This window comes from Sphingobium ummariense RL-3 (genome assembly GCF_000447205.1).
GTDB lineage: Bacteria > Pseudomonadota > Alphaproteobacteria > Sphingomonadales > Sphingomonadaceae > Sphingobium > Sphingobium ummariense.
The window spans coordinates 1-56,727 of record NZ_AUWY01000022.1 but is presented as its reverse complement, the minus strand read 5'-3'; the positions used below and the strand labels follow the sequence as shown (position 1 = coordinate 56,727).

The 56,727-nt window shown below is 65.5% G+C and carries 51 protein-coding genes and 3 pseudogenes (1 of these 54 only partly in view); 31 read left to right on the top strand and 23 right to left on the bottom strand.

All coding sequences use genetic code 11. The annotated features are described in order from the left end of the window. The 12 genes and pseudogenes from M529_RS26615 to M529_RS0124015 all read left to right on the top strand — a co-directional run. Positions 1-596 carry the final stretch of a glycosyltransferase family 87 protein gene (locus M529_RS26615; protein ID WP_021316331.1) on the top strand. Its footprint begins 598 nt before the window's first position, so only the last 596 of its 1,194 coding nucleotides appear in the window; its start codon lies off the left edge, out of view; its stop codon occupies positions 594-596. Positions 597-629: 33 nt separating this feature from the next. After that, positions 630-1,100 (top strand): hypothetical protein, encoded by a 471-nt coding sequence (locus M529_RS26610; protein ID WP_021316330.1) that lies wholly within the window; start codon positions 630-632, stop codon positions 1,098-1,100. A gap of 245 nt (positions 1,101-1,345) precedes the next feature. Beyond that, on the top strand, positions 1,346-2,749 hold the full coding sequence (fliD, locus tag M529_RS26605) for a flagellar filament capping protein FliD (protein ID WP_021316329.1): 1,404 nt from the start codon (positions 1,346-1,348) through the stop codon (positions 2,747-2,749). A gap of 17 nt (positions 2,750-2,766) precedes the next feature. Then, positions 2,767-3,162: a flagellar export chaperone FliS gene (locus M529_RS26600; RefSeq protein ID WP_021316328.1), complete on the top strand. Its 396-nt coding sequence runs from the start codon at positions 2,767-2,769 to the stop codon at positions 3,160-3,162. A 293-nt stretch (positions 3,163-3,455) separates the two neighbouring features. Beyond that, positions 3,456-4,652: an aspartate aminotransferase family protein gene (locus M529_RS26595; RefSeq protein WP_021316327.1), complete on the top strand. Its 1,197-nt coding sequence runs from the start codon at positions 3,456-3,458 to the stop codon at positions 4,650-4,652. 210 nt (positions 4,653-4,862) lie between these two features. Beyond that, a complete protein-coding gene (gene argF, locus M529_RS26590; protein WP_021316326.1) occupies positions 4,863-5,795 on the top strand; it encodes an ornithine carbamoyltransferase in 933 nt (310 codons plus the stop codon). A gap of 118 nt (positions 5,796-5,913) precedes the next feature. Next, complete coding sequence (gene hslO / locus M529_RS26585) at positions 5,914-6,813, top strand: Hsp33 family molecular chaperone HslO (RefSeq protein WP_021316325.1); 900 nt, start codon at positions 5,914-5,916, stop codon at positions 6,811-6,813. A gap of 157 nt (positions 6,814-6,970) precedes the next feature. Next, a complete protein-coding gene (locus M529_RS26580) occupies positions 6,971-7,360 on the top strand; it encodes a DUF3617 domain-containing protein (RefSeq protein ID WP_021316324.1) in 390 nt (129 codons plus the stop codon). 47 nt (positions 7,361-7,407) lie between these two features. Then, on the top strand, positions 7,408-8,103 hold the full coding sequence (gene queC, locus M529_RS26575) for a 7-cyano-7-deazaguanine synthase QueC (RefSeq protein WP_021316323.1): 696 nt from the start codon (positions 7,408-7,410) through the stop codon (positions 8,101-8,103). An 11-nt stretch (positions 8,104-8,114) separates the two neighbouring features. Further along, positions 8,115-8,762, top strand: a complete 648-nt coding sequence (gene queE, locus M529_RS26570) for a 7-carboxy-7-deazaguanine synthase (RefSeq protein WP_021316322.1) — start codon at positions 8,115-8,117, stop codon at positions 8,760-8,762. 110 nt (positions 8,763-8,872) lie between these two features. Next, positions 8,873-9,067, top strand: a pseudogene (locus M529_RS48005) (transposase); the annotation flags it as partial. Between the two features lie 176 nt (positions 9,068-9,243). Continuing rightward, entirely contained in the window at positions 9,244-9,816 is a 573-nt protein-coding gene (locus M529_RS0124015; protein WP_021316320.1) for a M23 family metallopeptidase, read from the top strand. 144 nt (positions 9,817-9,960) lie between these two features. Here M529_RS0124015 and M529_RS26565 read toward each other — a convergent pair whose 3' ends face one another. The 3 genes from M529_RS26565 to M529_RS26555 form a co-directional block, all read right to left on the bottom strand. Further along, positions 9,961-11,073, bottom strand: a complete 1,113-nt coding sequence (locus tag M529_RS26565; protein WP_021316319.1) for a glycoside hydrolase family 43 protein — start codon at positions 11,071-11,073, stop codon at positions 9,961-9,963. Between the two features lie 206 nt (positions 11,074-11,279). Then, positions 11,280-12,824, bottom strand: coding sequence for a tryptophan halogenase family protein (locus M529_RS26560; protein WP_021316318.1), 1,545 nt, complete (start codon positions 12,822-12,824; stop codon positions 11,280-11,282). A 70-nt stretch (positions 12,825-12,894) separates the two neighbouring features. After that, positions 12,895-15,774, bottom strand: a complete 2,880-nt coding sequence (locus M529_RS26555) for a TonB-dependent receptor (protein ID WP_021316317.1) — start codon at positions 15,772-15,774, stop codon at positions 12,895-12,897. A 311-nt stretch (positions 15,775-16,085) separates the two neighbouring features. Between M529_RS26555 and M529_RS26550 the strand changes: the two genes are divergently transcribed. The 3 genes from M529_RS26550 to M529_RS26540 are packed head-to-tail and all read left to right on the top strand — an operon-like array spanning position 16,086 to position 18,890. Then, entirely contained in the window at positions 16,086-16,763 is a 678-nt protein-coding gene (locus M529_RS26550; RefSeq protein WP_021316316.1) for a SapC family protein, read from the top strand. Next, a complete protein-coding gene (locus M529_RS26545; RefSeq protein ID WP_031294102.1) occupies positions 16,753-17,781 on the top strand; it encodes a cupin-like domain-containing protein in 1,029 nt (342 codons plus the stop codon). Before M529_RS26550 ends, M529_RS26545 begins: the two co-directional genes overlap by 11 nt. 38 nt (positions 17,782-17,819) lie before the next feature. Further along, positions 17,820-18,890: an alpha/beta hydrolase gene (locus M529_RS26540; protein ID WP_021316314.1), complete on the top strand. Its 1,071-nt coding sequence runs from the start codon at positions 17,820-17,822 to the stop codon at positions 18,888-18,890. 90 nt (positions 18,891-18,980) lie between these two features. On the opposite strand, the gene M529_RS26535 is transcribed toward M529_RS26540, so the two are convergent. The 8 genes from M529_RS26535 to M529_RS26505 all read right to left on the bottom strand — a co-directional run bounded on the left by M529_RS26535 (position 18,981) and on the right by M529_RS26505 (position 28,316). Next, positions 18,981-20,042 carry a LacI family DNA-binding transcriptional regulator gene (locus M529_RS26535; protein WP_408021263.1) on the bottom strand — a complete coding sequence of 354 codons (1,062 nt, stop codon included), beginning with the start codon at positions 20,040-20,042 and terminating at the stop codon, positions 18,981-18,983. A 184-nt stretch (positions 20,043-20,226) separates the two neighbouring features. After that, positions 20,227-20,604 (bottom strand): SMU1112c/YaeR family gloxylase I-like metalloprotein, encoded by a 378-nt coding sequence (gloA2, locus tag M529_RS26530; protein WP_021316312.1) that lies wholly within the window; start codon positions 20,602-20,604, stop codon positions 20,227-20,229. Between the two features lie 43 nt (positions 20,605-20,647). Next, complete coding sequence (gene mprF, locus M529_RS26525; RefSeq protein ID WP_051184003.1) at positions 20,648-23,146, bottom strand: bifunctional lysylphosphatidylglycerol flippase/synthetase MprF; 2,499 nt, start codon at positions 23,144-23,146, stop codon at positions 20,648-20,650. Positions 23,147-23,207: 61 nt separating this feature from the next. Beyond that, positions 23,208-23,927, bottom strand: a complete 720-nt coding sequence (locus tag M529_RS26520; RefSeq protein WP_021316310.1) for an AcvB/VirJ family lysyl-phosphatidylglycerol hydrolase — start codon at positions 23,925-23,927, stop codon at positions 23,208-23,210. A 197-nt stretch (positions 23,928-24,124) separates the two neighbouring features. Further along, a complete protein-coding gene (locus tag M529_RS26515) occupies positions 24,125-24,886 on the bottom strand; it encodes a TIGR02186 family protein (protein ID WP_031294100.1) in 762 nt (253 codons plus the stop codon). After that, complete coding sequence (locus tag M529_RS26510) at positions 24,883-25,797, bottom strand: sulfite exporter TauE/SafE family protein (RefSeq protein WP_021316308.1); 915 nt, start codon at positions 25,795-25,797, stop codon at positions 24,883-24,885. Before M529_RS26510 ends, M529_RS26515 begins: the two co-directional genes overlap by 4 nt. A gap of 57 nt (positions 25,798-25,854) precedes the next feature. Then, entirely contained in the window at positions 25,855-26,619 is a 765-nt protein-coding gene (locus M529_RS0124010) for a hypothetical protein (RefSeq protein ID WP_021316307.1), read from the bottom strand. A gap of 308 nt (positions 26,620-26,927) precedes the next feature. Continuing rightward, on the bottom strand, positions 26,928-28,316 hold the full coding sequence (locus M529_RS26505; protein WP_021316306.1) for a glycosyl transferase family protein: 1,389 nt from the start codon (positions 28,314-28,316) through the stop codon (positions 26,928-26,930). A 131-nt stretch (positions 28,317-28,447) separates the two neighbouring features. Between M529_RS26505 and nhaA the strand changes: the two genes are divergently transcribed. The 6 genes from nhaA to M529_RS26475 all read left to right on the top strand — a co-directional run bounded on the left by nhaA (position 28,448) and on the right by M529_RS26475 (position 33,488). Beyond that, entirely contained in the window at positions 28,448-29,650 is a 1,203-nt protein-coding gene (gene nhaA / locus M529_RS26500) for a Na+/H+ antiporter NhaA (protein ID WP_021316305.1), read from the top strand. A gap of 131 nt (positions 29,651-29,781) precedes the next feature. Further along, the gene (locus tag M529_RS49890) at positions 29,782-29,961 is read left to right on the top strand and encodes a hypothetical protein (protein ID WP_021316304.1); all 180 of its coding nucleotides are present in this window, start codon (positions 29,782-29,784) and stop codon (positions 29,959-29,961) included. Positions 29,962-30,071: 110 nt separating this feature from the next. After that, positions 30,072-30,371 (top strand): hypothetical protein, encoded by a 300-nt coding sequence (locus tag M529_RS26490; RefSeq protein WP_040600059.1) that lies wholly within the window; start codon positions 30,072-30,074, stop codon positions 30,369-30,371. 142 nt (positions 30,372-30,513) lie between these two features. Beyond that, the gene (gene sucC, locus M529_RS26485; RefSeq protein WP_021316302.1) at positions 30,514-31,713 is read left to right on the top strand and encodes an ADP-forming succinate--CoA ligase subunit beta; all 1,200 of its coding nucleotides are present in this window, start codon (positions 30,514-30,516) and stop codon (positions 31,711-31,713) included. A 96-nt stretch (positions 31,714-31,809) separates the two neighbouring features. Further along, positions 31,810-32,559 (top strand): electron transfer flavoprotein subunit beta/FixA family protein, encoded by a 750-nt coding sequence (locus M529_RS26480; protein ID WP_021316301.1) that lies wholly within the window; start codon positions 31,810-31,812, stop codon positions 32,557-32,559. Beyond that, positions 32,556-33,488 carry an electron transfer flavoprotein subunit alpha/FixB family protein gene (locus tag M529_RS26475; protein WP_021316300.1) on the top strand — a complete coding sequence of 311 codons (933 nt, stop codon included), beginning with the start codon at positions 32,556-32,558 and terminating at the stop codon, positions 33,486-33,488. Before M529_RS26480 ends, M529_RS26475 begins: the two co-directional genes overlap by 4 nt. 57 nt (positions 33,489-33,545) lie before the next feature. Here M529_RS26475 and M529_RS26470 read toward each other — a convergent pair whose 3' ends face one another. The 9 genes and pseudogenes from M529_RS26470 to uvrA all read right to left on the bottom strand — a co-directional run bounded on the left by M529_RS26470 (position 33,546) and on the right by uvrA (position 41,622). Next, a complete protein-coding gene (locus M529_RS26470) occupies positions 33,546-33,923 on the bottom strand; it encodes a glycine zipper 2TM domain-containing protein (RefSeq protein WP_021316299.1) in 378 nt (125 codons plus the stop codon). 165 nt (positions 33,924-34,088) lie between these two features. Then, the gene (locus tag M529_RS26465) at positions 34,089-34,310 is read right to left on the bottom strand and encodes a hypothetical protein (protein ID WP_021316298.1); all 222 of its coding nucleotides are present in this window, start codon (positions 34,308-34,310) and stop codon (positions 34,089-34,091) included. A 162-nt stretch (positions 34,311-34,472) separates the two neighbouring features. Next, positions 34,473-34,709, bottom strand: coding sequence for a hypothetical protein (locus M529_RS26460; RefSeq protein WP_021316297.1), 237 nt, complete (start codon positions 34,707-34,709; stop codon positions 34,473-34,475). Between the two features lie 76 nt (positions 34,710-34,785). Further along, positions 34,786-35,001 carry a cold-shock protein gene (locus M529_RS26455; protein WP_021316296.1) on the bottom strand — a complete coding sequence of 72 codons (216 nt, stop codon included), beginning with the start codon at positions 34,999-35,001 and terminating at the stop codon, positions 34,786-34,788. A 114-nt stretch (positions 35,002-35,115) separates the two neighbouring features. Next, positions 35,116-36,228 carry a hypothetical protein gene (locus tag M529_RS26450; RefSeq protein WP_021316295.1) on the bottom strand — a complete coding sequence of 371 codons (1,113 nt, stop codon included), beginning with the start codon at positions 36,226-36,228 and terminating at the stop codon, positions 35,116-35,118. A gap of 175 nt (positions 36,229-36,403) precedes the next feature. Further along, positions 36,404-36,490 (bottom strand): annotated as a pseudogene (locus M529_RS50170) (type II toxin-antitoxin system mRNA interferase toxin, RelE/StbE family); the annotation flags it as partial. Between the two features lie 106 nt (positions 36,491-36,596). Further along, a complete protein-coding gene (gene relB, locus M529_RS26440) occupies positions 36,597-36,773 on the bottom strand; it encodes a type II toxin-antitoxin system RelB family antitoxin (RefSeq protein ID WP_021316293.1) in 177 nt (58 codons plus the stop codon). Positions 36,774-36,892: 119 nt separating this feature from the next. Beyond that, entirely contained in the window at positions 36,893-38,593 is a 1,701-nt protein-coding gene (locus M529_RS47995) for an AIPR family protein (RefSeq protein ID WP_084490752.1), read from the bottom strand. Between the two features lie 44 nt (positions 38,594-38,637). Then, positions 38,638-41,622 (bottom strand): excinuclease ABC subunit UvrA, encoded by a 2,985-nt coding sequence (gene uvrA / locus M529_RS26425; protein ID WP_021316289.1) that lies wholly within the window; start codon positions 41,620-41,622, stop codon positions 38,638-38,640. A gap of 169 nt (positions 41,623-41,791) precedes the next feature. Here uvrA and M529_RS26420 point away from each other — a divergent pair, with 169 nt between their 5' ends. The 6 genes from M529_RS26420 (at position 41,792) to M529_RS26390 (ending at position 48,179) form a co-directional block, all read left to right on the top strand. Continuing rightward, positions 41,792-43,912: an N-6 DNA methylase gene (locus M529_RS26420; RefSeq protein ID WP_021316288.1), complete on the top strand. Its 2,121-nt coding sequence runs from the start codon at positions 41,792-41,794 to the stop codon at positions 43,910-43,912. Between the two features lie 44 nt (positions 43,913-43,956). Then, positions 43,957-44,714, top strand: a protein-coding gene (locus M529_RS47990) for an IS5 family transposase (RefSeq protein ID WP_128830903.1) whose coding sequence is annotated in 2 segments (ribosomal slippage) — positions 43,957-44,290 and positions 44,290-44,714 — 759 coding nt in all. Because the reading frame shifts where the segments join, the coding sequence is not laid out codon by codon here. A gap of 42 nt (positions 44,715-44,756) precedes the next feature. Next, positions 44,757-45,719, top strand: coding sequence for a type ISP restriction/modification enzyme (locus tag M529_RS49610; RefSeq protein WP_021316285.1), 963 nt, complete (start codon positions 44,757-44,759; stop codon positions 45,717-45,719). 146 nt (positions 45,720-45,865) lie between these two features. After that, a complete protein-coding gene (locus M529_RS26400) occupies positions 45,866-46,438 on the top strand; it encodes a septal ring lytic transglycosylase RlpA family protein (protein WP_040600037.1) in 573 nt (190 codons plus the stop codon). After that, positions 46,435-47,268, top strand: coding sequence for a phosphotransferase family protein (locus M529_RS26395; RefSeq protein WP_021316283.1), 834 nt, complete (start codon positions 46,435-46,437; stop codon positions 47,266-47,268). The genes M529_RS26400 and M529_RS26395 overlap by 4 nt, the downstream gene beginning before the upstream one ends. Positions 47,269-47,831: 563 nt before the next feature. After that, complete coding sequence (locus tag M529_RS26390; protein ID WP_021316282.1) at positions 47,832-48,179, top strand: UrcA family protein; 348 nt, start codon at positions 47,832-47,834, stop codon at positions 48,177-48,179. Positions 48,180-48,308: 129 nt separating this feature from the next. Here the strand turns inward: M529_RS26390 and M529_RS26385 are convergent, their stop codons facing one another. Then, a complete protein-coding gene (locus M529_RS26385) occupies positions 48,309-49,052 on the bottom strand; it encodes a LytR/AlgR family response regulator transcription factor (protein ID WP_021316281.1) in 744 nt (247 codons plus the stop codon). Between the two features lie 7 nt (positions 49,053-49,059). After that, positions 49,060-50,172, bottom strand: a complete 1,113-nt coding sequence (locus M529_RS26380) for a sensor histidine kinase (RefSeq protein ID WP_021316280.1) — start codon at positions 50,170-50,172, stop codon at positions 49,060-49,062. A 148-nt stretch (positions 50,173-50,320) separates the two neighbouring features. On the opposite strand from M529_RS26380, the gene M529_RS26375 reads away from it, so the two are divergent. Continuing rightward, complete coding sequence (locus M529_RS26375) at positions 50,321-50,530, top strand: hypothetical protein (protein ID WP_021316279.1); 210 nt, start codon at positions 50,321-50,323, stop codon at positions 50,528-50,530. Positions 50,531-50,593: 63 nt separating this feature from the next. Beyond that, positions 50,594-50,845 (top strand): hypothetical protein, encoded by a 252-nt coding sequence (locus M529_RS26370; RefSeq protein ID WP_021316278.1) that lies wholly within the window; start codon positions 50,594-50,596, stop codon positions 50,843-50,845. A 153-nt stretch (positions 50,846-50,998) separates the two neighbouring features. On the opposite strand, the gene M529_RS26365 is transcribed toward M529_RS26370, so the two are convergent. Then, entirely contained in the window at positions 50,999-52,873 is a 1,875-nt protein-coding gene (locus tag M529_RS26365) for a gamma-glutamyltransferase family protein (RefSeq protein WP_021316277.1), read from the bottom strand. A gap of 426 nt (positions 52,874-53,299) precedes the next feature. Here M529_RS26365 and M529_RS26360 point away from each other — a divergent pair, with 426 nt between their 5' ends. Further along, on the top strand, positions 53,300-56,434 hold the full coding sequence (locus tag M529_RS26360; protein ID WP_031294089.1) for a TonB-dependent receptor domain-containing protein: 3,135 nt from the start codon (positions 53,300-53,302) through the stop codon (positions 56,432-56,434). Positions 56,435-56,505: 71 nt separating this feature from the next. After that, positions 56,506-56,727, top strand: a pseudogene (locus tag M529_RS26355) (gamma-glutamyltransferase family protein); the annotation flags it as partial.

Genomic DNA, 56,727 nt, shown 5'->3' with positions numbered 1-56,727 from the left:
TGCTGGTAACGGGCAACTGGCGCGCGATCCTCTCGGCTTGCGCGACAGCGCTCGGGCTGGCGCTGGCCGTCGCGCTGCTCTGGGGCCCGGATATCTGGCGCGTCTACCTGGTGCAGGGGATCGCCAACCAGTCGCTCGTGCTGTCCGATCCCGATCATCTGGCCGGGCCGTTCATGGCAACCCTGTTCATGAACCTGCGCTCGGCGAGCGTTTCGATTCCGGTGGCGAGCGCGGTGCAGACGCTGCTGTCGATCGCGGCCGTGGCGCTGACGGTCTGGCATTTCCGCGCGCGGCCGGCTGCGGAAGACAGAAAGGCGAACCTGATCTTCCTCGCCTGCGCGGTGTCGGTGACGCCCTATATGCTGTCCTATGACACGCTGGCCGTGGCGGCGATGGCCGTGCTGGTGATCGCGCGGGGGGAGGGGAACAGCGCGCTGCTTCTGCTTTTCTACCTGCCGCTGCTCCAGATGGTGGCGGGACCGGTTGGCATTCCGGGGCTTGGGCTGGTGCCGATCGCGCTGGCATGGATGCTGCTGCGCGGGCACGGCGAAGAAAATCGCGATGGTGAACTAAAGTTTAGCCGCATTCGTCCGTAAAAGCTTCATGGGGACGCATGATTATGGTGCGTCATGAACGATTATTTTTCGCGCGGCGAGGTATCGCAGGTCGACCGGGGCGCGGTGCGCGCCTCTCCGGCCGTGCCCGCCGTCGCGCCGGTTTCGGCCGGGGCGGAGACACGCGGGCAGGACAGCTTTGGCAGCCGCCAGCGGATATTGCCGGTGGACATCGACCTCGCCGCCCTTGACGAGGACGCGGCGGGCGCCGCCGAATATGCGAAGGTTCACGCCCGCATCGCCGACATCCTCGCCGACCTTCGGGCGGACAATGCCAACACATCGGTGGAAAGCGCCGCCGGTGCGATCCAGTCGATGCTGCCCGCGCCGATCATCATCGTGCCGCTGCCGCCCGCCAGCAAGGAAACGGTGGAGCAGGCGGTGCGCCTGGCCAAGCGGATCGCGGCGCAGGGCGACCATGCCCGCACGGCGCAGGCGCATCTGAAGCGCGGCACGGTGGACCAGATTCTCTCGGCGGCTGTTTAGCGACCCTGCCAAGCCCCCTTCCAGCTCGTCATGCTGGCCTTGTTTCAGTGCAGCCGAGGCACGTGACTCGGCTGCACATGGTGCCCCACCAACCAAGGCTCGATCCGGTAAAATGGACCCTGAAACGAGTTCAGGGTGACGAGTAGGGAAAAGCGAGGGGTGAAGACGCCGCTCATCCCATGCGCGAAAATCATTCCTAAAGGTCTTCGCCCTAGGGCCGTTCTCTCTTCCTGAAAGGACGGCTCATGGCTTCGATCAGCAGCAGCATATCGACCGCGCTCGGCATTGGCTCCGGCATCGATACCCAGGCGCTCGTCGCCAGCCTGGTGAGCGCGACGCGCGATCCCAAGGAAAAGGTCATTACCGATCGCCAGAGCCTGAACAGCGCGCGCATTTCCGCGCTCGCTTCGGCTTCCAGCTCGCTCGATACCTTCGCCGACGCGCTCAACAGCCTGCTGGCCGGCACCGGTTTCTCGGGCACCCCGACCTCCAGCGACGAAAGCATCGCATCGGTCAGCCTGCTGCCCGGCGGCGTGCCCGCTGGCCTGCCCGCGAAGCTGGAGGTGCAGCAGCTCGCCTCCGCGCGCATCCTGGCTTCCACCTCCGTTGCCGATGCGACCGCCAGTACGGCAGTGGGCCAGGGCACGCTGACGCTGACGGTCGGCGGCACGAGCAAGACGATCACGATCGATTCGACCAACGACAGCTATGCGGGCCTGGCCAAGGCGATCAACGATGCGGGCATGGGCGTCACCGCCTCCGTCGTCACCGACAATAACGGCACCCGCCTGGTCATGAAGGGCCAGACGGGCGCGGCCAACGATTTCAGCCTGGCCGCCGGCACCGGCGCGGACCTCGCCAAGTTCGCCTGGAACGGCACGGACAGCGCGACCATGAAGTCGGCCGGCGCGCCGCAGGACGCGATCATCAAGATCGACGGCGTGGAGCAGCATTACAGCAGCAACAGCATCGACACCGCGATCGCCAACCTGCGCATCGACCTGAACAAGGCTGTACCGGGCCAGCCGGTGACGCTGGCCAGCAGCGAGCCGACGACGTCGATGCGCGACCTGGTGGTCGAGTTCGTCGACGCCTACAACACACTGATGAAGGCGCTGAACACGGCGACCGCCACGGGCACGGACTCGTCGAACGCGGGCGTGCTGAACGGAGAGGCGTCGATCCGCGACATGAAGCGGCAGCTGGCCGCCATGACCTCCACGGCGCTCGCCGGGACGGGCACCTATCGCACCCTGTCCGACATCGGCATCGGCACCAACCGGGACGGTACGCTGACGCTGGACACCAATGCGCTGGACAAGGCGATCGCCGCCGATCCGGCCGGGATCACCCAGCTGCTCAATCCGGCGGTCAAGTCGGCCTCTAATCCGGGCCTGGCCGGCCTGATGGACGGCGTGCGCGACAAGATCCAGCAGAAGGACGGCGCGCTCGCGCAGTCGCAGGCGAAATACAAGGCGCTGGCGGAGGATCTGGCCGACCAGTTCGACAAGCTGGACGAGCAGATGGCCGATTATCAGGCGCAGCTCACCAGCGTCTATTCCAAGATGGAAACGCGACTCAACGCGCTCAAGGCGACCCAGAGCTATCTGGAGCAGCAGATCGCGGTCTGGAACAACAGCGACAATTGATCGGGGACGAAAGACTCATGTTCTATAATCAGGGCTATGCGGGTTCGGCGGCGGCACGGCGCTATGCGGCGGTGCATTCGGGCAGCCGGATCGAGGGCGCCACGCCGCACGCGCTGGTCAAGATCCTGTTCGACGAGCTGTTGATCGCGCTCGATGCCGCCGCGCTGGCTGAGCGCCAGCAGGACCGCGTCAAGGTGTCCGACAAGCAGGCGCGTGCCATGTCCATCCTGTTCGCGCTGGAATCGAGCCTGGACTTCGACAAGGGCGGCGACATCGCCACCGGCCTTGCCCAGATCTACCGCGAGGCGCGCCGGCTGCTGCTGGTGGGCGCCAAGGAGCGCCGCGCCGAGCCGGTCGAGGATGCGCGCACCATGATCGCCGAGATCGCCGACGCATGGGGCCAGATCGGGTAGGGGCATCCCTTCCTCCGTTCGCCCTGAGCTTGTCGAAGCCTGTCCTGAGCGCCTGCCCTGGCAGGCAGTCGAAGGGGGTTTCCCTTCTCTTCAAGAAAATGCAGGGCTTCGACAAGCTCAGCCCGAACGGCGGGAAGGTAGGCCATAGTTCCACGCCTTTCCTCCCGGACCGGCCTGCCAGCCGGGGTTGCGCGGTCTTTCCGCCGCCTGTATAGGCAGCGCTCGCAATAGGCGGCCCGGCGGGGGCCGCCTTTTTGCGTTTGGACGAACATCAGCCCAGAAAGGGAAGGCCCATGTCGATTACGCCGCTCATGCCCGTTTACCCCCGGTGCGATGTGCGTCCGGTCCGAGGCGAGGGCTGCTACCTGATCGGCGAGCGCGGCGAGCGCTATCTGGACTTCGCCAGCGGCATCGCGGTCAACCTGCTGGGCCACGGCCATCCGAAGCTGGTGAAGGCGATCGCCGACCAGGCGGCGACGCTGATGCACACGTCGAACCTGTACGGCATGCCGCTGGGCGAGAAATTCGCGCAGAAGCTGGTCGACACCACCTTCGCCGACACGGTGTTCTTCACCAATTCCGGCGCCGAGGCGGTGGAATGCGCGATTAAGACCGCGCGCCGCTATCATTATGCCAATGGCGAGGCGCATCGGCACAAGATCATCAGCTTCGACAACGCCTTCCACGGGCGGACGCTGGGGACGATTTCCGCCACCAGCCAGCCCAAGATGCGCGACGGGTTCGAGCCGCTGCTGCCCGGTTTCCAGGTGGTGCCGTTCAACGATCTCGAAGCGGCGACGGCGGCGGTCGACGACAACACCGCGGGCTTCCTGCTGGAACCCGTGCAGGGCGAAGGCGGCGTCACCCCGGCGACCGCCGAGTTCCTGACCGGCCTGCGCACGCTGTGCGACGAGAAGGGGCTGCTGCTGATCCTGGACGAGGTGCAGTGCGGCTATGCCCGTTCCGGCACCTTCTTCGCCCATGAACAGTACGGCATCGTGCCGGACATCATGGCGGTGGCGAAGGGCATCGGCGCGGGCTTCCCGCTCGGCGCCTGCCTCGCGACCGAGAAGGCGGCCAAGGGCATGGTCTTCGGCACCCACGGGTCCACCTATGGCGGCAACCCGCTCGCCATGGCGGTGGGCCTTGCCGTGCTGGACGAGGTGCTGGGCGAGGGCTTCCTCGACCGTGTGAAGGCGATGGGCGCACGCCTGCGCGCCGCGCTGGAACAGCTGATCCCCAACCATGACGGCATGTTCGAGGATGTGCGCGGCATGGGCCTGATGCTGGGCGTCAAGATGAAGGATACGCACGACGCGCGCGCCTTCGTCGGCCATTTGCGAGACCATCATGGCCTGCTGACGGTGTCGGCGGGGCAGAATGTGCTGCGCATCCTGCCGCCGCTCGTCATCGACGAAAGCCATATCGCCGAAGCCATCGAGAAGATCTCCGCCGGCGCGCGGAGCTTCGCGGAGGCGAAAGCGGCCTGACGATGAAATTCCCGTTCGTGCTGAGTAGGGGCTGAGCTTGTCGAAGTTGAGCAGGTCGGATCGTCCCCCGGACGATCCTGAACCATCCGGGGGATGGTTCACCTGCTCAAGTACCGAAGCATCAGGCGCCACGCTTGGTCCTTCGATACGCCATTCGACTTCGTTCAATGGCTACTCAGGACGAACGGATGTTTTGGGGGACGTTCCCAAATGACCAAGCATTTCCTGAATCTTACCGACGCGGGCGGCGACGCGATCGCCGCGATGATTGCCGACGCCATCGACCGGAAGGCGGCGCGGGCGGGCCTGCCCAAGGGGCGCGCCGATGCCGACGCGCCGCTCGCCGGCCACACGCTGGCGATGATCTTCGAGAAGAATTCGACGCGGACTCGCGTGTCGTTCGACATGGCGGTCCGCCAGCTCGGCGGCACGTCGCTGATCCTGGACGGCGCGACCAGCCAGCTCGGCCGGGGCGAGACCGTCGCCGACACCGCGCGCGTGCTCAGCCGCATGTGCGACGCGATCATGATCCGCACCGATGATCATGCGAAGATCGAGGAGATGGCGCAATATGCTACGGTGCCGGTCATCAACGGCCTCACCGACCTGTCGCATCCCTGCCAGATCGTCGCCGACCTGCTGACCGTGGTGGAGCATGGGCTGGCGCTGCCGGGCAGCCAGTGGGCGTGGCTGGGCGACGGCAACAATGTGCTGCATTCGATCATCGAGGCGGCGGGCCTGATGAAGTTCGACGTGCGCATCGGCGTGCCGCAAGGCTATGATCCCGATCCCGCCTTCGCTGCGGCCGCCCAGGCTGCGGGATCGCGCATCATCCTGACCCGCGATCCGGTGGAGGCAGTGGCCGGGGCGGATGTCGTCGTCACCGACACCTGGATCTCCATGGGCCAGGCCCATGCGGAGGAGAAGCTGGCGGCGATGATGCCCTATCAGGTGACGCCCGCGCTGATGGCGCAGGCCAAGCCCGGCGCCAATTTCCTCCACTGCCTGCCAGCCCATCGCGGCGAGGAAGTGGTGACGGAAGTGATCGACGGGCCGCAGTCGCTGATCTGGGACGAGGCGGAAAACCGCATCCACGCCCAGAAGTCGGTGCTGCTCTGGGCGCTTGGAAAGCTGTCCGCCTGACCTATATCCGCGTCTTTCCACGACAGACGTTCGTCCCGCGCCTGTCGAAGACCCTGTTCCTCTTTCATGGAGAAGGGGCCTTCGGCAGGCTCGGTCCGAACGGAACAAAGGACGCGCCGTGATTTCCCCCACCATCGACCAGGCCCTCGGCTTCACCATTCCTTCCCGCAATGCGCGCGGCCGGGTCGTCCGGCTGGGACCGGTGCTGGACGAGGTGCTGGCCGCCCACGCCTATCCGCCGGTGATCGAGCGGCTGCTGTCCTCCGCGCTGGTGCTCGCGGCGTTGCTCGGCAGCACGCTCAAGGATGCCGGCGGGCAGCTGACGCTGCAGGCGCAGACCGAAAATGGCGCCGTCAGCCTGCTGGTCGCCGACTACAAGGGCGGCGAGGTGCGCGGCTACGCGCAGTTCGATGCCGACCGACTGGCGGAGGTCGGGTCCGACCCCACGCTGTTCGGCCTGTTCGGCAAGGGCTATCTGGCGATCACCTTCGACCAGGCGGTCACGGGCGAGCGCTATCAGGGCATCGTCCCGCTGGAAGGCGATTCGCTCGCCAAGGCGGCCGAGCATTATTTTTTCCAGTCGGAACAGATCCCCAGCGTCCTGCAGATCGCGACCAGCCATGGCGCGGATGGCCGATGCATGGCCGCCGGGCTGCTGCTCCAGCACCTGCCCGAGGGCGAGGTCGGCCGCGAGCGGCTGCACGTTCGCCACGACCACCCCGAATGGGAGCATGTGCAGGCGCTGGCGGCGACGCTGAAGGACGGGGAACTGACCGACGGGACGCTGCCGTTGACCGACATCGTCTGGCGGCTGTTTCACGAGGAAGAGGAAGTGCGGGTCACCGATCCGGTGCCGCTGAGCAAGGGCTGCCGCTGCGACCTGTCCCACATCCGCGGCGTCATCGGGCGTTTCTCGGCGGAGGAGCGGGCGGAGATGGCGGACGAGAAGGGCATCATCGGCGTCGATTGCGCCTTCTGTTCGCGCCTGTTCCCCGTCGCGCTCGACAGCTTCGCCTGACGTGCTGCAACGCGGCAATTGGGGCAGGTTCGTCCGTTCCTTGCTATCAAAATGCCGCAATCATGTGCGACAGCATGATCGACCGGATGGCATGTGTCGGCATGTCGTCGGCGACTTTCCTGAGCAAGCGGGGGCTGCGACGACGATGAACAGGGCAATGCTGCGCGCGCTGGGCGCCACCGCCGCGATGATGACAGCAGGATGGGCGGGCGCCGTGCAGGCGCCGTCGCTGACGGCGCTCGGCCAGCTGGAGGCCGGCGAATGGGAGCTGCACGAACGCGGCGAGACGAGCATGCGCCGGCTGTGCGTGCAGGACATGCGGCAGTTCCTGCACCTGCGTCATCCGGCGGGCAGCTGCCGCGATTTCGTGGTCAGCGACGCCGCCGAAGCCGGCAGCGTCACTTATGACTGCGCCGCCGCCGGCAACGGACGCACCGACATCCGCATCGAAACCCCCCGGCTGGTGCAGATCCGGACCCAGGGCATCGCGGGCGGCGCACCTTTTTCCGTCGAGGTGGAAGGCCGCAGGATCGGTGCATGCCGCTGAGGGCGCGCGGTCTTGCGCTGCAGCGCCCGGAGGCGTAGCGCGACCCCATGGCCGCCAATAATGAAGGTAAATTCGCCGTCGTCCTGCTTTCGGGCGGGCTCGACTCCATGGTCGCCGGCGGGCTGGCGCGCGAAGCGGGTTTTCGCGTCCTCGCCCTGTCCATCGACTACAACCAGCGCCACCGGCTGGAACTGCGGGCGGCGGGTCGCGTCGCGACCGCGCTCAACGCGATCCGTCACATCGTGCTGCCGCTCGACCTGCGCGCCTTTGGCGGATCGGCGCTGACCGCCGACATCGCCGTGCCGAAGGGCGGTGTGGGGGCGGAGATCCCCATTACCTATGTGCCGGCGCGCAACACGGTCTTCCTGTCGCTGACCCTTGGCCTGGCCGAGGTGGCGGGCGCGCAGGACATCTTCATCGGCGTCAACGCGCTCGACTATTCGGGCTATCCCGACTGCCGGCCGGAGTTCATCGACGCATTCCAGAAGATGGCGGCGCTCGCCACCAAGGCGGGCGTGGAAGGGCATCCGGTGCGGATCAACGCGCCGCTCCAGCATATGAGCAAGGCCGACATCGTGCGCGAGGCGCATCGGTTGGGGCTGGATGCGGGGATGAGCTGGTCCTGCTACGATCCGACGCCCGATGGGCGGCATTGCGGCCTGTGTGACAGCTGCCGCCTGCGCGCCAAGGGCTTCGATGAAGCGGGCCTGCCCGATCCCACCGTCTACGCCACCAGGCCCTGACGGGGCGGATTATGAGCTACGCGGTCAAGGAGATGTTCCTGACCCTGCAGGGCGAAGGGGTGCAGGCGGGGCGGCGCGCGGTCTTCCTGCGCTTTGCCGGCTGCAACCTGTGGAGCGGCCGGGAGCAGGACCGGGCGAGTGCGATCTGCCGCTTCTGCGACACGGATTTCGTCGGGACCGACGGCCTGGGCGGCGGCAGGTTCGCCGATGCTGCAGCGCTGGCGGATGCCGCGCTCGGCTTCTGGGGCGAGGGCGGGGAGGGGCGCTACATCGTGCTGACCGGCGGCGAGCCCATGCTTCAGGTCGACGATGCGCTGGTCGAGGCGCTGCACGCGCGCGGGTTCACCATCGCGATCGAGAGCAACGGCACCTTGCCGGTCCATCCCGGCATCGACTGGGTATGCGTCAGCCCCAAGGCGGGCAGCACGGTGGTCCAGACCCGCGGCGACGAGCTGAAGCTGGTCTGGCCGCAGCCCGGCGTCGGGCACGGCCCGGACGACCTGGCGGCGATGGAGGGCTGGGCCTTCGACCATTTCCTGATCCAGCCGCTGGACGATCCCCACGCCGCGGACAATGCGCGGGCCGCCATCGATGTCGTCATGGCGCGGCCGCGCTGGCGACTGACGGTGCAGGCGCATAAATATCTCGGATTGCGGTAGCCGGCGCACGACAGCAGGTCTGGGTGGGGAGTGGCCATAACCTCCGTTCGTCCTGAGTAGCCACTGAGCTTGTCGAAATGGCGTATCGAAGGACCGATGTCGTGCGCTGCCCCGATGCCATGGGCGTCCGGCGCCGGACCGTCGAGCATGCGTTCGGCACGCTCAAGTCCTGGATGGGAAGCACGCATTTCCTGACCAAAACGCTCAGGAACGTCTGAACCGAGATGAGCCTTTGCGTGCTCGCCTACAACAGGAAGCGGATGATCCAGATCATGGGCATCCAACCCCTCATCGCTGCAATCCGGACCCGACCGGTCGCGGATTTCCCAGGTGTCCGCCCGCACCGACCAACGGAATGCCTGGCCCACGGCATCCAACCCCGCGGCGTTTCGACACAGCCTCTGGCGGCAACCGGTCATCCGCGGGGATGGCTCGCCATCGCCCTGGTACGGCCCGGCCCCATCGTCGCCGTCTGGTGCGCATGCGGAACCTGCTTTTCTGGAGCGCGCTGCTGACTCTGCCGGCGATGGCCGGCGCAGCGCCCCGGCTTTCATCGCCGTTCGGTTATCGGGTCGATCCCATCGACGGCCGCCATCTGATGCACAGCGGCATCGACCTGCCGAGCCCGGCCGGCACGCCGGTCCGCGCCGCCGCCGGCGGCGTGGTGCGTTTCGCCGGGCTCCGGGGCGGCTACGGCCTGATGATCGAGCTTCAGCATCCCGACGGCAGCCGGACCCGCTATGCGCATCTCTCCCGCTTGCTCGCGGGGGAGGGCGAGGCGGTCGCCGCGCAAGAGGTGCTGGGGCTGGTGGGCTCCACCGGCCGCTCGACCGGAAGCCACCTGCATTTCGAATATTGGATCGCCGGGCGGCCGGTCGACCCGCTTCCCTATATGGATCTGCCGGCGTCGCGTGTCCCGCCGGCGTGGGGGACAGCGGCAAGGGTGCTTCCCCAGGAACCGCATCGCTCCGCCTTCGCCCGAGCCCGGGATGAAGGGAGGAGGAATCCTGCCGTGCCGGAGCTTCCCGACGGCGACGCCGTCGCCATGCCGTGAGGGATACTGGTTGAACCAAATCCTCCCTTTGCAGGGGAGGGGAACCGCGAAGTGGTGGAGGGGTGTCACGCCAGCAAGAGCGGGACACCCTCCTTCATTGCGCTGAAGCGCCTGCGCCCCGGCCTCAGGCCGGGAACGCGGCCCTCACTTCACGAACGGATCGATCGTCTTGATCGTGCCGTCGGGATTGTAGTGCAGCTCGGTGACCTTCACGTTGCGCAGGCGGGTCTGGCCCGAAAGCTGGCTGTCGGCGTAGAAGAGCCACCATTTGCCGCCCCATTCGACGATCGAATGATGGGTCGTCCAGCCTTCCACCGGCTCCAGGATGCGGCCCTTGTAGGTGAAGGGACCGTAGGGGCTGTCGCCGATCGCATAGACCAGATAATGCGTGTCGCCGGTCGAATAGCTGAAATAATATTTGCCGTTATATTTGTGCATCCATGACGCCTCGAAGAAGCGGCGGTCATGGTCTCCGCCCAGCAGCGGTTTGCCCTTGTCGTCGACGATCTGGATTTCGCGCGGGGTTTCGGCGAATTCCAGCATGTCGCCGCTCATCTTGGCGACGCGCGGAGCGATAGCGGGCTTGTCGTCCTGGCCGAGGTCGGTCTTGGACCCGTTGGGGTCATATTTGCCGCTGAGGTTGCGCTGGAGCTGGCCGCCCCAGATGCCGCCGAAATACATGTAGCTCTGCCCGTCGGTGTCGGTGAACACCGCCGGATCGATCGAGAAGCTGCCCTTGATCGGCTGCGGCTGGGCCTTGAACGGGCCCATCGGGTCCTTGGACGTGGCGACGCCGATGCGGAAGGCGCCCTGCTTGTCCTTGGCGGGGAAGTAGAGATAGTAGGTGTCGCCCTTCTTCGCGGCGTCGGGCGCCCACATCTGCTTGTCGGCCCAGGGCACGTCCTTCACGTCGAGCGCGACCGGGCCGACGGTTACCGGCCCGCCGATCTTGTCCATCGACAGGATGCGATAGTCGCGCATTTCGAAATGCGCGCCGAGATCGTCTTCCGGGGTCGGGCCGTCGATGTCGTGGCTGGGGTAGACGTAGATCTTGCCGTTCCACACATGCGCCGACGGGTCGGCGGTGTAGATGTCCTTGACCAGCGGCTGCGAGAGATAACGGCGGCCGTCGGGCGAGCGGGGTTCGGCGCCGTTCGCCGCATTCGCGGCCGACTGGTTGCCTTCGCCTCCCTGGCAGCCGCCAAGCGCCAGCGCCAGCAGCGCCACGGACGCCAGTTTCATGGTCGGGCCCTTCATCCTGTCTGCTCCTCTCCAAATCCTGCCATGCCCTCGGCATGGGAGGCGATTGAGTAGCGCTATCATAAGCGAGTGGCAATCGCCTGGACGTGTAAAATGGCGATTTTACCGGGAAAGGGAAGTGCTCTGCCGCGGAATGATGGTAGCGCAACCACGGGGCCGGAAAGGCGAAACAACCGTCCGGGTCGCTCTCCATGTCGCGCCGGTCAGACCGGCTGCAATCCCCGCTCCACGATCCGGTTGATCAGGTCGCGATGCTTGGGCAGTCCGGCGCGCAGCTTCTCGGTCTGCGCCGCATTCTCCCGCATCGCCCGCTCCGCCAGGCGGGCGTCGCCACCCAGCGCCTCGGGTTCCACCTCGGTGCGGAAGCCCATGCCGTAAAGCACATATTGGTAGCTGGCGGGCGGGAAGACCTCCTCCACCCGGTCGAATTCGTCATGGAACCAGGGCGACTGGTAGCGCCAGAGCTGCATCAGTTCCTGAAGCCGATCGGGAATGGTCTCCGGCCGGACATTGTCGCGCCAGAAATCGCTGTCAGTCCGCTTTGTCAGCACATAGTGCAGCTTCAGGAAGTCGATGATCCGGCCCCAGCGATAATGGGTCGTCGCGTTGAAGCGCGAGGCGACGATGTCCATCACCTCGCGGCGGGCCGGCATCTGCTCGGCGATCAGCTTGGCCGACAGTTCGATCAGGACGATCGCGGAGGCTTCGAGCGGCTCCAGGAAACCGGCGGCGAGGCCGACGGCGACGCAGTTGCGCTTCCAGAAGGTTTCCCGGTGCCCGGCGTGGATCTTGATCTTGCGCGCGGAAAGCTTCTCGGCGGCCGGGCCGATATAGGCGCGCAGCTCCCGCTCCGCTTCTTCGTCGGAGATATGATTGCTGGAATAGACATGACCGATGCCGCGCCGCGTCGGCAGGCCGATGTCCCAGATCCATCCAGCGCTCTGCGCGGTGGAGATCGTCTGGCTGGCGATCGGATCGTCGGGATCGCCATAGGGCACCTGCATGGCCAGCGCCGTGTCGCAGAACAGCACGTCGCTGCATTCGCGGAACGGCACGCCCATCGCTTCGCCGATCAGCAGCGCGCGGAAGCCGGTGCAGTCGACGAACAGGTCGCCCTCGATCGTGCCGGCCTGCGCGGTGGTCAGGCTGGCGATGTCGCCATCCTCCTTGAGCACGACCTGCTCGACATCGGCGAGGATATGGCGCACGCCCAGCGTCTCGCAGCAATGGCGCTGCAGGAAGCCGGCGAATTTCCCGGCGTCGAGATGATAGGCATAGTTGGCGAGCGCGTCGAACTCGGCCGTCGCCATGGTCTTGGGCGCCAGGCCGTCGTCGCAGATCTTGCCCTGGGCGCAGACCGCGTCGCAGAAGCTGAGATCATCGTTTCGCGCCAGCCAGTGGGGCGCCAGGTTGACCTGGCCGAAGGACTGGGGAAGCACCAGCGGGTGATAATAGGCGTCGTCCGCCTCGCCGGTCGTCCAGCGAGCGAAGCGCGCGCCCTGCTTGAACGATGCGTCGCATTCGCGGAAGAAGGCGGTTTCGGATACGCCCATGCGGGAAAGGGTGGTGCGCAGCGTCGGCCAGGTGCCTTCGCCCACGCCGATGATGGGGGTATTGGGGGATTCGACCAGCGTCACGGTGAAGCCGCCGGGCATCCGGCTCTTGTGCTTCGCGGCGATGACGCCCGCGGTCAGCCATCCGGCCGTGCCGCCGCCCACAATGACGATATGCCGCACAGGATGGGTCATAAGGGTTAGAAGTTCTCAAAAATATGGGGATGTCAACCGCCGGCTGACATCCCCAAGGTGGAGAGAAAGGTTAGAAGCGGTAGCGAACGCCCGCGGTGAAGCGGCGGCCGTAGCCGTAGACGTCCAGCAGCTGGTTCGAGAACCGGCCATGGGTGCTGTAGGTCTCGTTCGTCACGTTGAGCGCTTCGCCAAAGACGCTGATCTGATCGGTCAGCCGGATATTGGTGCTGAGGTCGATCTGAAGCGCCGAGTTCACGAAGGTGGGTTCCGCACCGAAGGCCGAGTTGTTCTGGGCCTGGCCGAACTGGAGCAGATACTTGTCGCGCCAGTTGACCGCAGTACGGAACTCAAAGCCGTTCTTGTCGTAGAAGGCGACCAGGTTCGCCGAGTTGGCAAGACCGGTAACCGCGAAGCCAGACTGCGACAGATCGCTGCTGTCATAGGGCTTGTTGGTTTCGACGAAGGTGGCGTTGGCGTTGAAGCCGAAGCCGCTGTCGCCGAACACGTGCTGCCACGCCAGTTCGATACCCTTGACCGTGGCATCCGGCCCGTTGACGCGCGCCGACACGGTGAAGATCGCAGGCTGACCAGTCGTCGGATCGATGACGCCGTTGATGGTCTGACGCTGCGTACCGGCCACGATGAAGTTGGACACGTCCTTCAGGAACAGATTCACCGCAGCATAGGAGTTGCGCTGATAATACCATTCCATGCCGAGGTCGAAATTGTCCGCCAGATAAGGCTTCAGGAACGGATTGTTACCCGTCGCGGTCAAGGCGCCGACACGTTGTCCCGCACCCACGTTCAGCACCGGCCCCAGATAGTCGAGGCGCGGACGGGTGAGGGTCCGGGAAGCATCGAACCGCAGATGCAGGGTGTCGGTCAGCTCCAGCTTCATGTCCAGTGCGGGCAGGAAGTAGGAATAGCTGCTGCTTTCTGTCACGGGCTGCGGATCGGAGAACGCCACGGTGAGCAGCGTCGGGTCCGCGGTGCTTCCGGTGATGCTGATCGGTACGCGACCGATGCCGGAAGAAATGACCTTCGTGATTTCCTCGCGACCGCCGGCATTGAAGTGGAACGGCATGCCGGCAATCTCGGTCTTGAAGTTCGCGCTGATCCAAGCGGACCACGACTTTTCCAAGATGTTCTGCACGCTGCCGGGATCGAGCGCGAGATCGATCGTGCCATTGAAGCCGGTACAGCAGCCGTTGTTGTAGCCCGGCGTATTCGGGCCGGTCCACAGGCTTTCCAGATACTTGGAATAAGTCCTGGCATCATAGTTCAGCAGCACAGGCGGCAGATTGCCGGAGAAGCCGGGGAGCCAGTCCTTGGTGCTGATGGTGCCCTGGATCAGGCTTGCCGGGATGGGAACGCCGGTGCTGCGGCCCGAGGGCGCCCCGTACCCGGCATAGGCCTGCCAATAGTTGTTGGCGAAGGTGTTGCGGTTCTGCAGCGAGAACTCGTCTTCCATGTAGCGCGCGCCGACCTTGATGGTCAGATCGTCCTGCTTCCAGGTCGCGCCCAAGCGGAACTGCTTGATCTCGTCGCTGTTCTGCTGAGCCGTGCGAACGGTCACGTGCGAGCCGATGATCGACTGATCAGTCCAGCGCGCCTGGTTTCCGGCCGGGCCGTAGGTGGTGAATTCCGGGAAGGAATCCTTGCTGTTACCGGTGACCTTAACGCCCAGCGAAGTGCCCAGAAGGCCGCCATAGCCGATATCCGCGCCTTCGCTGCTGACCTGACCATCCGGATTCAGTCGGCTCTTGGAATAGCTGGCATCGGCATCGATCTGCAGGTTCTCGGTGGCATCCCACTTGATGTTGAGGCCGACCTGGTTGGTTTCGAGGATATTCTTGTCGGTGCCGGCGGTGAAGTCGGTCGGCGTTCCGGCCTGGATGAAATTGGTGGTCGTTCCGTTGCTGTCCAGCACGACGTTGCGAAGATCGCCCTGGTTGAACCAGACGCCGAAGCCGTCAATGTCGGTGGTGACCTTCTGACGCGAATAATTGTCGTCGATGGTCAGCACCACGTCATCGGACGGCTGCCACTGGAAGGCCACGCGGCCATCGATGCGCTCGTCCTTGGTATAGCGCTGATCGGCGCCATATTGCTGCTGATACCAGCCAACGATCGTGCCGGGCGCGGCCAGTTCGGCGGCCGTGCAGGCGGCGGTCAGCTGGCAGGGGCGATAGCGGCCGCCCTGCCACCCCGACACGTAGACGCGATTGGTCTGGGTGTCGCGACGGGTGTAGATGGCGTCGACCAGGATGCCCATGGTGTCGTCGGCGAAGGTGGTGCTGAAGAGGCCGCCCACGGTCGGCACAACCTTGCCCGCCTCGTCCTGAACCGAGCCCGCAGCGCTCAGCGCGACGCGAGTGCCGGGCTTGTCGAAGGGCTTGGGGTAGGAGATGTTGAGCGTCGCACCGATCGAGCTGCTGGACAGCGAAACTTCCGGCGTCTTGTACACGGCGAGCTGGCCGACGAAGTCGGCGCCGACGGTGGTGAAGTCGACCGAACGGCCGCCCGATGCGGTCGAAAGGCGGCGACCGTCGATCAGCGTTTCGTTGAAGTCGCCGCCGAAGCCCCGAACGGTGATGCCCTGCGGCTCGCCGCGGGCGCCGTTGCGCTGGATCGACACGCCGGGCAGACGCTGCAGCGAAGCCGCGACGTTCGAGTCAGGGAACTTGCCGATGTCCTCGGCCGAGATGACGTCGACGACGCCCGACGATGCGCGCTTGATGTCGAGGTTGCGCTGGAGCGATCCGCGGATGCCGGTGACGACGATGTCGGCCTCGGTTGCGGCGTCGGCGACGGATGCCTGGTCCGCCTGCTGCGCCCAGGCCGGCCCGGCCAGCGCCAGAGCGATCAGGCTCACGGCGCCACCCAAGGATGCCCTGCTCCGCAGTTCCTTTCCGAAACGCGCGCTGGACGAACGATTGACCTTATTCATAGTCCTCCCCTTGTTCACACAGAAAAACATGCCAAAGCCACCGGCGCTTCCATACGCGCCGTGTGCGAAGTTCAGTGTGTGGAAGAGGAGGAGCCTTTCCCTTCTTTGCGCCACAGGCGCCGCATCCATCCCCGACCACGATATTCTGTTATGCCGCAATGGTAGCGCTATCGCGCGACATTTGCAAGCAGGATTTGTCTGCGTTATTTCGATGCTGACGCTTGGCGGGGTCGAGCGAAGTAACTACTATCGCTGGCTACAGTCGGCGGGGCGCCAACAGCCTTTTCGACGGGAAAAAACGGGGAGAGGCTATGGAGGTGCACGAGCTTTTGGACAGTCGGGCGCATGGCGACCTGCGATTGGAAACGCGCCGCAAGCCTTATCATTTCATTCGCGTTGTGCCTGCTGAATTCGGCCGGGCGGCGGCCGTCGGTCCGCTCCTCTTTTCGAAGAACAGTGAAACCGGTGCATTTTACGCCGGGCTGATGCTGGGTTTCCGGCCCGAGGAAATCCTTACCGACGCGGTCGCACCCGATGCCTTCTGGCCGCTGGAAATGGTGCGGGAGGGTTTTTTCACCGCTGGCGAGAATATTGCGATCGATCGCAACCATCCGCGCTTCGGCGATGACGGCGATTCCCCGCTTTTCGAATCTGACGGTACGCCTTCCCTCAGCCTGCAACGGGTCCAGCGCGCGCTGGGCCAGCTGGTCCGGGGTAGCGCCGAATCGGAAGCCTTCATCGCCGCGCTGCTGGAGCACCGGCTGATCGAGCCGATCGACATCAGCCTGCGATTCGATGACGGCGAACGGATGTCGCTAGATGGGCTCTATTCCATCGGCCTGGATACGCTGAGCGAATTGGACGATGCAGCGGCGCTGGCGCTGTTCCGCTCCGGACATCTGCAGCTGGCCTACGTCATGATTGCCTCCCTGCAGCATATTCCCTTGCTGGCGCGGAAGAGGAACCAGCGGCTGGCGGATGCGGTCTGAGGCGGGGATGCCGGAGATCGACAGAGTCGAGGCGGGTGCGCTCTCGGATCCGGCGGCGCTGCGCAGTCTCGCCGGCGAGTGCCGACCGACGCTGATCGCGGGATTGTGCGCCAGCTGGCCCGCGGTGTGCCAGGCTTCCGATTCGGATGCGGCCTGCGCCGCCTATCTGGCGGGTCTGGACGGTGGCGAGATCGCCGAGGCGTTCATCGGTGCGCGGGCCATTGGGGGCCGCTATCATTATGGCGAGGGGCTGGAGGGCTTCAACTTCGCGCGCGAGACGATGCGGGTGGAACAGGCGCTCGCCCGAATCCTGGCCAATGCCGCGGACGGCGCGACCGAGACGCTCTACATGGGTTCCCTGCCCACGGACCAGTATCTGGCCCGCTTTCCCAAGGAAAACAGCCTGGCCGCCATGGCGCCCCATATGCGGCCGCGCATCTGGATGGGCAATGCGTCGACCATCGCCTGCCATTTCGACACTTACGACAATCTGGCCTGCGTCATTGCGGGGCGGCGGCGCTTCACGCTGTATCCGCCCGACGCGATCGCCGACCTCTATGTCGGGCCGATCGACCATACGATGGCGGGGCAGCCCGTCAGCCTGGCGGCCGGAGCCGCACCGGGCGATCCGCGCTATCCCCGCTTCGCCGCCGCCGCTGCCCGGGCGATCACTGTCGATCTGGAGCCTGGCGATGCCTTGTACTTGCCCAAGCTCTGGTGGCATCAGGTGGAAGCCACGGCGCCCTTCAACGTGCTGGCGAATTACTGGTGGGATGCGTTCGCGGCGGGCCCGGATGTGCCCTTTCCCACGATGCTGCTGTCCATGATCGCCATCGCCGAACGGCCCGAGGCCGAAAGGCAGGCGTGGCGCGCCTATTTCGACCATTATGTCTTTCGGCCCGAGGGCCATCCGCTCGCGCACCTGTCGCCGGAGAAGCATGGAGTGCTGGGGCCGCTCGGGCAGGGAAATTACGGACGCATAAGGGCCTGGGCGATGCGCTTGCTGCGCGGCGCCTGAGAAGGAAATTTCATAAGAAACGAAGGGAGTAGCGTGCCATGTCACCACGTCTGTTTGCATCGCTGACGGCTATGATGCTGCTGTCGGGGGCGCCGTCCGCCTGGGCCCAGGCGGGGACCGAGACACCGCCCGCGGTTCCCGGCGCGAAGCCGGTGACGGTTCAGAAGATCAAGGTGCACGCGCCGACAATCGCCGGAAATCTGGAAGGAGAAAGCGCGGACCGCGACGTGCTGGTGGTGCTGCCGCCCAGCTATGCGTCCAACCCGCGCCGCCGCTATCCGGTGCTCTATGCGCTGCATGGCTATTCCATCGGTGCGGAACAGTGGACGAAGGAAATCCATGTGCCGCAGACGATCGAATCAGCCTTTGCCAAGGGGACGCAGGAAATGATCATCGTCCTGCCCGATTCGAAGACGGTGCATAACGGGTCGATGTATTCGCGCTCGGTCACGACGGGCGATTTCGAGACCTTCATCGCGCGCGACTTGGTCCGCTATATCGACGGCCATTATCGCACGATCGCCGACCGGACGAGCCGGGGGCTGGCCGGCCACTCGATGGGCGGGTACGGGACCAGCCGGATCGGTATGAAATATCCGGAGACCTTCGGCGCGATCTACATGATGAGCCCCTGCTGTCTGTCGCCGCGGACCGCCGGCAATATGGACCCCAAGGGTCTGGAAGCGCTGGAGAAGATCACTTCACCCGCGGAGTCGGCGAGCCTGCCCTTCTTCCTGCGCGCGCAATTGGCTTCGGCCGCCGCCTGGTCGCCCAATCCCGCCAAGCCGCCGCTCTATGTCGACCTGCCTGTGAAGGATGGCCAGGTTCAGCCCGAGGTGCTCGCAAAATGGTCGGCCAATGCGCCGCTCGCTTTCGTCGACCAATATGTCGGTAACCTGCGGCAATATCGGGCGATTGCCATTGATGTAGGCGACAAGGACGGGCTGAGGGGCGACGCGACCCGGCTGCACGAGGTGCTGGACAGCTACAGGATTGCGAACAGCTTCGAGATCTATGAGGGCGACCATACCAACCGCGTCGCCTTCCGTTTCCAAGACAAGGTTCTGCCCTTCTTCTCCCAGCATTTGTCCTTCGCACCTGCCAAATAAGAGAGGCTGCCATCGGACGGGCGATGGTAGCGCTACCTATGGCTGAAGGAGTTGCAATTGCCGCATCGCAACCTGCCCGCGGGACTTCTTTCAGACCCCGGTCTTGGGGCGCCGGGGCGGTACCGCGTCGGATTGACGGCGGATGAGGCGATAATCGAGCTTCACATGGGGGTTCGCCGTCCCGCCCTCGCGGATTTCCGCGGCGAGCAGGGCCAGCGCCTCGCGACTCATGTCGCGGATCGGCTGGTGGATCGTCGTCAGCGTCGGCCAGATGGCGTTGGCCAGCGGCGTATCGTCGAAGCCGCAGACGGTCAGCTGCGCCGGCACGTCGATCTGACGCTGGTGGGCGATGGTGATCGCCGCCGCCGCCATGTCGTCATTGCAGGCGAAGATTGCGGTGGGGCGTACCGGCAGGTCGAGCAGCCGTTCGGCCGCGTCCAGCCCCGAGCGGTAGCTGAAGTCGCCCGGCACAATCCATTGCTCGTCGTCCGACAGGCCATTGGCGCGCATCGCCTGGCGGAATCCCTCCAGCCGCCGGGCGCTGGCGCGGTGCTGCGGATTACCCTTGATGAAGCCGATATTCCGGTGGCCTAGCTCGATCAGGTGGCGGGTCATCTCAAACGCGGCATGCTTGTCGTCGATGGCGATCGTGAGCTCGCCTGAATCGACGATATCAGGAGCGATCGACACCGCCTTGATCTTCTTCGCCGCAAGCGCCTCGATCAGTTCCCGCCAGTCGCACAGTGGCGGCGGCAGGATCACTCCGGAGACACGGGCGTGCTGGACCTGGGCGACGATCTCCTCGGCGCTCGCCCCATCGCAGCGCTCTACCACCAAGTGAAGCCGGTGATCGGCGGCATTGTCGAGTGCGCCGAGCAGAAGTTCGCCGAGATAGGCCGAGGTGGTGCTGGCGCGGTAGAGAAGCGCGACGCGCCGATCGTCGCTGCCCGCCAGCGCGCGCGCGACCGCGCTGGGCGCGTAATTGAGAGCGGCAATGGCTTCCTCGACGCGGCTGCGGGTCTTGGGGCTGACCCAGCTTTGCTTGTTGATGACGCGCGACACCGTCATGACGGACACGCCGGCGCGCGCCGCGACGTCGCGGATGGTCGGGAGCTTTCCATCGCTGGTCCGGTCAGGCTCGGTCGCCAAAATCTACTATCGCTCCCTTCAGGCCGCTTCTTGGCAGCGCGAAGCCGTGCGTGTCCGGAAACGCGGCGGCCCCCCAATTATGTACGACAAATATGGCATGGCTGCGGCTTGTCAACGCCGGCCAAGCCACTCGCGCTATCGTCTTCCTGGTCCTGTACCGGCGTCAATGCCTTTTCAACCCCTCCGATCACTCCTCATATAATTCCAGCGGCAGTCCGTCCGGATCAGCGAAGAAGGTGAAGCGCTGCCCTGTATAGGGATCGACGCGAATAGGTTCGCATGTCACGCCCTGCGCCTCCAGACGATCGACCTCCGTCTGCAGGTCGTCCACGCTGAAGGAGAGGTGGCGAAGACCGCAGGCTTCGGGCCGGGACGGGCGCGGCGGCGGCGCGGGGAAGGAGAAGAGTTCGATCCGCGCATTGCCGGCGTCGAGGTCGCACTTCCATGACTGGCGCTCCTCCCGAAACACCTCATGCAGGATCGGGAAGCCCAGGATGACCGAATAGAAATGCCGCGACCGCTGATAGTCGGAGCCGATGATCGCAATATGATGAATGCCGCGCATGCCATTTACGCTAGCATGTGGAGGGCGACGGGGTGAAGGGTCGTCAGCCCCGTCCGTCGCCAATCAGCGCCTGGAGGTCGATCAGCGCCCGGCCGAGCGCGAGCCCCTGTCCCCCCGCCACATAGCGCGGTTCCCAGAGCGGCGAGAATTTCGTCTTATATGCCCGCAGCCCTTCGAAGCCGTAGAGCCTGTTGCCATGTTCGTAGACCAGCGCGCCAAGCTTCGACCATAAGGGCGCCAGCCGGCGCGCCTCGAGGCCAGACAGCGGCGCCATGCCCAGGTTGAACCAGGCATAGCCCTGATCCCGGCCCCATTGCATCAGCCGGGTGAAGAGGAAGTCCATCGTGCCATAGGGCGCATCGACGCTGTGGCGCATCAGGTCGACCGACAGTTCGGAACGGTCGGGCGTGGTCCAGATGTTGGCGAAGGCGACGATCGCGCCCTCGCGCCGGACGAGCGCACAGTCGAAGCGGCGCATATAGGCGGGATTGAAACTGCCAATGCTGAAATGCTTTTCCTTCTGGCGCTTCGCCTGGAGCCAGTCCGTCGAAACGCGCGCCAGTTCATCCATCACCGCGTCGATTCGTCTGGCAGGCAGGATTTCGAAGCTGGCGCCGTCTCGCGCCGCGCGCCGGGCGGCATGGCGCAGCGACTTGGCGCCTGGGCCATCCAGCGAGAAGGTCCGGAGGTCGATATGCGCCTCCTCGCCATATTTGACGACCTGCAGACCCGTCTCGATGGCGAGCGGCAGGCAGTCCGCACTGATCTGGTAAAGGAGCAAGCGGCCCTGGGCCGCGTCGGCTCGTTCGCGCAGGCGCCAGAGGAGGTCAGCCCATTCGCGTCGGTCGCCGACCGGGTCGCCCATGACGATCCAGCTATGGCCGCGTTGCCGGTACATGAGAAAGCAGCGGCCGCTTTCCGACGACAGGAAGTATTTGTCACCGGTCAGCGCCAGGTTGGCGTCTGCCCTGCGCGCGAGGGTGAGGGCGGGCTCCGGCGGACCTCGTCCGTCGCCCGGATGCGCATCGGTTGGGGCAGGGCGGAACAGCCGCCACAGCGCCACCACCGCCAGGAACAGCGCCGTGCCGAGGCTGGCTCGCAGGAAGCGGGACGCGTCGCCGCGCTCCGCGAAATGCCACCAGAGCTCGTTACTATATTCGACATGCTTGTAGGCGAAGAAGCCGATCCACAGCGACAGGCCCACCACCGTCGCCACGGTCGCAATCCAGCCCGGGGTGAAGGCTGCGTTGATCAGGCGGGTCCGGCGATAGAAGGCCGGCTTCGTCCATTGCAGCATGCCCGCGATCAGCAGGGCGATGGCCGCTTCCTCATAGTCCAGCCCCTTTGCGAGAGAGAAGCAGGCGCCTGCGATCAGCAGGCCGCGCGTCAGCCAGAAGGCGCCGTCGAGCCGCCGGTAGAGTCCTGCCGAAAGCACCAGCAGCGCCGCGCCCACCAGGCTGCCGGCCATATGCGATGCCTCGATGAAGGCGAGCGGCACGACGGCGTCGAGCAGGGCGATGCGATGCGGGATGGCGGGCAGTGAACCCGAGATCAGCAGCATCGCTCCGCACAGAAAGACCAGCGCCGCCGTCATCAGGGGCGCGAGGCCCGTGGTGACCATCCGCAGGCCGCGCAGGGTGCGGCCCATAGGGTGCCTCAGCCGCTGCCCTTCGCGGACGAGGACGAGAGAGGCGGCGACGGCGAAGGGAAGGAGGTAGTAGATCAGCCGATAGGCGATCAGCGCGGCCGCCCATTGGGCCCGGTCGATCTCCGGCGGCAGCGCGGCGAGGATCACCGCTTCGAACACGCCGACGCCGCCTGGTACGTGGCTGAGCAACGCGACGATGATGGCGGTGGCATAGGCGATGAAGAAGGCGGGCCACATCGGCGTTCCCAGTCCGGGAACCAGCACGAACAGTGCGGCGCTCGCCGCGGCGAGGTCGAGTGCGCCGATGGCGAGTTGCAGCAGCATCGCCGGTGCCCCAGGCAGGGGGAGGCGCCAGCGGTGGAAGCACAGGGGCCGCCCACCGCGCCCGGCCAGGAACAAGAGGGTCGCGAAGGCGAGTAGCACGGCGGCGGCGATCGCCTGGAGGAGCGGCGGGGGCAGGCCGAGCGCGCCGATCGCGGCCGACCGGGGCCACAACAGGCAGGCGATCGCCGTCGTGGCGAACACCCCGCCCCAGAAGGTCGCCGACGCCAGCGCGATCACCTGCGCGACCTCCGCCAGCGACAGACCCTCGGCAGCGTAGATTCGGTAGCGCGCTGAGCCGCCGGTCAGCAGCGAAAGGCCGAGATTGTGGGAGAGCGTGTAGCTGGTGAAGGATGCGAGCGCCGCCTTCACATAGGGCAGGCGACGCCCGATCGCCCGGAGCGCCAGCACGTCGTAGAAGGTCAGTAACAGATAGCTGGAGGCGGTCAGGGCGAGACAGGCGAGCAGCGACTTGGAGGGAATGGCGTGAAAGGCCTGCCGGACCTGATGCGCGTGCACGTTGCGCAGAAGCCCGCCCAGCGCCGTAAGGCCGAGCGCCATCAGGGCCAGCATGGCGGCAAGGATCGCCAGTCGCTTCGAGGCGCGGATGGGGAAAGCCCTCACGGGACGGTGCTCAGATCAGGTGCCGTGCGACCAGCGCGGGCCGCAACGCGCGGTAGAGCGTATCGGGATCGTGGTGGAGCGGGTGACCGCCGGGCAGGGCGATCCGCGTCGCGTGCGGCAGCAAAGGACAGAGGCTGTCGCGCTCCTCCTGGCCCTGGATGCAGATCAGCGGCGCCCAGTCGAGCTTTCGCGCTGTCGGCAGAGCGGGCTGATCGGACATGGCGAAAGTGAAGATTTCACCGGGCGATGCGCGGAACTCCACGCTGTTCTCGGGCACCACCAGTGCGACCAGTGCGATGGCGCGGCGATGGGACGGCGGCAGCCCGGCGAGGCCAACATGCACCATGTCGGCGCCATAGGACTGGCCGATCAGCGCCAGCCGCGCCGACGGCGCGATGGCCCTGGCCCGCTGCATGGCTTGGTCGAGCAGGGCCGTGGCGTCGCGGCGCGTGCGAGTGGCGCGGAAATAGGCGAGGCTGTTGACTCCCACGACCGGCACCCCGTCCCGCGCCAGCCGGGCCGCGATGGCCGGGGCCATGCCGAAATGCAGGCCCATGTCGCCGGACAACACGATGGCGACCGTTGCAGGCGGTTTCGGTCCATGGCGGACTGCGGGAAACACGATGAAGGTGCCGCCGCCGATATAGCCGATCCACCAGAAGAAGAGGCCGATCGCCACCGCCACGAGCCCGAGGCCGGACAGGACGCGCCGGGATACGGAGCGGGTCATGGGCGGCAGTCCCGGCACGACGGGAGGAGGCCGCCGTGCCGGGCGCCGGCGAGGGAGGATTGACCCGGCCGGGATGGAGGATGAGGACGGACCGGGTGCACTGGAAGGGAGCTCCTGCCTCGACTGAAGACAGGAAGTAGCAGCGCCTGACTTGCGTCAGGCTGGCGGCAGGATGAACTTTTGGAGAGACGGCGGGCTCACAGGCGCCGTGCAATCGCTCCTGCCGCCCAACCCATGCCGACCGCCAGCGCGATTGCGGCGAGCCCATAGAGGAACGACCAGCGCTCGGCCGCGACCGCCATGAAGCGTTCGAAGCCGGACTTGCGCACGCTGATGTCGCGCACTGCGGCCGCGACGACACGGCCGTCCTGCACCAGGAAGGTCTCGGCGGTATAGTCGCCCACCACGACCCGTGCGGAAAGCGGCAGGCGGGCGCGATAGAGGACGCCGTCGGTGATCTCGACCGTGCCGGGGCGCTCGACGAACAGACCGGCGCGCTCGCGCAGATCGACGAGACCCGCCTGGAAACGATCCAGTTCGGCGCTGTCGTTCAGCGAGGCGGGCGAAAGCTGGAGCTTGTCGACACCCAGTTCATAGATGGCGGCCGTCCGCTCGTCGACGATCTGCGAGATCGGGCGCGAGGAGGCCATGGCATAGAAACTGGGCGCGGAGCGGAACCGCGCGCGGTCGGCATTGACCCAGATGCCCGCGACCTTCTTCTTTTCGCGCATCGTGATCGACTGGTCGGGGCCCTTCAGCACCACCACGACATCGGCCGGGCGGTCGGGCCGCCGTCCGTCGGGATAGACGATGGCGCCGAACAGCAGGAGATCGGCGCCCGTGAAGCTGTAGAGAATCTCCACCTCGCGCTGGGAGACGTCGGGCACGAGCACAGGCTCGTCCGCGGCGCCGAGCAACCACGCGGCCGCCGGAAGGCAGAGAGCGGCTGCGCGCCTCACTGGACCTCGATGCTGTAGATTTCGTCCGGCCGCCATCCCAGCCCCAGCGCCATGCGCCCGGCGACGAGCAGTACGATGAAGGCGAGCAGGATACGCAGATATTCGGGCCGGATGCTCATCGAGATGCGGGTACCGATCTGCGCGCCGGTGACGCTGCCGATCAGCAGCAGCATGGCAAGAACCAGGTCAACCGCCTTGGTGGTCATCGCATGCATCATGGTGGTCGCCATGGTGACGAACAGGATCTGAAACAGCGACGTGCCGACCACCGACTGGGTGGTCATGCCGAGCAGATAGAGCATCGCGGGCACGAGGATGAAGCCGCCACCCACGCCCAGCAGCATAGTGAGGATGCCCGTCGCCACGCCGAGCAGCAGCGGCGCCAGCGGCGAGATGTAGAGACCGGAGCGATAAAAGCGCCAGCGCATGGGCAAGGCGGCGACGAGCGGATGGTGACGCCGCGTGCGGGCCTGGAGCCGCTTGCCAGTCTTGAGCGCGACCAGCGCCTGGATCGATTCCTTGGCCATCAGCAGGCCAATGCCGCCCAGCATCAACACATAGAGGATGCCGATCATCGTATCGATCTGGCCGAGCGACTGGAGGAGGCGGAACAGCAGGACGCCCAGGCCCGCGCCGATCACGCCGCCGGCGATGAGGACGCCACCCATGCGGAAGTCGACAGTGCCGCGCGCCATGTGCGACATGACGCCCGACACGCTGGCGCCCGTCACCTGCGAGGCGGCGGACGCAGCCGCCACCGTCGGCGGAATGCCGTAGAAGATGAGGAGAGGCGTAGTGAGAAAACCTCCGCCCACGCCGAACATGCCCGAAAGCAGCCCGACGACCCCGCCCAGCGCAATGATGACCAGGGCGTTCACGGACAGGTTGGCGATAGGCAGGTAAAGGTCCATGCCTGATCGGGTTAGTGCGAAAGCGCGGCGATATAAAGGCGTGTCGGCGGGGCGGGATCAAAAATCCGAAGCGAGGGTCAGGGCGAGGCCCGAGGAAGGGGCTGCGCGCCCCGCGATCCGCTCGCGCCATTCGAGCGACAGGCGCGCATGGGTGTGGGGGAATGGGAGTCGCAGTTGGACTTCCGGGCCGAGGTCCAGCCGCTCCGCGCCCGGCTGTGCACCGCCCGACATGCTGGCCCCGATCCGCAGTGTGGAAACGGCGACAGGCGCGAGAAGCGACAGCTTCCCGTCGACGAAGAAATCACGCCGCCGCAATCCCACCATGCCGGCCTGGGCATAGCCTTCCGCCTCCACCCCTCCGCCGACAGGCCTTGGCCCGAACCCGCCGACCGCCATGAATGTGGTCGCATTACGCGCGCCCTTGCCCAGGGCGATGCGGCGTTCCAGGGCGAAGCGGATCGGAAGCGCGCGAACGGGTTGGAGCGAGAGGCCGACGGCGCCTTCCGGTGCGGCGGGGCTGTCGAGCGCGCTGGCGACGCGCGCATAGGCGGTGGGGCGAAGGGCGGCCGAAGGGACGAGACCATAATCGATCCGGATGCCTGCCTGCGATCCGCCCAGCCGGCCGGCGGCGACGGCACCAGGCGTGGAGAGACTTCCGCCGCGCCGCAGCAGCCATGCGCTTGCGGCCCATCGGTCTGGTCGCGCCTTGCCGATCGGGGCGGGGGGCTGCGGCGGTGGCGTCGCCAGTGGTGCGATGGAAATGTCCATGTCGCTGGCATGATGCCGGTTGGCGAAGGCCACCGAGAAGACGATGAAGTTCATAAGGTCCAAGGGCAGGCCGTCATCCTGCGCCGCCGCAGGCGAGACCTGAGTGGAGGACGGCAGGAGGAGAGGGGCGAACTGTCGGCTTCTCAGAAACGGCGGCTGCTTCCAGACGAAGAACGTCGCTCGGGAAGGGCGAGGCAGGGTCTCCGGGATAGCAATGGCGAGCGCCGGCCGTACGGGCGCCGCCGCCGCGATGACCCTATCCGGCGGGATCCCATGGCCGGAAAGGCTCGCGAGGCGCGCCCCGACCCATAGCGCTAGGAACAGGCCAAAGAACCGGACGGGCCGGCCAGCCCCCTCCTGCCTCATGGGTCGGACCGCAGGTCCGGGAAGCGGTGCTGCGTCTTGTCCCACAGCAAGGGCTGGCCGAGGAGCGACTTGCCGTACAGCAGCACGGCGCGCCGTGCGGCCAGCATCGCGATCACATTGGCGATCAGCATGCGGGGCACTGCCGTCAGCCCATGACGCCAGCCATAGCTGCGGGCCGAGAAGGCGGCGCGCATCAGCATGCGCCAGCTCATGAGGGCAAGGTTGAGCCAGAGCAGCACCTGCGTCATCGGGCCCAACGGCGGCATGGGAAAGGCCAGCGCGATCTTGAGCACGGCGATGAGGCCCGACAAAAGCATCGCGAGATAGGCGGCGAACAGGACCAGCGCCGCCAGGGTCGCGCGCCGATCACGCAGCCGCATCCACCATTCGGCGGGGCCGCCCCGCCAACCCATCCGGTCCCATCCGGCGAGCGAGATGCCGACCATCCAGCGCGCCTTCTGCTTGACAGCGGCCTCCATCGTGTCGGGAAAATATTCCCGCGTCGCGATCAGATCGCCCTGCGCATCGCGCATCCGGACGAACACGCCGCGGCCGCCCATGTCGCGGATGCGGAGCCCGGCTTCATAATCCTCGGTGAGCGATCCGGGATCGAACGGTCCGCCCCGCGTGCCATTGTCCAGGCGGAAAAGCATGTCCCGCTCGAAAGCGCAGGCGACGCCGGCCGAGGGAATGGAGGCGCCCAGCGCCTCGCGAACGACCAAGGCCTTGCCATGGCTCTCCGCAAACTCGTCTCCATAATGGTCGGCAATGGCGCGGGAGAGCCATCGGCCCCGGCCGAGCAGCGGCAGGACCGGAAGCTGGACCAGCGCGAAACGGTCGATCAGCAGGTCGAACAGGCGGATTTCGTCGGGATGCACGACATCTTCGGCGTCGTGCATGACGACGGCCTTGTACCGGATGCCGCTCGCACGCTCGTCGCCCAGCATCGCGCGCCACAGGACGTTGAGGCAGTCGGCCTTGGTTGTCGGGCCCGGACGCGGATTGACGCCCAGGATGATCCGCGGCTCGTTCTCGGCGACGGACGCCACCGCGTCCAGCGTGGCGCCGTCATTGGGATACACCCCGACGAAGAGGCGGTAATCCTGATCTTGCCAGCACTTGAGGGTGTTCTGCAGCATCGGCGCGATCACCTCCGCCTCCGACCAGGCAGGTATGAAGATCGCGATCCGTCCCGGGCGGTCCGCAGGCGGTAGCGCGTCGGCGGTCATGCGCGGATGGCGGGAATAGATAACGAGGCTGCGCCAGGATCGCCGGGCGAGATAGAGGACGTCGACGAGCAGGTCGTCGAGGCCGCCAACGGCGAGCCCTACGATCGCGAACAGCAGGATCTCGTGATGCAGCGTCCCCAGAATGGCGACCAGCATTGCCTCCATGACGTCGCTCCCCCGTGGCGTCGGCGACGAACATGCCATCCGTTACGGGCGTTTCCAAGTGGACTTGGGAAGACAGCGCTTTAAGGGGGAGCGGCGACCGATATTGCTGAGGAGGTAACGGCATGGGGCATCGCCCGGAATCCGCACTGAGGGATTTTCTGACCAGCGAGGCAGGCGGGGCCGTCCTGCTGATGGCGGCGGCGGTCGCGGCCATGGTTGCAGCGAACCTTCCGGGCTCGGCGAATCACGTCTATCATGACATCATCCACGCCCCGATCGGGCCCCTGCTGACGTCGGCGCTGGGGCCGATGACCGTCCATTTGTGGATCAACGACGGGCTGATGGCGATTTTCTTCCTGCTCGTCGGACTGGAGATCAAGCGGGAGATGGTCGACGGCGGGCTTTCCACCTGGGAACGCCGCCGCCTCCCCTTCATCGCGGCCGGCGCGGGCATGGCGGCGCCGGCCATCGTCTATGTCGCGGTGACGTGGGGCCGTACCGGCCTCGCCAGCGGATGGGCGGTGCCGGCGGCGACCGACATCGCCTTCGCCATCGGCGTGCTCGCCCTGCTCGGCAAGCGCGCCCCTGCTTCGCTCAAGCTGTTCCTGACAGCGGTCGCGATCGTGGATGATATGGGGGCGGTGGCGATCATCGCGCTCTTCTATAGCCAGGGGATCGACGTGGTGGCCCTGGGGGGCGCGCTGATCGTGCTGCTCGTTCTTTTCGGGCTTAACCGGGCGGGCGTGCGAATGTTGCTGCCCTATCTGATCGGCTTCGCCTTGCTGTGGTATCTGATGCTGCTGTCGGGCGTGCATGCAACGGTCGCGGGCGTGCTGGCGGCGATGATGATCCCGGTACGGGTGACGCCCGGTGCGCCCGATGCCGCCGACAGCCCGCTGCATCGGCTGGAGCATGCGATCCATCCTTGGTGCGCCTATCTGATCGTGCCGCTATTCGGCTTTGCCAATGCCGGGCTGGCATTGGGCGGCGAAGCCACCCGCGCCCTGTTCGCGCCGCTGCCGATGGGAATCGCCCTGGGGCTGTTTCTCGGCAAGCAGGTAGGGGTGTTCGGCAGCATCTGGCTCGCCGAGAAGCTGGGTGTTGCGGAACGACCCGGCGCTGCCAGCTGGCCGCAGATCTATGGCATGGCGCTGCTGTGCGGCATCGGCTTTACCATGAGCCTGTTTATCGGGGCGCTGGCGTTTCCACGCGATCCCCTGCTGGTGGAGGAGGCGAAGCTGGGTGTGCTGGCTGGGTCGCTGCTGTCCGCCATGTTGGGATATGCGGTCTTGCGATGGATGGGAGGGCAGAGGGCGCCGCGATAAGGCGCCCTTTCCGTCTGGTCCTTCGCATTTCGGATATCCCGGATTTGCTGTTATCATCGCTGCGTCGTCCTGTGCGACTCGCACCGGAACGGCCACCCCGACCATCTCTTGCAGCGATACGGGAGGAGGCGATGAACATGGAGAAGGATGTCAACTATCTGCTGCAGCGCCAGCAGATTTCGCTGGTCAAGGCACAGTCGAGCCGTTCGGCCGAAGGGCGTGCGGCCTATGAGAAGCTGGCCCGCGGCTATTCCGATCAGGTCGAGGCCTATCGGCAGGAAAATGTGAAGCTGGTCAATCTGGCACTTTGATATTCGGCACTGCGGGCAGCGACTGTTTCCCGAAATGATCCGTTTCGCTGGCGTTCAGGCGAAGCGTGGCAGGGGGTTGCGCCATGACACTATCCCTGCGCCGTTCCGTCATGCTCGTGGCTTTTCCCCTCGTCGTGCTTTCCGGCTGCACCAGCCTATCCCCCGAATCGCGGTTGCGCGCCAGGCTGATCGAGGCTGGCCTGTCTCCCCGCATGGCCGGATGCATGGCCCAGCGCATGGCCGACCGCCTGAGCATCGCCCAGTTGCGGAAGCTCCAGTCGCTGGCGTCGCTCCGCAAGTCCCACATGGAAGAAATGACCGTCGACCGCTTCCTCCACCAGCTTCGGGCGCTAGAGGATCCGGAGATTTTTACCGTCACGAGTAAAGCGGCGATCCGCTGCGCCCTTTGACCGGACGGGCCACTGGCGGCGTCAGCGTGCCGGAGCCATTTGCAATTTTGCAAAGTGCATTTGCGAAATAGCTCTGGTCTGCTGCATCCGTCCGTGCTTATGCCGCTGCATCCCCCATTGCTGCGGAAAAGGACGGCGAGCCATGAACATTCATGAATATCAGGCCAAGGAACTGCTGGCGAAATATGGCGCCCCGATCGCCGCCGGCTATGCCGCCTTCACCGTCGAGGAAGCCGTCGAGGCCGCCAAGAAGCTGCCCGGGCCGCTCTATGTGGTGAAAGCCCAGATCCACGCTGGCGGCCGCGGCAAGGGCAAGTTCAAGGAACTCGGCCCCGACGCCAAGGGGGGCGTGCGCCTGGCCTGGAACCTGGACGAGGTGAAGGCGCATGCGGCCGACATGCTGGGCAACACGCTGGTGACCATCCAGACCGGCGACGCGGGCAAGCAGGTCAATCGCCTCTACGTCACCGATGGCGCCGATATCGCCAAGGAATTCTACCTTGCGCTTCTGGTCGACCGCGCGACCGGCCGTGTCGCCTTCGTGGTGTCGACCGAGGGCGGCATGGACATCGAGGAGGTCGCCCATTCGACTCCCGAGAAGATCCACACCTTCGCCGTCGATCCGGCGACCGGCTTCATGCCGCATCACGGCCGCGCTGTCGCCGCTGCGCTGGAGCTGACCGGCGACCTCGCCAAGCAGGCCGCCAAGGTCGCCTCGTCGCTCTACGACGCCTTCCTGGCGACCGACGCTTCGCAGATCGAAATCAACCCGCTTGCGGTGACCGAACAGGGCAACCTGCTGGTGCTCGATGCCAAGGTCGGCTTCGACGGCAACTCGCTGTTCCGCCACAAGGACATCATCGAACTGCGCGACCTGACCGAGGAAGACGCGGCCGAGGTCGAAGCTTCGGAATATGACCTCGCCTACATCAAGCTGGACGGCAATATCGGCTGCATGGTGAACGGCGCGGGCCTGGCCATGGCGACGATGGACATCATCAAGCTGAACGGCGAGTTTCCCGCCAACTTCCTGGACGTCGGCGGCGGCGCCAGCAAGGAGAAGGTGACCGCGGCCTTCAAGATCATCCTGAAGGACCCCGCGGTGAAGGGCATCCTGGTCAACATCTTCGGCGGCATCATGAAGTGCGACATCATCGCCGAGGGCATTGTCGCGGCCGCCAAGGACGTGAACCTATCGGTCCCGCTGGTGGTTCGCCTGGAAGGAACCAACGTCCAGCAGGGCAAGGACATTCTCGCCGCCTCTGGCCTGGCGATCGTCCCGGCAGACGACCTGGGCGACGCGGCGAAGAAGATTGTGGCGGAAGTGAGGAAGGCGGCCTGACGCTCTCACCAGCCTGAATGAACCATTTGAGGGTGCGGGGGGTCCGGAAACGGGCCGCCCGCGCCCGCGCTGGCATTGATAACGGAGGATGTTGAAATGAAGATCCTTGTGCCCGTGAAACGGGTGATCGACTATAATGTGAAGCCGCGGGTGAAGGCGGACGGGACGGGCGTGGACCTGGCCAACGTCAAGATGAGCATGAACCCGTTCGACGAGATCGCGGTCGAGGAAGCCATCCGCCTGAAGGAGAAGGGCGTGGCGACCGAGGTCGTGGCGGTGTCGATCGGCGTGGCGAAGGCGCAGGACACGCTGCGCACAGCGCTGGCGATGGGCATGGACCGGGCGATCCTGATCCAGACCGACGATGAGGTCGAGCCGCTGGGCGTCGCCAAGCTGCTCGCCAAGGTGCAGGAAGAAGAAGGCGCGGGCCTCATCATTTTGGGCAAACAGGCGATCGACGACGACAGCAACCAGACCGGCCAGATGCTTGCCGCGCTGCTGGACCTGCCGCAGGGCACCTTCGCCAGCAAGGTCGAGGTCGAGGGCGACAAGGTCAGCGTGACCCGCGAGGTCGACGGCGGGCTGGAGACGGTGAAGCTCAGCACCCCCGCCATCGTCACCACCGACCTGCGCCTCAACGAGCCGCGCTATGCCTCGCTGCCCAACATCATGAAGGCGAAGTCGAAGCCGCTCGCGACCAAGACGCCCGCGGATTACGGCGTGGACATCGCGCCGCGGCTGGAGACGCTGAAGGTCGCCGAACCCGCGAAGCGCTCGGCCGGCGTCAAGGTCGCTGATGTCGATGAATTGGTGGCGAAGCTCAAGGCTCTGGGAGTTGCAGCATGACGAAGACGCTCGTTTGGGTTGAACATGAGGGCGGCGCAGTCAAGGACGCTACCCTTTCGGCTGTTACCGCCGCCGCCAGGCTGGGCGAGGTGCACCTGCTGGTTGCCGGTCAGGGTGTGGACGGCGTCGCTGCCGAAGCCGCGAAGATCGCTGGCGTGGGCAAGGTCCATGTCGCCGACGATGCGGCCTATGCTCATGCCCTGCCGGAGAATGTCGCGCCGCTGGTCGTCGGGCTGATGGCCGACCATGACGCCTTCGTCGCGCCGGCCACCAGCAACGGCAAGAATATCGCGCCGCGCGTCGCCGCGCTGCTGGACGTCATGCAGATCAGCGACATCCTGTCGGTCGAGGGCGATGACACGTTCACTCGCCCGATCTATGCCGGCAACGCCATCGCCACCGTCCGGTCGAAGGACGCCAAGAAGGTCATCACCGTTCGCGGCACGGCGTTCGAGAAGGCGGCCAGGGAAGGCGGTTCGGGCACGGTGGAGGCAGTGGCCTCCACTGGCGACAAGGGTGTTTCCAGCTTCGTCGGCGCAGAGATCGCCAAGCTGGAGCGGCCGGAGCTGACCAGCGCCAAGGTGATCGTGTCGGGCGGCCGGGCGCTGAAGGATGGCGAGACGTTCGAGCAGCTGATCTTCCCGCTGGCCGACAAGCTGGGCGCCGCCGTCGGGGCGAGCCGCGCCGCGGTAGATGCGGGCTATGTCCCCAACGACTATCAGGTGGGGCAGACCGGCAAGATCGTCGCGCCGGAGGTTTATGTCGCGGTCGGCATTTCCGGGGCGATCCAGCACCTTGCGGGGATGAAGGACAGCAAGACCATCATCGCCATCAACAAGGACGAGGATGCGCCGATTTTCCAGGTGGCGGACATCGGCCTGGTGGGCGACCTGTTCAAGGTGGTGCCGGAGCTTACCGAGAAGCTGTAAGCCATCGGTGCGAAGTAGGAAAGGGCGCGGGACCAGGATTCCGCGCCCTTTCTGCTGTCATTCGCAGCTGATGTCGTTCTTGTCGATGGCACGCCCGGCGAGCGCGCCGCCGGCGCCGCCGAGGATGGTGCCGAGCGTCTTGGAACCGCCGGGGGCGATCACATTGCCGAGCACGCCGCCGGCGATGGCGCCGACGATGGTGCCGGTGGTGCCGTCGTCGCGCTTGCAATAGTAGCGGCCGTCGCGGTCGCGGTAGATCTGGTCGTTGTCGCGGAGCGGGCGGCGGTGGTGGCGGGGGCCGTCGCCGCGGCGGGGCGGACGGCGGTCATAGCCCGGCCGGTCATAGCCGTAGCCGCCGCCGTAATTGTCCGAGGTGCAGGCGCCGAGCGGCAGCATCGCGGCGATGGCCGCGACGAGGATGGGGGTGCGGAACATGGCAGTCTCTCTCCTAAGCTTTCCCTGTGCCGGGGTAACGCGGCGGGGCGGGGCATTGTTTCGTGCCGGGAAGGAAAGGCCGCCCGCGACTTGCGCGAAGGGAGGTTCGCGGAAGCGGCGGGCGGCACCGGCGGCGAGCGGGGGGAGCCGCCGGATGGGAGGGGGTCAGTTGACGGCGGGCGGGATCGGGGCGTTGCCCATGCCGGTGCCCAGGGTCGAGGTGGACAGCGTGCCCTCCTCTTCATCCTCGCGGCGCGTGGCGATGTCCGCCTTGGCCTGGTTGTAGCGGGTGACGAGGTCGTCCTTGAACTGGGTCAGCTTGCCTTCGTCATAAAGCTTCTTGCCGACATAGCCGGCGATGGCGCCGAAGATCAGGGTACGAAGCATGGGGGATAGCTCCTTCGCTTGGGGTCCGATTTCGGGCGACTAACGGGCGGACGCCACGATGGGTTCCCGGCGAAATGGCCGGAGCGCCGGGCGGAGCCGTGGATGCGATGTCGTGCCGTTGTACCGAAGCCGGCGAGGGGCGGCCGGAGCGGCCGGAGCGGATCAGGACGGTTCGGGGAAGGCGGATGCCGCGGGTTCGGCGTCCGCGCCGGCATGGGCCGTGGCCTGGGCTTCGGCCTCGCGGCGGGCGCGGTTGCGGTCCCCCAGTTCCTGCCGCTTGGCCATGGCAAGGAAGGCGGCCTCCGACCGGAGGCAGCGGTCGCGGACATTGTCCAGCTTGGCGGCGTCGGCGTCGGTGCGCGCCTGCGCGGCCAGGGTGCGATAGTCGGGATTGGCCATGGGAAGCCTCCTTCAGTCCGAAAGGATGCGGCCGGGCGCCGCCATGGCGGCGCGCCCGGCCCGGCCATGCCGAGGGTTATTCGGCGTGGGCGATGTTCACCGCGGCCAGCTTGCCGCGCTTGTCCTGCTCGAGATCGTAGGACACGCGGTCCTTTTCGCGCAGGGTGGCGAGGCCGGCGCGCTCGACGGCGGTGATGTGGACGAATGCGTCCTGACCGCCATTGTCGGGAGCGATGAAGCCATAGCCCTTGTCGGCGTTGAAGAACTTCACGGTTCCGGTGATGCTGCTCATGGGTATTTCCTTACATTCCGATACGGCGCGTCCAGCGTGGACGGGCCGGGTGCTAAAGGGGCAGGGAAAGAAGGAGATAGGTGCCGCAAAGCGCCGAAGACCGTCGATTTGCGACTATAGCCCGTCCGATATAGGCGCATCGGCGCCGAAATGCAAATCGGCCGGGTCGTCGGCCTCCGTTTCGTCGTCGTCCCCGTCGCCATCATCCGCCCCGGCGGCCGGGGGCGTGAAGCCGAAATAGGCGTCGCGCGCCTCCGCCGCGGCATCCACATAGGGACGCCGCACCTCTTCCTGCCAGGCGAGGAAGGCGGCTTCCTCCTCCGGGCTCAGTTCGCGGTCATATTCGGCAATGTCGTAGAGATCGCCGCTTTCCAGCCCTTCGAAGCCGGGCGGGGCGGGGAAGTCGGTGCGGTAGGCTCTGCGATATTCGTCCCACCACACGCCGCGCAGGTGGGAAACGGCCTCCTGCGGCGGGAGCGTCTGCGGATCGGGTTCGGGTTCGGGTTCGGGTTCGGGGCGAAGTTCACACCGTTGCTGGGAGGGCTCGGGCTCGGCCTGCGCGGGCCGGTGCAGCGCCATGCGCGCGGCGACGAACAGCGCGGCCGAGGCGCCGGGCGAGAGGGCGGCGGCGGCCTGTTCCTCCAGCGGGGCGGGCGTGTCCGGCATGGAGCCGTCGAGCATCCGCGCATCCTCCATGTCGCGGGCGGAATGCTCCGCGCCGGGACGGGGCAGGCCGGCCTCCTCCGCCTCCGCGATCGCCTGATCCTCCGGGCAGATCATGTCGAGATAGGCGGTGAAGTCCTGCGCCACGACGCGGGCGAGCGCGGCGTCGCTGCCCTCCGCCGGGCTGTCGGCCATGCGGTCCAGCCGGGTGAGCATCGACATGGCGAGCCGGTTGTCGTGGCGGTGGCGAGTAACCTCGAAATTGTCCTCGTCGCGGCGGATGGTATCGGTGTTGCCCATGATGGCGCGGGCGAGCAGCGTGTCGGCGAGGCGCGCGCGGGCGATCAGGATCGCTGCGTCCCAGCCCAGGCGGAAGGCGGCGCCGTCGCGGCGGTTGCGGAGATTATAGGCCGAGCGCGCGGTGATGCGGACGCTTTCGCAGGCGAGCATGATGACGCCGGTGGCGGCAAGCGTCTCGATGAAGCGGCGCTGGAGCGCGGGGGACCAGCCGTCGGCGCGGGTCTGCGCGGCGGGGGCGGGGAGGATCGGGGCATGGTAGGACATGGGTCGTACACTCCGGCTGACTCAGGGTTTGCCGGGAGCGTGGCATAGGTTGGGGGTTGTAGGACAGAACAAAATGGGAACGATGATGGGGAGGGTCAGGGGTATTGCTGGCGGGATGGACCAGAGCCAGCACCTCTATCGCTTCAAGGGCCACGCGATAGATGAGGATATGGTTGGGGTGGATAATGGCTTCGCGCGTTCCGGGTTTACGACCGGGGCGGTGCATATAGGGATGGTTGGGCAGGTTATCCGCCGTATGCACGATGGCATCGCGCAACCGGATTGCGGCGTCGGGCGTCGCTGGGCGATATAGTCTGTGATGTCACGCATGTCCTGACGCGCTTCGGGGCGCCAGAGCAGCCGCCGCATCAGCGATCCTTATGCCTGTCGATGATCGCCTGCATTTCGGCCATGACCTCATCATGCGGGATGTCCGGTCCGGTGGACGCCATGGCCTTCTCCACTTTGGCGCGGAGCCAGGCGTCATAGGCTTCCGCTTCCTCGGTCGTCGCAAACTCGGACTCGATGAGGGTGAGTTTAGTCATGGGGTGGAGAATATCAGAAGGAACCCGCAGTGAAAACTGGCGGCGCTAGATGGCCACTCGCTAACATGCGGGAGTGCTGGGGCACGGCTATCGTACCCCAGCACCGGTGCTTCAAAGCGTTAGCCAATACGTTGAAGCAGTTTTTCTACAAATTTCCGATCTTGATGAGCATTACGTGCGTCGAACTCAACGCCGGAACGTTTAATTTCGTCAGCAATTGCGATCTCAGCATTCTTCACATAATCACGAAATTTCTCGCCATTATAGCACACTTCTAAAACCCGAGCAGCGTATGACTTTTGGGCGCCGTCGTTCCTTAGATTAGGCACAGCGCCAAAATTACGCCGTACTAACAAAGCGATAATGAACCTGAACTTCCACAGAACGGGCCGCGCTTTGCCGATGCAAAGCTTTTCAATCTCCCGAAGGATCACGGCGGATATCAGGTAAGGCCAAAGGGAATGTTCTTCGACGTACATTCTGTCCTGATATCTAGTCAAAAGAACTCCATAGTAATCATTCGCATCAACGGGATTTTCCAGTACACAGCTTACAAAAGCATTCGTCAGGACCGTCAAGGTGATAACATTCTGAGCAGTGAAGGTCGTATCAGCATATTGCCGCTTCCGGCGCTCGTAGACCAGCTTGTGGCTGGAATCGACCTCTGTGCTAAGGAAGAATCGCTCAATTTTTTTGTGAAACTCGCTCAAAACGGCGAAAGCCTCATCCTTTACTTCGGTCTGCCGATTTGTAGCTCTAACAATTTCATTAACTAAATCTCGGTTTTCTGCCTCGATTAATTTTACAGGAAGAGATGTGTTTTCTTGAAGAAGATGCTGGTGTTCAAAAACGATGTGGCTTGTTTGGCAACCATTCACTATCTGGTAGTCGGAAAGCGTGAATCTCTTCCCGACGATCTTTATATCACGAGCTACAATCGTGATGCCGTTGTTCAGGGCGGCTAATCTTCCTTGGCCTTCAGGAGACTTGATCGTTTCTGCAATTTCGTCATTAACAGCATTTCTACTGAGATAATCTCTCACATTTTCATTAAAAAGTGACTTATGTAACCTTCCGTCTGAATTAGACAAAAGCTTCACAAGTTCTTTGCAGGGCAATACCCCCAAATATGCCTGTCTTATGCCATTTATGATGGGCAACGATGCATATTCATTCATCTGAACTTCACGTTCAATGCGTAAGTTTGCTTCCTGATATCTCTGCTGCAGGCGCTCAGCGTCAAGAAATTCAAAAGAAATATCTGAAAAAAGATTATACGCCTTAATTTCGTCACAGCCCGATTGCACGCGAGCCTCTATAACGGGATCGTTTTTGAACGATCCTGCATAGCAATAAAATATATGGAGTCTGGGTTTAGATCGCATTTTCACGCTATTGATGAAAACATGATCTGAAAGAAATCTTTTAGCTGCGATGTCGTCGTTTGCAGGTTGATAGCGAGGTCCAAAAAACTCTTTTATTCCTTGAATATAGCTACCAACTTCTGCTGCGTTTAACGATCTTGAAGTTTTTGACTGAATAAAGGCGAAATCCACCTCTATCCGTTGACGTGCAGCGATTTCATCAACTTGTACGGGAGAGGTCACCGGAATATCATTTATGAAAATTCCTGCGGCATCAATGGCTGTATCTAGTCCACCTGATACGACTACGTCGTCGAGAACGACGTGCTCGGAAAAGTCACGTAAAAAGACACAATACGCGGAAAAATATTCAAAGAGAACTGATTCTCCGATCCCATCCATGTCGTGCGATGAAGAAAAATCCTTTAAATAAGCCCTTAAGACCGGATCATCCATTGTATCCCCCAATTTTGAAGCAGCCGGTACCTTTAAGACCAAGACTATTCCGCGGCAACAGCTTCAAGGCCCAACAACGGCGCCAGATACCGCCCAGTAAAGCTCCTCGGCGCCTTTGCGACCTTCTCCGGCGTGCCTTCGGCGACCACCTCGCCACCCTTGATGCCGCCCTCCGGTCCCATGTCGATGATCCAGTCCGCCGTCTTGATGACGTCGAGATTGTGCTCGATCACGACCACGCTGTTGCCCTGGTCGACCAGCGCGTGGAGGACTTCGAGGAGCTTGCGGACATCCTCGAAATGGAGGCCGGTGGTGGGCTCGTCCAGAATGTAGAGCGTGTTGCCGGTGGCGCGGCGCGAGAGTTCCTTGGCGAGCTTGACGCGCTGGGCCTCGCCGCCCGAGAGGGTCGTCGCCTGCTGGCCCACCTTGATATAGCCAAGGCCCACTTCGGCGAGCATCGCCATCTTGTCGCGGATCGGCGGGACGGCCTTGAAGAATTCCACCGCGTCCTCGACCGTCATGTCGAGCACGTCGGCGATCGACTTGCCCTTGAACTTCACCTCCAGCGTCTCGCGATTGTAGCGCGCGCCGTGGCACACGTCGCAGGTGACATAGACGTCGGGGAGGAAGTGCATCTCGATCTTGAGCACGCCGTCGCCCTGGCACGCCTCGCACCGGCCGCCCTTGACGTTGAAGCTGAAACGGCCGGGCTTGTAGCCGCGCGCCTGCGCTTCGGGGAGGCCGGCGAACCAGTCGCGGATGTTGGTGAAGGCGCCGGTATAGGTCGCCGGGTTGGAGCGCGGGGTGCGGCCGATAGGCGACTGGTCGATGTCGATCACCTTGTCGCAATGCTCCAGCCCCGTCACCTTGTCATGCGGGCCGGCGATAATTCTGGCTCCGTTCAGGGCGCGCGCCGATGCCGCATAAAGGGTATCTATTGTGAAGCTGGACTTGCCCGAGCCGGAGACGCCGGTGATGCAGGTGAAGGTGCCGAGGGGGATGCTGGCGGTGACGCCCCGCAGGTTGTTGGCGCGGGCGTTGTGGACGGTGAGCTTCTTGCCCGATCCCTTGCGGCGCTTCGCCGGCACGTCGATGCGGCGGGTGCCGTTGAGATAGTCGGCGGTGAGGCTGTCGCGGTGGGCGAGCAGTTCGGGCAGCGTGCCCTGCGCGACGATGGTGCCGCCATGGACGCCGGCGCCCGGTCCCATGTCCACGATATAGTCGGCGGCGCGGATCGCATCCTCGTCATGCTCCACGACGATGACGCTGTTGCCGAGGTCGCGGAGGCGCTTCAGGGTGATGAGCAGCCGGTCGTTGTCGCGCTGGTGCAGGCCGATCGAGGGTTCGTCGAGGACGTAGAGGACGCCCGAGAGGCCGCTGCCGATCTGGGAAGCGAGGCGGATGCGCTGGGACTCGCCGCCCGACAGCGTGCCGCTGGTGCGGTCGAGGTTCAGATAGTCGAGGCCGACATTGTTGAGGAAGCCGAGGCGCTCCACGATCTCCTTGAGGATGGCCTTGGCGATCTGGTTCTGCTGGTCGTTGAGTTGCGCGGGGAGGGTGGAGAAGAAGCCGAGCGCGTCCACCACCGAGCGGCGGGTGGACACCGAGATGTCCTCGCCCGCGATCTTGACCGCCAGCGCCTCGGGCTTGAGGCGGGCGCCGTGGCAGGTCTCGCAGGGCATGGCGGTCTGGTACTTGGCCAGCTCCTCGCGCATCCAGGCGCTCTCCGTCTGGAGCAGGCGGCGGTTGAGGTTGCCGATGACGCCCTCGAACGCCTTGCGCACCTCGTAGCTCTTGCGGCCGTCCTGGAAGCGCAGGGTGACGGGCTTGCCGCCGGTGCCGTGGAGGATGATGAGCTTCACCTCCGGCGGGAGGTCGGCCCAGGGGGTGTCGAGGCTGAAGCCGAACTCCTTCGCCAGGGAGCCGAGCACCTGCATGTAATAGGGGCTGGGCGGGTTGGACTTGGCCCAGGGGACGACGGCGCCCTTCTTGAGGGAGAGGGCCTCGTTGGGGACGACGAGTTCGGGGTCGAACTCCTGCCGCTCGCCCAGGCCATCGCAGGCGGGGCAGGCGCCCATCGGGGCGTTGAAGGAGAAGAGGCGCGGCTCGATCTCCGGAATGGTGAAGCCGCTGACGGGGCAGGCGAACTTTTCGGAGAAGACGATGCGGTTGGCGGGGATGCCGGCGCCCTTCATCTTCTTGTCGGCGGAGGCGGCCCTAACGGCTCGCCCAGGCGAGCCGGCTTCGGGGCTGACTGCTTCCCCCGGAAGCAGTCTGTCCGCCCCTACGCCCTCGCGGCCGGGGACGACGCCGTCGGCGAGATCGACATAGGCGAGGCCGTCGGCGAGCTTGAGCGCCTGCTCGAAGCTGTCGGCCAAGCGGGTGCCCATGTCGGGGTCCACGGCGAGGCGGTCGACCACGACTTCGATGTCGTGCTTGTACTTCTTGTCGAGGGCGGGAGCGTCCTCGATCGCGTAGAGCTCGCCGTCGATGCGGACGCGGGTGTAGCCGGCCTTCTGCCATTCCAGCAGCTCCTTGCGATACTCGCCCTTGCGGCCGCGCACCACGGGGGCGAGCAGGTAGAAGCGGGTGCCTTCGGGAAGCTGCATCACGCGGTCGACCATCTGGCTGACCGTCTGCGCGCTGATGGGGAGGCCGGTGGCGGGCGAATAGGGGATGCCGACGCGCGCCCAGAGGAGGCGCATATAATCGTAGATTTCCGTGACGGTCGCCACCGTCGAGCGCGGGTTTCGGCTGGTCGTCTTCTGCTCGATGGAGATGGCGGGGCTGAGGCCCTCGATATGCTCGACATCGGGCTTCTGCATCATCTCCAGGAACTGGCGCGCATAGGCGGAGAGCGACTCCACATAGCGGCGCTGCCCTTCGGCATAGATGGTGTCGAAGGCGAGCGACGACTTGCCCGAGCCGGAGAGGCCGGTGATGACGATCAGAGAGTCGCGCGGCAGGTCGACGTCGACGCCCTTGAGATTGTGCTCGCGCGCGCCGCGGACGCTTATGTGAGTCAGCATTCGCTAAAGCTCTGCTTCTGGATGTGGGTGAGGCTCATGGATGATATTGTTCCATATTTGTTCTGATCGGGCAAGCGCCTGCGCGCGGTCAATGCGATAGATAGGAGGCGCGGGCGGCAAGGGGAAGACAAGGCGCGTTCGAGCGGCTAGTCATTGATCAAGGGGAAATATGAGCCGGCAACTGATCAACGAATATCGCGCGGAACTGGATCGGATCAGGGCCGTATCGGGTAGCCGTCGCGAAAGCGTCCTGCGAGAGGCGTTCAAGGATCTGCTCAAGCGCTGGGCGCGCGCGCATGACCTTCAGTTCATCGCCGAGCACGACATCCTCACCAAGCAGATGAACCGCATCTATGTCGACGGGGCGCTGCTGCACGGGCTGCGGGTGCCGTTCGGCTATTGGGAGGCCAAGGACGAGAATGACGACCTTGCCCAGGAGATCGAAGCCAAGTTCCGCAAGGGATATCCCAAGGATAACATCGTCTTCACCGACGATGTGAAGGCGGTACTGTGGCAGGACGGCGCCGAGGTGATGCAGGCCGACATGCAGGCCGACGACGACAGCCTGCTTACCCTGCTCACGCGCTTCTTCGCCCACGAGCGCAAGGAGATCGCCGACTTCAACAAGGCGGTGAAGCAATTCGCGCAGGACCTGCCCGAAATCCTGAAGGCGCTGCGCGACCGGATCGCCGAAAAGCATGGCTCGTCGCGCGATTTCGCGGGCGCGGTGGCCGCCTTCCTCCAGCATGCGCGCGATGCGATCAATCCGGCGGTCAGCGAAGACGATGTGCGCGAGATGCTGATCCAGCACATCCTGACCGAGGACATCTTCGCCAAGGTGTTCAACGACCCCGAGTTCCATCGCAAGAACAACGTCGCCGCCGAGCTCTACAAGCTGGAGAACAAGCTGTTCGACCGGGGCGAGAAGGCGACGCTGCTGCGCGCGCTCGACCCCTATTATGCCGGGATCGCCAGCACGGCCGCGCTGATCCAGAGCCATTCGGAGAAGCAGGGCTTCCTGAAGGCGCTCTACGAGGATTTCTACAAGGCGTATAACAAGAAGGCTGCCGACCGGCTGGGCGTCGTCTATACGCCGGGCGAGATCGTGCGGTTCATGATCCGCAGTGCCGACTGGCTGTGCGAGAAGCATTTCGGCAAGAACCTGATCGACAAGGGCGTCGAGATCCTCGACCCCGCGACCGGGACCGGCACCTTCATCGTCGAACTGCTGGAGCATTTTCGCGGCAACCACGAGAAGCTGCGACACAAATACAAGGAGGAACTGCACGCCAACGAGGTGGCGATCCTGCCCTATTACGTCGCCAACCTGAACATCGAGGCGACCTATCAGGCGATCACGGGGCAGTTCGCGGAGTATGAGAACCTCTGCCTGGTCGACACGCTGGACAATGTCGATGCGCTGGGCATCCACGCCGGCCACCAGTTCGACCTGCTGGGCGCGCTGAGCGACGAGAATATCGAGCGGATCAAGCGCCAGAACCGCCGCAAGATCAGCGTCATCATCGGCAACCCGCCCTATAACGCCAACCAGCAGAACGAGAACGACAACAACAAGAACCGCACCTATGCGCACATCGATAAGCGTATCAAGGACACGTACATCAAGGCGAGCACGGCGCAGAAGACCAAGCTCTACGATATGTACGTCCGGTTCCTCCGCTGGGCGAGCGACCGGCTGGGCGACGACGGAATCCTCGCGTTCGTCAGCAATTCATCATTCCTGCACAAGAACAGCTTCGATGGCGTGCGCGTTATCCTCGAACGGGAGTTCAACGAGCTTTGGGCGATCGACCTGAAAGGTGACGCGCGATCATCCGGAGAAGCGCGACGGAAGCAGGGGGGCAACGTCTTTGGCGATCAGATCAAAGTTGGTATCGCTGTATATGTGCTGGTCAAGCGCAAGGGTACGAATGGGTTCCGTCTCCACTACGATGTGATCGGCGACTATGTGAGCGCCGAGGACAAGACGGCGTTTCTCGAGCGGTCGCTGAGCGAGAGGCGGATGACGACGATCCATCCGGACGCTTCCCATACCTGGCTGGGGCAGGCCACCGAGGATACCAGCCCCATGCTCGCCATGGCCGACAAGCGCACGAAGACGGGGACCGGCACATCCAGGGACCGGGCGATCTTCAAGCTCTATTCGCTCGGCATTTCGACGAACCGCGACGAATGGCTTTACGGTCGATCCGAAAGCGAGGTTGCCGAGAAGGCGAAGATGCTCGCGGAGACATACGACTCCGTTGCGCCTAGGCTCAGGACCCATTGATTGGCTGAGAGCGATGTGATTCAGGCTCCGCGAGGAGACTGAGCATGAGCGACCTGTATTGGCTGACGGACGAGCAGATGGCGCGTTTGTCGCCGTATTTTCCCAAGAGTCACGGCAAGCCTCGGGTTGATGACCGGCGGGTGCTGAGCGGGATCATCTTCGTCAATCGCAACGGGCTGCGCTGGCGAGACGCGCCCAGGGAATACGGTCCGCACAAGACGCTCTACAACCGATGGAAACGGTGGGGCGAGATGGGCGTGTTTGGCCGGATGATGGAGGGTCTGTCCGCCCAGAAAGCCGAACCGCAGACCCTCATGATCGATGCGACCTATCTCAAGGCCCACCGCACGGCTTCCAGCCTTGGGGTAAAAAAGGGGATCTCGGCCGCCTGATCGGACGGACCAAGGGCGGCATGAACACCAAGCTTCACGCCGTCACCGATGCCAACGGCCGCCCCTTGAGCTTCTTCATCACGGCCGGCCAGATCAGCGATTACACCGGCGCGGCAGCCCTGCTCGATGATCTGCCCAAGGCGCAGTGGATGCTGGCTGACCGGGGCTATGACGCCGAATGGTTCAGGGACGCGCTCGAGCAAAAGGGCATCACGCCCTGCATCCCGGGCCGGAAATCCCGTTCCTTTCCAGTGAAATACGACAAGCGCCGATACAAACGCCGCAGCCGCATCGAGATCATGTTCGGCCGCCTGAAAGACTGGCGCCGTGTGGCAACCCGCTACGACCGCTGCCCAACCGTCTTCTTCTCCGCCATCGCCCTCGCAGCTACCGTGCTCTTCTGGCTGTGATCAACGAGTCCTGAGCCTAGTGCCGATCACTTTCCGGATACCATGAAATGGTCGGAAACGCTTAAGCGCCGTAAGCGTGCGCGCGTTACAGAAGCCTATGATCGCAGTCGTGTAAGGCGGGCCGCATATCGTCCGTTTCATGCGGAGTGGCTCTATCACTCCGATCTGTTTATCGACCGCCCCGGGCTTTCCGACACGGTTTTTCCTCTCGGCGCGGCCAATGAGGCAATCTGCTTCAGCGACGTTGGCTCACGTACCGACTATTGCGTGCTGGCCGTAAGTGGCATCGCTGACCTTCACTTCGGCGCGGCGGTCGATGGTTACCAGCAGGTCGCCCGCTACCGCTACACCAAATCCGGCGAGCGCATCGACAACATCACCGACTGGGCGTTCAACAAGTTCGTCAAACAGTATGGCAGGAAGGGCGTCACCAAGGACGCGATCTTCCACTATGTTTATGCTGTCCTCCACGACCCCGTCTATCGCGAGAAATACGCGCTGAATCTCAAGCGCGAGTTCCCGCGCATCCCCTTCTATCCCGATTTCGCGCGCTGGGCCGCCTGGGGCGAGGCGCTGATGGCGATGCATATCGGCTATGAGGAGGTCGAGCCATGCCCGGTCGAGCGGATCGATACCCCCAATCCGAAGCGCGCCGAGGGCACGCACCCCAAGCCCATCCTCAAGTCGATGCCCGAGCAGGGGCTCGTCCGCGTCGACGAGGACACGCAGATCACGGGCATTCCGCGCGAGGCGTGGGACTATCGGCTCGGCAACCGATCGGCGATCGACTGGGTGCTGGACCAGCACAAGGAGAAGACGCCGCGCGATCCGACGATCCGCGAGAAGTTCAACAGCTATCGCTTCGCCGACTACAAGGAGGGCATGATCGCGCTGCTGGCGAAGGTCGTGCGGGTGAGCGTCGACACGGTCGCCATTACCGGCGGGATGCAGGAACTGGATCGCAGCGGATGGGCAATCGAACGGCGTGACGATCGAGACGAATGAGGCTGGAACTCGGCCGGCCTGGGCGTTCGAGGGCCATCGCCATGCCATTGCCACATAGGGATGAACGGGGCGCGGTTCGTCCCTTTTCCCCCCATATCCCGGTCGCGGATATTCCATCCGATGGGAAATCCCTCTAGGGCGCGAGCATGAGCGGCGGACTTTCCGGGACGATGCGCGGCGGCGTGCTGGCCGTGACGATACTGCTGGCGGCGTGCGGCGGCGGGACGCGGTACCGGCCGGTCAGCGATACGCCGGTGCGGGTCGGGCCGCCCTACAAGGTGCGCGGCACGACCTACGTGCCTGCCGCCGACCCGACCTATGACATGCTGGGTTATGCGAGCTGGTACGGCAGCGAGTCCGGGAACCAGACCGCCAATGGCGAGCGTTTCCGCCCCAAGGCGGTGACGGCGGCGCATACGACGCTGCCGCTGCCGAGCTATGTCGAGGTGACGGCGCTGGAAACCGGGCGGACCATCCTGGTGCGGATCAACGATCGCGGCCCCTTTTCAGGCGGCGGGCGGATCATCGACCTGTCGCGCGGCGCGGCCGAGCAGCTGGGCATCCGCGCGCGGGGCGTCGCGCCGGTGCGGGTGCGCGTGGTGACGCCGCCGGAAAAGGACCGCAGGAAGCTGCGCGACGGCAAGGAGGCGGCGGAGCGGCCGCGCGTTTCCGAAGGCGTGCTGGCGAAGCTGCGCGCGCAGCTGGCGGCGGGACGATGACGGCCGTCCTGCCCGAGCGGGGGCCGGACCGCGCCGCCTTCATCGCCGAGGGGGCGAGCGCGGAGGTCTATCGCATCGGCGACGGGCTGGTACTCAAGCTGTTCCACGAGGGGATCGAGGGCGGCATCATCGAACGCGAGTTCGCCGCCGCGCGGACGATCCAGGCTACCGGCCTGCCGGTCGCCCGTGCGGTCGAGCGGCGCGCGGTCGGCGGACGGCAGGGGATCGTCTATACAGAGATCGAGGGGCGCGACCTGCTGCGCCATATCCGGTCTCGCCCCGACGAGGCGCTGTGGGCGATGCGCGAGATGGTGCGGCTGCAGCACAGGATCCATCAGCAGCAGGTGCCGCTGATGCGCAGCCGCAAGGCGATCCTGGCGGAAGAAATCGAGCTGGGGCCGGTGGGCGGCGCGCTGCGCGACGCGGCGCTGGCGCGGCTGGACCAGCTGGTCGAAGGCGACCGGCTGTCGCATGGCGACCTGCACCCCGCCAACCTGATCGTCACGCGCGACGGGCTGACCGTCATCGACTGGTCCCGCGCGGCGCGGGCGGCACCGGCGGCCGACGTGGTGCGCACGGAAATGCTGCTGCGTTTCGGCCCCGGACAGTCGGACAGCCGCATCAAGGGGTGGGGACGGGACATGGCGGGACGCCATTATCTGCGCACCTACCAGCAGCTGTCGGGGTTGGAGGACGAGGCGCTGGCCGCCTGGCGGCCGCTGGTGGCGCTGGCCTGGCTGAAGCATCGGGCACCGGGGCGCGACGCGGCGTTCGAACGCTATCTGGACGACGCGCTGGCACAGGCGGGGTTGCCCGCGCGGGGCGGCTGACGTCGTTGGTGGAAGCCTGTCCGTCGTTCGTGGCATGCTGATGCCGCCCGGCGCACCGCATCGGCCGGTCATCGAATGAACGCAGCGGCCGCCCGTCCCGTCCCTATGATGGGTTTCAAGACAGGCGCCCGTCCGATCGTTAAGCGACGGTTCACCCGGCCCGGCGTCGTGTGAAAGGCGAACATTTTCAACCGATCCCGGAGTGCCCGACAGCATCCTGGATACGCCCCCGGCCTTCCCTTGCGCCGGGGGCGTTTTCATGTCCGCCTGACATGCCCACGGCTGCTTTCCGTTACGGAAATGTCGCTCATGTCGCAGGCGATGTCGTTCGTCGAGCCGTTCGTCCGCCGCTGTCCGCCCTTTGTCGACAGGTCCGTCGTTCGCCGAGCCGGGGCGCCTCCGGTCGAAGGCGGCGCGCGCCCGCCGGCCAGTCGGCGTAGAGAGAATGGGCGAACGGGGCACGGCCCGACCCAAGACCCCGGGCAGCTCCGTTCGCCACCCGCCACGCCGCAGCCCCCTGGCGGCAGGCCGGGCAGCATATCGAGTTCGAGGAGACTTTTGCCATGATCGCCCCCGTCAAGTTCTTCACCGCCCTTTCCGCCGCCGCCGTCCTGCTGGGCACCGCCGGCGCTGCTTCGGCCGAGGATTTCGCCTCCAACGGCCGCACCATGGAGGTCCGCTTCGGCGATCTCGACCTGGCGCAGGCCGAGAACCAGAAGGAGCTGCGCGCGCGCATCAACCGCGCCGCCGCGCGGGTGTGCGCCAATGGCGACCTGTCGGTGCAGCAGGCCTGCAAGAAGAAGGCCCTTGCCCATGTCGACACGCCGGTCGCTGCGGCGATCGCCCGCGCCGAAAGCGGCCAGCGCTATGCCGAAGCCGGCAACAACAAGCGGGCGGTGGTCGGTAACTGACGATCCATCAGGTTTCACGAAGGGAAAAGGCCCGGGTCATTCCGGGCCTTTTTTGATTGGTAGTTCATGGAACAGCCGCTTTCATCCTCCCCTGGAAGGGGAGGATAACTGCCTACGCGCCAGGCGTCGCTATCGCCCCGTCATCGCGCGGGCGTTGGCGAGGAAGGTGCGGCCGATGCGGATTTCCTCGCCGTCGGCGAGGCAGGCGAACCAGACGCCGCTGCCGTCGTGGCGCAGGCGGGCGATATGGTCGCGGCGGACGATGTGGGAGCGATGCAGGCGCACGAACTGCTGCGGATCCAGCCGCTCCTCCAGCGCGCTGATCGTCTGGTGGAGGAGGTAGCTGTGCGTCCCGACATGGAGGCGCATATAGTCGCGCTCCGCCTCGATCCGGTCGATCTGTGCCGCGCCGATGCGGATCAGTTCCGACCGGTGGGGCACCCAGAATTCCTCGGCCCATTCGGGTTCCGGTTCGGACGAGACGGCAGGCTGGGCGAGGACGCGGGACTGGAGCGCCAGTTCCACCCGGTCGATCGCGCGGGTGAGGCGGTCGTGCGCCACGGGCTTCAGCAGATAGTCGATCGCGGCCAGGTCGAACGCCTCGACCGCGAAGCCCTCGAAGGCGGTGACGAAGATCACCGCGGGGCGAATGCCCATGCGGCCGACGGCGCGGGCGACGCCGATGCCGTCCAGCAGCGGCATCGCGATGTCGAGCATGACGAGGTCGGGCTGAAGCCCCTCGATCAGGCGGAGAGCCGCCTCGCCGTCTGTGGCGGTGCCGGCGAGCGCGATGCGCGGCTCGCGGGCGCAGAGCATCTGGAGCCGCTCGACCGCGAGCGGTTCGTCGTCGACGATCATGGTGCGGATGGTCATGGCGATGTCAGCAACCCCGGCGAACGATGGGCAGGGTAAGGTCGACAATGAACCCGCCCCCTTCGCGCGGACCATAGACGATACCGGCCTGATCGCCAAAGCGGGCGGCGAGCCGGTCGCGGACATTGGCGAGGCCGATGCCGTTGCCGCGGTCGGCCTCCGTCGGCGGCTTGTCGCCATCGTCGGACACGGTGAGGTGCAGCATGTCGCCCTCGGCGCGGGCGGCGATGGTGATCGTCACCGGGCTGGAGGTACGGGAGACGCCATATTTGATCGCGTTTTCCACCAGCGGCTGGAGGATGAGGCCGGGGACGCAGGCGTCGAGCAGATCGTCGGGAACGGAGATGGTGGTGCTCAGCCGCTCGGGGAAGCGGACCCCCTCGATATCCAGATAGAGCTTCTGGAGGTGGACCTCCTCCTCCAGCGGCACGTCGTCCAGCGGATCGCCGGTCAGGCTGGTCCGGTAGAAGTTGGAGAGCGACATGATCATCTGCTCCGCCTCGTCCGGGCGGTTGCGCATCACCAGCGTCGACAGGCTGTTGAGCGTATTGAACAGGAAATGCGGGTTCACCTGGTAGCGCAGCGATCGCAGTTCGGCCTGCTGCGCCGCCCGTTCCAGCCGCGCGGCGCGGCGTTCGGTGCGCAGCGCCTCGCTGGCGTAGGAGATGGCGAGGTACAGGCCGGCCCAGGCGGACAGAAAGAAATAGCGGTTGCTGCCGTCCTCGATGAAGGAGATCAGCATGAAGTTGCGCTGGCCGATATATTGTTCGCGGTCGCCGTCGGTGAATACGTCCACCGGATAGTAGATGTTGAACATGTAGTAGTTGGCGGCGACCATCGCGATCGCGAAGGGCGCAGCCAGAGAAAAGGCCGCGATCAGCCGGATGCCGAGCGGCTTGTGGTCGAAACGGCGCAGCGCCAGGTAGAAGACCCATGTCACGACGATGCCGATGACCGTGACGACCATGCGCCGCGCCGCGATTTCCAGCTGGGCGTCCATGCCCATCGCCATCGCGCGCAGGGAAGCCCAGATGGCGTAGAAGAACCAGAAGCCGAGAATGGAATAGAGCGCGACGGCCGGCGCGACGCCGCGTTCGCCATCTTCGGGTAGGAAAGTCATGAGGCTTCTCTAGGCCGGATCGCGGCTTTTGTCGCCCCTTTGCGGCGATGCTGGTCGAACCGTCCCGCATGTTGGTCGATGCGCGAGGGCCGCGCGCGCCGGAACCTGGCGCGGCAGCCGGCCGTTGAAATGCCGAAGGAGAGCAGCGATGACCGAGAAGACCGACATACGCCCCCACAGCCGCGAGGAAGCGGGGGACGACCGCCCCACCGATGCGCAGGACCATGCCGTGACGCGCGAGGAAAAGCTGGACGAGGGGCTGAAGGATTCGATGGACGCGTCCGACCCGCCGTCGACCACCTGCCCGGGGGATCATGGCGATCCGGTGCCGTCGTCGGGCTTCACGCCGGACGAATGATGGTTCCGCCCCGCCGATCATGCTAGACTGACGCCAGAAAAGAGGAAGCCAGAGGAGCCTGCCATGCCGACTTCAGCCACTCCCGTCGTCGAACGCATCGCCCGCGTGCTGGCGGGGCGCGAACTGAGCCTGAACGGCGAGGGCAGCGATCCGCACGCGGCCGACGCGGTGGACGCGGCCTGGCAGGATTATGTCGAGGACGCCTATGCGATCCTCCACACGCTGCGCGAGCCCGACGGGCAGATGGCGCGGGCGGGCGACGTTGCGGTTTGGCGCAGCATGATCGGCGCGGCGCTGGAGCAGCGGGCGAGCTGAGGGGCCGTAGATCCGGCCACCTTTCCCACTCCCGCTTGCGGGAGGGGGTTAGGGGGTGGGCCGGCGCAACAGTCGGCAGGCCCACCCCGCTGCGACTAACTCCGCTGCGCTTCGTAAGTCTCGCTGCCCCTCCCGCGAGGGGAGTAAACTTGCTTACCAGCCGAAGGCGTAGCGTTCGCGGCGGACGTCGGCCCCGCCGCGCAGCGTGCCCGTGCCGGGCGCGACGCCCGCGGCGACGATGCCGGTCGAGACGCCATAGGGGCCGAGCACGTCCAGCTTGTGCCCGCGCGCGGTCAGCCCGTCGCGCACCGCCTGCGGCACGCGGTCTTCGATCTCCAGCACGCCCGGTTCGTCCTTCTTGATCGCGAAGGAGCCGTGGAAATGGTTGGAATTAATGCGCGGCGCCTCGATCGAGGCCTGGAGCGGTTCGCCGAAGGCGAGGATGCGCAGCAGCACGTTCATGATCTGCTGGTCCTGGTTGTCGCCGCCCGGCGTGCCGATCGCGAGGAAGGGCGCATCGCCCTTGATCACCAGCGAGGGCGTCAGGGTGGTGCGGGGGCGCTTGCCCGGCACCAGCACATTGGGGCTTTCGGGATCGAGGTCGAACACGGTCAGGCGGTTGCTCATCGGCACGCCGGTATCGCCCGCGATATAGGCGCCGCCAAGCAGCCAGCCGGAACTGGGCGTGCAGCTGAAGAGATTGCCGTGGCGGTCGACCACCTCCACCGCAGTCGTGTCGGCGACAGGGCCGCCCTTGCGCTTGAGCATATGCGGCGTGAAGGCCGGGGTGGGGCGGGGAACGCCCTCGAACGCCCAGGGATCGCCATAGCGATGCTCCAGCGAGGCCTTCGGCCCGATCAGCTTCGCGCGCTCGGCGGCATAGGCCTTGGACAGCAGCCCCTTGGCCGGCACCTTCGCGAAAGCGGGGTCGCCGAAGAAGGCGTTGCGGTCGTCGAAGGCGAGTTTGATCGATTCCGCAAGGGTGTGGAGATAGACCTCGCTGCCCGGCTGCATCGTGGCGATGCCCGCCGCCTCGGCGATGTTGAGCGCCAGCAGCAGCGCCGGTCCCTGGCTCCAGAAGCCGCCCTTGCACACCGTATAGCCGAAGACGTCGGCGGTGGCCGGCGCCTCCACCTTGCCCTTGTAGTTGGCGAGGTCTTCGTAGCGCATCAGGCCGCCGTCGGCCTCCATCGCGGCACCGATGCGCCGGGCGATGTCGCCCTTGTAGAAGGCGTCGCGGCCGGCCTGGATCGCGGCCTTGCGGTCCTTCGTCCTGGCGAAGGCCGCCTTGTCCGCCGCGGCGATGGCGCGCATCGTGCGGGCGAGGTTGGGCTGGCGGAAATGCTCGCCGACCTTGGGCAGCTTCCCGCCCGGATAATAGGTGTCGTAGGCGGTCTTGTAGCGCGAGGTCGCCTTCTGCTGGCTGGCGAACACCTCGGCCAGGAAATTATACATGACGAAGCCGTCGGCCAGCTCGATCGCGGGCTGCATCACCTGGTCCAGCGTCATGGTGCCGTTGGTCTGGAGCGCCAGCGCCATCGCGTCGACCACGGCGGGTACGGTGCCGCCATTGGGGCCGTTGCCGGGAATGACGCCCACGTCGGCGAACTTGTCCGGCGTGGCGAGGCCGGGGGCGGTGCCCTGGCCGTTCACCACCGACACCTTCTTCGTCGCGGCGTCGTAGAGGATGGTCGGCGCCTCGCCGCCGAAGCCGAAATGCGAGATTTCCGTGACGGCGGCGGCGAACACGGCGGCGACGCCCGCGTCGGTCGCGTTGCCGCCCGCCAGCAGGATGCGCGTGGCCGCCGCGCAGGCATAATGGCGCCCGGCGGCCACGATGCCGAAATCGCCGACGATCTCCGGCCGCAGGGTTTCGCCCGCGCTCTTCAACCGGGTGGGTTCCAGCGGCGCGGCGGGCGCCGCGCTCTGGGCCGCTGCCGGACCCGACGCAAAGGCCACCGCCGCGCCGCCGGCCGCCAACGTCGCGAAATCACGGCGGCTGAGGCCCCGATCCATTGTGTCGGTCATGCAGATCCCCCTGTCGTCGGCGCAAGACGCGCATCCAGTCGGGGCGAAACAACGAGAAGGAACGACATTTCCTCCATTCAAGAGGAAATTGCCAAAAATTTCGCGAAAGATGAAATTTTTATGGCGGAAATTACGCCCTGATCAGTTTTGGTGATCAGAGCGAGCGTGAGAGCGGGTGCCGCGCTGGCCAAACATCGCCGTTCCGTGGTGCGCAGGAACGATCATAGGCCCGCACAGGGGATGATGCCGGAACTCCAGGTTCACGGGGGTCGGCAAGCACAAGGTCTGAGAGAGAAACCAGCATGCAGGCGGTTGCGCCTGCGTGCGCGGGAAAGGCTGTGCGTGCCGACCGTCGCGGCACCTTCGATCGATAACAGGCGTCGCGCCGTAGGGCCGGCCGGGACGCCCATTCAGGGGAACAGCGACATGAGGGTTAGGAAGAGTAGCATCCTGGCATTGGCAGGCGCCAGTTTCTGGGCATTGGCGGCGGGTTCGGTGCAGGGCCAGACCGCCGAGAGCGCGGCCCCCCAGGCCGAGGAGGCGCCGGGGGCCGAAATCGTCGTCGTCGGATCGCAGATCAGGGGCGCGGCCACGACGGGCGCGCTGCCGGTCAGCGTGGTGGGCGAAAGCCAGATCGAGGCAGTCGCGGCCGTTTCCGGCGCGGACCTCTATCGGTCGATCCCGCAGCTGGGCGGCGTGACCTTCAACGAGCAGGTGCTGGGCGGCGGCAACGCGAACGCGGCGCGCGGCGACGTGTCCACCGTGTCGCTGCGCGGCCTGGGCCAAGGCAATACCCTGCTGCTGATCAACGGCCGCCGCACGGTGCTGCACCCGACGTCGCAGGCGATCACGGGCGTCATCGATTCCGGCGTGCCGACCTTCGGCTACAACGCCAACACGATTCCCGTCGGCAATATTGCGCGCGTCGAGGTGCTGCGCGACGGCGCGGCCGCTCTGTACGGGTCCGACGCGGTCGCGGGCGTCGTCAACAACGTGCTCAATTCCGATTACAAGGGCGCCAAGTTCGACGTGCAATATGGCGGCGCCGAAGGCACCAACCTGCGCGAGTTCCAGGCCAACGGCCTGGTCGGGTTCGATTTCGCCGAAGGGCGCGGCAACCTGTCGATCTTCGGCGGTTATGCGCAGAAGTCGAAGCTGTACCTGAGCGATCAGGACTATACCGCCAGCGTCGACCGGCGCGGTTACGTGGCGGGCACACCGTTCGAGAACGTGTCGAGCTGGAACGGCACCAGCACCAGCGGCCCGTGGGGCACGTTCCGCGTGGTCCGCCCGGGCGGCGGCGCGGTGTTCCTGAACCGGGTCATCACCAGCAACGGCACCCCCTTAACCAATGCTTCAGGCCAGTTCCACATCCAGCCGAGCACCAACCCCGGTTGCCGCGTCGCGGGCGCGACGCCTGGCACCTGTTATGACGATGGCGTCGGCACCACGGAAATGACCGCCGGCGCAGCGCCGGACGCCAATCTGCGGTTCGATTCCCCGGCGACGTTCAAGGACCTGACCACCCAGCCGTCGGTCAAGCGCATCAACGTCTTCCTGAACGGCCATTTCGACCTGACCGACAACCTGACCCTGTTCGGCGAGGCGGGCTTCTATCGCGGCAAGACGAGCTCGATCATCGGCGCGCCGGGCTCGCTCGCCAACATCCCGATCACCGTCGCCGCCAATGCCTATTGGAACCCGCTGGGTCCGATCGGATCGCCCAACCGCCTGCCGGGGCTGGACCCGGCGGTCGTCCCGGCGAGCGGACTGCCGATCCAGATCGCATCGCAGAGCTATGTCGACGTGGGGTCGCGCAAGGTCGACGTCACCAATTACCAGTATCGCTTCCTGGGCGGCCTGCGCGGCACCATCAGCGACTGGGACTGGGAGACGGCGGGCCTCTACAGCTGGGCGACCGCCGCGGACACGCAGGAGAATTTTTCCAACACCCTGCTGCAGGCGGCGATCAACAGGACCACGCCCGACGCCTATAACCCGTTCAACGGTGGGTGCACCGACGTCCCGGCGATCGGCGACTGCACGCCCAATGACCGTTCGATCATCGACAGCTTCATGATCGAGGCGACCCGCAAGACGCGGACCAGCCTGGCGCTGTGGGACTTCAAGGTTTCCAACGCGAACCTGCTGGGCCTGTGGGCGGACAACAGCATCGGCGTCGCGGCCGGCATCGAATGGCGGCGCGAGACCTATCACGACAACCGTTCCACCTATCAAGGCGGCATTGCCGGCGTCGACACCACCTATACCGACGCGGTGACGGGCGTGTTCTACGGGTCCGACCTGGGCGGCGCGAGCCCCAGCCCCGACGTGCGCGGCAAGCGCAACGTGAAGTCGGCCTATGCCGAACTCGCCATCCCGATCTTCAGCCCGGAAATGGAGGTGCCCTTCTTCCGCAGCCTCGATTTCCAGATCGCGGGCCGGTACGAGGATTATAGCGATGTCGGGTCGGTGGCGAAGCCGAAGATCGCCGGCGCCTGGGAACTGTTGCAGGGCATGCGCCTGCGCGGTTCCTGGTCGCAGGGCTTCCGTGCGCCGAACCTGGAGGTGATCAATACCTCCTCGCTTGACCGTGTGAATGGCGGCTTCGACTATACGCTGTGCGAGGCCGACGTGCGGGCCGGACGGGCGAGGAACTTCTCCAGCGCGGTGTGCAGCGTGTCGGTGCTTCGCCGCAGCGGCGGCAACCCGGAGCTGAAGCCGGAGGAGTCGACGAGCTGGAGCTTCGGCACGGTCATCTCCCCGCCGCTGGGCGAGGGGCTGGGACGGGTGACCTTCACGGTCGACCGCTGGAAGATCCAGCAGAAGAACGTGGTCGGCCTGCTCGATTACCAGAACGCGCTGAACCTCGACTATCTGCTGCGCACCCAGGGCAGCACCAACCCGAACGTGGTCCGCCGCGACCCCACGGCCGACGACATCGCGCGCGTCGCCGGCACCGGCCTGGCCCCGGTCGGCGAACTGCTCTATGTCACCGCCAACTTCCAGAACCTGTTGCCCGTGACGGTGCAGGGCATCGACTTCAACCTCGACTATATCCTGCCCAACACCTCGATCGGCACCTTCTCCCTGAACGTCAACGCCTCGCGCCTCATCAGCTATGTGGTCGACGCGCCGGCGGCGGTGCAGCAGGTGATCGATGCGCAGGCGGCCGGCGAGATCAACGCGGGCGTGCCGATCCAGGGCGGGGGCGACGTGATCGGCCGCGACGGCCAGCCCCGCTGGCGGATTTCGGCGACGGCCGACTGGACGCTGGGGCCGTGGAAGATCGGTGCCTTCACCCAGTTCATCGACAGCGTGTACGAGAACGGCGTGCGCGACGCGCAGGCCAATCCCTGGATCGTCAAGGGGCAGACCACGGTCAACCTCTACGGCCAATACACGTTCAAGAATGGCGGGCCGCTGGACGGCACGACGATCCAGATCGGCGCGCGCAACATCTTCGACAAGGACCCGCCGCTCGCGTCGGGCGGCTATCTGTCGAACCTCTACCAGCCGCAGGCGCGCTACTGGTACACCAGCATCAAGAAGAGCTTCTGATGCCCCCTGGTGCGGCCCCGCGTTGGGGCCGCACCATTTCCTTTCCCTTTTTTCGATCGAGGCGAAGGCCCATGTCCCTGTCCGACCCCATCCAGCGCCCGGCCGCGCTCGACCGTCGCGAACTGCTGGCGGCGGGGCTGGCCGGGGTCGCGCTGTCCGCGCTGCCCTCCGCGGCGAAGGCGCAGTCGGGCGCGCGGGCGCCGGACGCGCCGCGATCGGGCAGCGCGACGGTCGCGGCCCACCGCATCGAGGTGCCGATGCCGCATGGCGGCGTCACCGCCGGCCATCCGCTC

Excerpts from the sequence above, each read along its gene's own strand:
- M529_RS26610 (WP_021316330.1), top strand. The coding sequence starts at position 630 with ATGAACGATTATTTTTCGCGCGGCGAGGTATCGCAGGTCGACCGGGGC.
- fliD (WP_021316329.1), top strand. The coding sequence starts at position 1,346 with ATGGCTTCGATCAGCAGCAGCATATCGACCGCGCTCGGCATTGGCTCC.
- M529_RS26600 (WP_021316328.1), top strand. The coding sequence starts at position 2,767 with ATGTTCTATAATCAGGGCTATGCGGGTTCGGCGGCGGCACGGCGCTAT.
- M529_RS26595 (WP_021316327.1), top strand. The coding sequence starts at position 3,456 with ATGTCGATTACGCCGCTCATGCCCGTTTACCCCCGGTGCGATGTGCGT.
- argF (WP_021316326.1), top strand. The coding sequence starts at position 4,863 with ATGACCAAGCATTTCCTGAATCTTACCGACGCGGGCGGCGACGCGATC.
- M529_RS26580 (WP_021316324.1), top strand. The coding sequence starts at position 6,971 with ATGCTGCGCGCGCTGGGCGCCACCGCCGCGATGATGACAGCAGGATGG.
- queC (WP_021316323.1), top strand. The coding sequence starts at position 7,408 with ATGGCCGCCAATAATGAAGGTAAATTCGCCGTCGTCCTGCTTTCGGGC.
- queE (WP_021316322.1), top strand. The coding sequence starts at position 8,115 with ATGAGCTACGCGGTCAAGGAGATGTTCCTGACCCTGCAGGGCGAAGGG.
- M529_RS0124015 (WP_021316320.1), top strand. The coding sequence starts at position 9,244 with ATGCGGAACCTGCTTTTCTGGAGCGCGCTGCTGACTCTGCCGGCGATG.
- M529_RS26565 (WP_021316319.1), bottom strand. The coding sequence starts at position 11,073 with ATGAAGGGCCCGACCATGAAACTGGCGTCCGTGGCGCTGCTGGCGCTG.
- M529_RS26560 (WP_021316318.1), bottom strand. The coding sequence starts at position 12,824 with ATGACCCATCCTGTGCGGCATATCGTCATTGTGGGCGGCGGCACGGCC.
- M529_RS26555 (WP_021316317.1), bottom strand. The coding sequence starts at position 15,774 with ATGAATAAGGTCAATCGTTCGTCCAGCGCGCGTTTCGGAAAGGAACTG.
- M529_RS26550 (WP_021316316.1), top strand. The coding sequence starts at position 16,086 with ATGGAGGTGCACGAGCTTTTGGACAGTCGGGCGCATGGCGACCTGCGA.
- M529_RS26545 (WP_031294102.1), top strand. The coding sequence starts at position 16,753 with ATGCGGTCTGAGGCGGGGATGCCGGAGATCGACAGAGTCGAGGCGGGT.
- M529_RS26540 (WP_021316314.1), top strand. The coding sequence starts at position 17,820 with ATGTCACCACGTCTGTTTGCATCGCTGACGGCTATGATGCTGCTGTCG.
- gloA2 (WP_021316312.1), bottom strand. The coding sequence starts at position 20,604 with ATGCGCGGCATTCATCATATTGCGATCATCGGCTCCGACTATCAGCGG.
- mprF (WP_051184003.1), bottom strand. The coding sequence starts at position 23,146 with ATGCTGGCCCTGATGGCGCTCGGCCTTACGGCGCTGGGCGGGCTTCTG.
- M529_RS26520 (WP_021316310.1), bottom strand. The coding sequence starts at position 23,927 with ATGACCCGCTCCGTATCCCGGCGCGTCCTGTCCGGCCTCGGGCTCGTG.
- M529_RS26510 (WP_021316308.1), bottom strand. The coding sequence starts at position 25,797 with ATGGACCTTTACCTGCCTATCGCCAACCTGTCCGTGAACGCCCTGGTC.
- M529_RS0124010 (WP_021316307.1), bottom strand. The coding sequence starts at position 26,619 with ATGAACTTCATCGTCTTCTCGGTGGCCTTCGCCAACCGGCATCATGCC.
- M529_RS26505 (WP_021316306.1), bottom strand. The coding sequence starts at position 28,316 with ATGCTGGTCGCCATTCTGGGGACGCTGCATCACGAGATCCTGCTGTTC.
- nhaA (WP_021316305.1), top strand. The coding sequence starts at position 28,448 with ATGGGGCATCGCCCGGAATCCGCACTGAGGGATTTTCTGACCAGCGAG.
- M529_RS49890 (WP_021316304.1), top strand. The coding sequence starts at position 29,782 with ATGAACATGGAGAAGGATGTCAACTATCTGCTGCAGCGCCAGCAGATT.
- M529_RS26490 (WP_040600059.1), top strand. The coding sequence starts at position 30,072 with ATGCTCGTGGCTTTTCCCCTCGTCGTGCTTTCCGGCTGCACCAGCCTA.
- sucC (WP_021316302.1), top strand. The coding sequence starts at position 30,514 with ATGAACATTCATGAATATCAGGCCAAGGAACTGCTGGCGAAATATGGC.
- M529_RS26480 (WP_021316301.1), top strand. The coding sequence starts at position 31,810 with ATGAAGATCCTTGTGCCCGTGAAACGGGTGATCGACTATAATGTGAAG.
- M529_RS26475 (WP_021316300.1), top strand. The coding sequence starts at position 32,556 with ATGACGAAGACGCTCGTTTGGGTTGAACATGAGGGCGGCGCAGTCAAG.
- M529_RS26470 (WP_021316299.1), bottom strand. The coding sequence starts at position 33,923 with ATGTTCCGCACCCCCATCCTCGTCGCGGCCATCGCCGCGATGCTGCCG.
- M529_RS26465 (WP_021316298.1), bottom strand. The coding sequence starts at position 34,310 with ATGCTTCGTACCCTGATCTTCGGCGCCATCGCCGGCTATGTCGGCAAG.
- M529_RS26460 (WP_021316297.1), bottom strand. The coding sequence starts at position 34,709 with ATGGCCAATCCCGACTATCGCACCCTGGCCGCGCAGGCGCGCACCGAC.
- M529_RS26455 (WP_021316296.1), bottom strand. The coding sequence starts at position 35,001 with ATGAGCAGCATCACCGGAACCGTGAAGTTCTTCAACGCCGACAAGGGC.
- M529_RS26450 (WP_021316295.1), bottom strand. The coding sequence starts at position 36,228 with ATGTCCTACCATGCCCCGATCCTCCCCGCCCCCGCCGCGCAGACCCGC.
- relB (WP_021316293.1), bottom strand. The coding sequence starts at position 36,773 with ATGACTAAACTCACCCTCATCGAGTCCGAGTTTGCGACGACCGAGGAA.
- M529_RS47995 (WP_084490752.1), bottom strand. The coding sequence starts at position 38,593 with ATGGATGATCCGGTCTTAAGGGCTTATTTAAAGGATTTTTCTTCATCG.
- uvrA (WP_021316289.1), bottom strand. The coding sequence starts at position 41,622 with ATGCTGACTCACATAAGCGTCCGCGGCGCGCGCGAGCACAATCTCAAG.
- M529_RS26420 (WP_021316288.1), top strand. The coding sequence starts at position 41,792 with ATGAGCCGGCAACTGATCAACGAATATCGCGCGGAACTGGATCGGATC.
- M529_RS49610 (WP_021316285.1), top strand. The coding sequence starts at position 44,757 with ATGAAATGGTCGGAAACGCTTAAGCGCCGTAAGCGTGCGCGCGTTACA.
- M529_RS26400 (WP_040600037.1), top strand. The coding sequence starts at position 45,866 with ATGAGCGGCGGACTTTCCGGGACGATGCGCGGCGGCGTGCTGGCCGTG.
- M529_RS26395 (WP_021316283.1), top strand. The coding sequence starts at position 46,435 with ATGACGGCCGTCCTGCCCGAGCGGGGGCCGGACCGCGCCGCCTTCATC.
- M529_RS26390 (WP_021316282.1), top strand. The coding sequence starts at position 47,832 with ATGATCGCCCCCGTCAAGTTCTTCACCGCCCTTTCCGCCGCCGCCGTC.
- M529_RS26385 (WP_021316281.1), bottom strand. The coding sequence starts at position 49,052 with ATGACCATCCGCACCATGATCGTCGACGACGAACCGCTCGCGGTCGAG.
- M529_RS26380 (WP_021316280.1), bottom strand. The coding sequence starts at position 50,172 with ATGACTTTCCTACCCGAAGATGGCGAACGCGGCGTCGCGCCGGCCGTC.
- M529_RS26375 (WP_021316279.1), top strand. The coding sequence starts at position 50,321 with ATGACCGAGAAGACCGACATACGCCCCCACAGCCGCGAGGAAGCGGGG.
- M529_RS26370 (WP_021316278.1), top strand. The coding sequence starts at position 50,594 with ATGCCGACTTCAGCCACTCCCGTCGTCGAACGCATCGCCCGCGTGCTG.
- M529_RS26365 (WP_021316277.1), bottom strand. The coding sequence starts at position 52,873 with ATGACCGACACAATGGATCGGGGCCTCAGCCGCCGTGATTTCGCGACG.
- M529_RS26360 (WP_031294089.1), top strand. The coding sequence starts at position 53,300 with ATGAGGGTTAGGAAGAGTAGCATCCTGGCATTGGCAGGCGCCAGTTTC.